General features: G+C 61.3%; 52 protein-coding genes and 4 pseudogenes (2 of these 56 only partly in view). 28 read left to right on the top strand and 28 right to left on the bottom strand.

What is annotated here, in order from left to right; translation table 11 throughout:
* A protein-coding gene (locus tag ACIGJG_RS32295) for an IS5 family transposase (RefSeq protein ID WP_483672899.1) crosses the window boundary here: on the bottom strand, window positions 1-336 show its 5' portion. The gene continues 639 nt to the left of window position 1, outside the view; 336 of the gene's 975 nt are visible here — the first part of the coding sequence; it begins with the start codon at window positions 334-336; its stop codon lies off the left edge, out of view.
* An 850-nt stretch (window positions 337-1,186) separates the two neighbouring features.
* Here ACIGJG_RS32295 and rpoD point away from each other — a divergent pair.
* A complete protein-coding gene (gene rpoD, locus ACIGJG_RS32290; protein WP_483674372.1) occupies window positions 1,187-3,061 on the top strand; it encodes an RNA polymerase sigma factor RpoD in 1,875 nt (624 codons plus the stop codon).
* Between the two features lie 106 nt (window positions 3,062-3,167).
* Here the strand turns inward: rpoD and ACIGJG_RS32285 are convergent, their stop codons facing one another.
* Together ACIGJG_RS32285 and ACIGJG_RS32280 are read right to left on the bottom strand one after the other, a co-directional pair.
* Window positions 3,168-3,371 carry a cold-shock protein gene (locus tag ACIGJG_RS32285; protein ID WP_011295788.1) on the bottom strand — a complete coding sequence of 68 codons (204 nt, stop codon included), beginning with the start codon at window positions 3,369-3,371 and terminating at the stop codon, window positions 3,168-3,170.
* Window positions 3,372-3,711: 340 nt separating this feature from the next.
* Window positions 3,712-4,083, bottom strand: coding sequence for a hypothetical protein (locus ACIGJG_RS32280; RefSeq protein WP_483674125.1), 372 nt, complete (start codon window positions 4,081-4,083; stop codon window positions 3,712-3,714).
* 491 nt (window positions 4,084-4,574) lie between these two features.
* Here ACIGJG_RS32280 and ACIGJG_RS32275 point away from each other — a divergent pair, with 491 nt between their 5' ends.
* Window positions 4,575-5,282: a DUF6988 family protein gene (locus ACIGJG_RS32275; protein ID WP_483674124.1), complete on the top strand. Its 708-nt coding sequence runs from the start codon at window positions 4,575-4,577 to the stop codon at window positions 5,280-5,282.
* A 121-nt stretch (window positions 5,283-5,403) separates the two neighbouring features.
* Here the strand turns inward: ACIGJG_RS32275 and ACIGJG_RS32270 are convergent.
* Together ACIGJG_RS32270 and ACIGJG_RS32265 are read right to left on the bottom strand one after the other, a co-directional pair.
* Window positions 5,404-5,618: pseudogene (locus ACIGJG_RS32270) on the bottom strand (transposase); the annotation flags it as partial.
* 484 nt (window positions 5,619-6,102) lie between these two features.
* Window positions 6,103-7,498: pseudogene (locus ACIGJG_RS32265) on the bottom strand (hypothetical protein).
* Window positions 7,499-8,113: 615 nt separating this feature from the next.
* Here ACIGJG_RS32265 and ACIGJG_RS32260 point away from each other — a divergent pair.
* Both ACIGJG_RS32260 and ACIGJG_RS32255 read left to right on the top strand, forming a co-directional pair.
* A complete protein-coding gene (locus tag ACIGJG_RS32260) occupies window positions 8,114-8,437 on the top strand; it encodes a hypothetical protein (RefSeq protein WP_166487191.1) in 324 nt (107 codons plus the stop codon).
* 227 nt (window positions 8,438-8,664) lie between these two features.
* On the top strand, window positions 8,665-8,913 hold the full coding sequence (locus ACIGJG_RS32255; RefSeq protein WP_483674123.1) for a hypothetical protein: 249 nt from the start codon (window positions 8,665-8,667) through the stop codon (window positions 8,911-8,913).
* Between the two features lie 40 nt (window positions 8,914-8,953).
* Here ACIGJG_RS32255 and ACIGJG_RS32250 read toward each other — a convergent pair whose 3' ends face one another.
* Complete coding sequence (locus tag ACIGJG_RS32250) at window positions 8,954-10,018, bottom strand: CBASS cGAMP-activated phospholipase (protein ID WP_483674122.1); 1,065 nt, start codon at window positions 10,016-10,018, stop codon at window positions 8,954-8,956.
* A gap of 599 nt (window positions 10,019-10,617) precedes the next feature.
* Here ACIGJG_RS32250 and ACIGJG_RS32245 point away from each other — a divergent pair.
* The 3 genes from ACIGJG_RS32245 (at window position 10,618) to ACIGJG_RS32235 (ending at window position 15,397) form a co-directional block, all read left to right on the top strand.
* Window positions 10,618-13,947: a bifunctional diguanylate cyclase/phosphodiesterase gene (locus ACIGJG_RS32245; RefSeq protein WP_483674121.1), complete on the top strand. Its 3,330-nt coding sequence runs from the start codon at window positions 10,618-10,620 to the stop codon at window positions 13,945-13,947.
* Between the two features lie 70 nt (window positions 13,948-14,017).
* Window positions 14,018-14,632, top strand: a complete 615-nt coding sequence (locus tag ACIGJG_RS32240; RefSeq protein WP_483674120.1) for a glycine-rich domain-containing protein — start codon at window positions 14,018-14,020, stop codon at window positions 14,630-14,632.
* A 351-nt stretch (window positions 14,633-14,983) separates the two neighbouring features.
* A complete protein-coding gene (locus tag ACIGJG_RS32235; protein ID WP_483674119.1) occupies window positions 14,984-15,397 on the top strand; it encodes a DUF2188 domain-containing protein in 414 nt (137 codons plus the stop codon).
* 433 nt (window positions 15,398-15,830) lie between these two features.
* Here ACIGJG_RS32235 and ACIGJG_RS32230 read toward each other — a convergent pair whose 3' ends face one another.
* A complete protein-coding gene (locus tag ACIGJG_RS32230; RefSeq protein WP_011295800.1) occupies window positions 15,831-16,034 on the bottom strand; it encodes a cold-shock protein in 204 nt (67 codons plus the stop codon).
* A 589-nt stretch (window positions 16,035-16,623) separates the two neighbouring features.
* On the opposite strand from ACIGJG_RS32230, the gene ACIGJG_RS32225 reads away from it, so the two are divergent.
* A complete protein-coding gene (locus ACIGJG_RS32225; RefSeq protein ID WP_166487192.1) occupies window positions 16,624-16,788 on the top strand; it encodes an IS3 family transposase in 165 nt (54 codons plus the stop codon).
* A 108-nt stretch (window positions 16,789-16,896) separates the two neighbouring features.
* Here the strand turns inward: ACIGJG_RS32225 and ACIGJG_RS32220 are convergent, their stop codons facing one another.
* A complete protein-coding gene (locus ACIGJG_RS32220; RefSeq protein ID WP_166487193.1) occupies window positions 16,897-17,430 on the bottom strand; it encodes a hypothetical protein in 534 nt (177 codons plus the stop codon).
* 585 nt (window positions 17,431-18,015) lie between these two features.
* On the opposite strand from ACIGJG_RS32220, the gene ACIGJG_RS32215 reads away from it, so the two are divergent.
* From ACIGJG_RS32215 to ACIGJG_RS32190, 6 genes and pseudogenes are all read left to right on the top strand, one after another.
* A complete protein-coding gene (locus ACIGJG_RS32215) occupies window positions 18,016-20,154 on the top strand; it encodes a glycosyltransferase family 2 protein (protein WP_011295801.1) in 2,139 nt (712 codons plus the stop codon).
* A 13-nt stretch (window positions 20,155-20,167) separates the two neighbouring features.
* The gene (gene bcsS / locus ACIGJG_RS32210; RefSeq protein ID WP_011295802.1) at window positions 20,168-20,908 is read left to right on the top strand and encodes a cellulose biosynthesis protein BcsS; all 741 of its coding nucleotides are present in this window, start codon (window positions 20,168-20,170) and stop codon (window positions 20,906-20,908) included.
* A 701-nt stretch (window positions 20,909-21,609) separates the two neighbouring features.
* Entirely contained in the window at window positions 21,610-21,828 is a 219-nt protein-coding gene (locus ACIGJG_RS32205) for a DUF2188 domain-containing protein (protein ID WP_483674118.1), read from the top strand.
* Window positions 21,829-22,250: 422 nt separating this feature from the next.
* Entirely contained in the window at window positions 22,251-22,463 is a 213-nt protein-coding gene (locus ACIGJG_RS32200) for a DUF2188 domain-containing protein (RefSeq protein WP_041680728.1), read from the top strand.
* 62 nt (window positions 22,464-22,525) lie between these two features.
* Window positions 22,526-22,789, top strand: coding sequence for a DUF2188 domain-containing protein (locus ACIGJG_RS32195; RefSeq protein ID WP_483674117.1), 264 nt, complete (start codon window positions 22,526-22,528; stop codon window positions 22,787-22,789).
* A 334-nt stretch (window positions 22,790-23,123) separates the two neighbouring features.
* Window positions 23,124-24,227: pseudogene (locus tag ACIGJG_RS32190) on the top strand (ATPase domain-containing protein); the annotation flags it as partial.
* Window positions 24,228-24,362: 135 nt separating this feature from the next.
* Here the strand turns inward: ACIGJG_RS32190 and ACIGJG_RS32185 are convergent.
* Entirely contained in the window at window positions 24,363-25,055 is a 693-nt protein-coding gene (locus ACIGJG_RS32185) for an alpha/beta hydrolase family protein (protein ID WP_483674116.1), read from the bottom strand.
* Between the two features lie 545 nt (window positions 25,056-25,600).
* Between ACIGJG_RS32185 and ACIGJG_RS32180 the strand changes: the two genes are divergently transcribed.
* Entirely contained in the window at window positions 25,601-26,401 is an 801-nt protein-coding gene (locus ACIGJG_RS32180; protein WP_483674115.1) for a UPF0149 family protein, read from the top strand.
* Between the two features lie 763 nt (window positions 26,402-27,164).
* On the opposite strand, the gene rraA is transcribed toward ACIGJG_RS32180, so the two are convergent.
* The 3 genes from rraA to ACIGJG_RS32165 all read right to left on the bottom strand — a co-directional run bounded on the left by rraA (window position 27,165) and on the right by ACIGJG_RS32165 (window position 29,729).
* Window positions 27,165-27,692, bottom strand: a complete 528-nt coding sequence (gene rraA, locus ACIGJG_RS32175; RefSeq protein ID WP_483674114.1) for a ribonuclease E activity regulator RraA — start codon at window positions 27,690-27,692, stop codon at window positions 27,165-27,167.
* A 36-nt stretch (window positions 27,693-27,728) separates the two neighbouring features.
* Entirely contained in the window at window positions 27,729-28,709 is a 981-nt protein-coding gene (locus ACIGJG_RS32170; RefSeq protein WP_483674113.1) for a Bug family tripartite tricarboxylate transporter substrate binding protein, read from the bottom strand.
* A gap of 129 nt (window positions 28,710-28,838) precedes the next feature.
* Window positions 28,839-29,729, bottom strand: a complete 891-nt coding sequence (locus ACIGJG_RS32165) for a LysR family transcriptional regulator (RefSeq protein WP_483674112.1) — start codon at window positions 29,727-29,729, stop codon at window positions 28,839-28,841.
* Window positions 29,730-29,896: 167 nt separating this feature from the next.
* Between ACIGJG_RS32165 and ACIGJG_RS32160 the strand changes: the two genes are divergently transcribed.
* Complete coding sequence (locus ACIGJG_RS32160) at window positions 29,897-31,873, top strand: aconitase family protein (RefSeq protein ID WP_483674111.1); 1,977 nt, start codon at window positions 29,897-29,899, stop codon at window positions 31,871-31,873.
* Window positions 31,874-32,177: 304 nt separating this feature from the next.
* Here ACIGJG_RS32160 and ACIGJG_RS32155 read toward each other — a convergent pair whose 3' ends face one another.
* The 12 genes from ACIGJG_RS32155 to ACIGJG_RS32100 form a co-directional block, all read right to left on the bottom strand.
* On the bottom strand, window positions 32,178-32,252 hold the full coding sequence (locus tag ACIGJG_RS32155) for a rubredoxin (protein WP_483674371.1): 75 nt from the start codon (window positions 32,250-32,252) through the stop codon (window positions 32,178-32,180).
* 348 nt (window positions 32,253-32,600) lie between these two features.
* Window positions 32,601-32,918, bottom strand: coding sequence for a DUF202 domain-containing protein (locus tag ACIGJG_RS32150; protein ID WP_483674370.1), 318 nt, complete (start codon window positions 32,916-32,918; stop codon window positions 32,601-32,603).
* The gene (locus ACIGJG_RS32145; RefSeq protein ID WP_483674110.1) at window positions 32,918-33,280 is read right to left on the bottom strand and encodes a YidH family protein; all 363 of its coding nucleotides are present in this window, start codon (window positions 33,278-33,280) and stop codon (window positions 32,918-32,920) included. The genes ACIGJG_RS32150 and ACIGJG_RS32145 overlap by 1 nt, the downstream gene beginning before the upstream one ends.
* An 85-nt stretch (window positions 33,281-33,365) precedes the next feature.
* Window positions 33,366-33,683 (bottom strand): Rieske (2Fe-2S) protein, encoded by a 318-nt coding sequence (locus tag ACIGJG_RS32140; RefSeq protein WP_483674109.1) that lies wholly within the window; start codon window positions 33,681-33,683, stop codon window positions 33,366-33,368.
* Between the two features lie 4 nt (window positions 33,684-33,687).
* Complete coding sequence (locus ACIGJG_RS32135) at window positions 33,688-34,002, bottom strand: YciI family protein (protein ID WP_483674108.1); 315 nt, start codon at window positions 34,000-34,002, stop codon at window positions 33,688-33,690.
* Between the two features lie 5 nt (window positions 34,003-34,007).
* The gene (locus tag ACIGJG_RS32130) at window positions 34,008-34,892 is read right to left on the bottom strand and encodes an intradiol ring-cleavage dioxygenase (protein ID WP_483674107.1); all 885 of its coding nucleotides are present in this window, start codon (window positions 34,890-34,892) and stop codon (window positions 34,008-34,010) included.
* A gap of 30 nt (window positions 34,893-34,922) precedes the next feature.
* Window positions 34,923-35,990, bottom strand: coding sequence for a maleylacetate reductase (locus tag ACIGJG_RS32125; protein ID WP_483674106.1), 1,068 nt, complete (start codon window positions 35,988-35,990; stop codon window positions 34,923-34,925).
* Between the two features lie 34 nt (window positions 35,991-36,024).
* Window positions 36,025-37,488, bottom strand: coding sequence for an aldehyde dehydrogenase family protein (locus tag ACIGJG_RS32120; protein WP_483674105.1), 1,464 nt, complete (start codon window positions 37,486-37,488; stop codon window positions 36,025-36,027).
* A gap of 46 nt (window positions 37,489-37,534) precedes the next feature.
* Window positions 37,535-38,560 (bottom strand): hydroxyquinol 1,2-dioxygenase, encoded by a 1,026-nt coding sequence (locus ACIGJG_RS32115; RefSeq protein ID WP_483674104.1) that lies wholly within the window; start codon window positions 38,558-38,560, stop codon window positions 37,535-37,537.
* 49 nt (window positions 38,561-38,609) lie between these two features.
* Window positions 38,610-39,098 carry a cupin domain-containing protein gene (locus ACIGJG_RS32110; RefSeq protein ID WP_483674103.1) on the bottom strand — a complete coding sequence of 163 codons (489 nt, stop codon included), beginning with the start codon at window positions 39,096-39,098 and terminating at the stop codon, window positions 38,610-38,612.
* A 68-nt stretch (window positions 39,099-39,166) separates the two neighbouring features.
* Window positions 39,167-40,147, bottom strand: coding sequence for a Bug family tripartite tricarboxylate transporter substrate binding protein (locus ACIGJG_RS32105; protein WP_483674102.1), 981 nt, complete (start codon window positions 40,145-40,147; stop codon window positions 39,167-39,169).
* A 69-nt stretch (window positions 40,148-40,216) separates the two neighbouring features.
* Window positions 40,217-41,794, bottom strand: coding sequence for an alkaline phosphatase family protein (locus ACIGJG_RS32100; RefSeq protein ID WP_483674101.1), 1,578 nt, complete (start codon window positions 41,792-41,794; stop codon window positions 40,217-40,219).
* A 169-nt stretch (window positions 41,795-41,963) separates the two neighbouring features.
* Here ACIGJG_RS32100 and ACIGJG_RS32095 point away from each other — a divergent pair, with 169 nt between their 5' ends.
* From ACIGJG_RS32095 to ACIGJG_RS32080, 4 genes are all read left to right on the top strand, one after another.
* A complete protein-coding gene (locus ACIGJG_RS32095; protein WP_483674100.1) occupies window positions 41,964-42,776 on the top strand; it encodes an IclR family transcriptional regulator domain-containing protein in 813 nt (270 codons plus the stop codon).
* Between the two features lie 242 nt (window positions 42,777-43,018).
* Window positions 43,019-44,047: a TRAP transporter substrate-binding protein DctP gene (gene dctP / locus ACIGJG_RS32090; protein WP_483674099.1), complete on the top strand. Its 1,029-nt coding sequence runs from the start codon at window positions 43,019-43,021 to the stop codon at window positions 44,045-44,047.
* Complete coding sequence (locus tag ACIGJG_RS32085; RefSeq protein WP_483674098.1) at window positions 44,044-44,604, top strand: TRAP transporter small permease; 561 nt, start codon at window positions 44,044-44,046, stop codon at window positions 44,602-44,604. The genes dctP and ACIGJG_RS32085 overlap by 4 nt, the downstream gene beginning before the upstream one ends.
* Window positions 44,601-45,893, top strand: coding sequence for a TRAP transporter large permease (locus ACIGJG_RS32080; RefSeq protein ID WP_483674097.1), 1,293 nt, complete (start codon window positions 44,601-44,603; stop codon window positions 45,891-45,893). Before ACIGJG_RS32085 ends, ACIGJG_RS32080 begins: the two co-directional genes overlap by 4 nt.
* A gap of 385 nt (window positions 45,894-46,278) precedes the next feature.
* Here the strand turns inward: ACIGJG_RS32080 and ACIGJG_RS32075 are convergent, their stop codons facing one another.
* Window positions 46,279-46,620 carry a winged helix-turn-helix transcriptional regulator gene (locus ACIGJG_RS32075; protein ID WP_018312229.1) on the bottom strand — a complete coding sequence of 114 codons (342 nt, stop codon included), beginning with the start codon at window positions 46,618-46,620 and terminating at the stop codon, window positions 46,279-46,281.
* A gap of 94 nt (window positions 46,621-46,714) precedes the next feature.
* Between ACIGJG_RS32075 and ACIGJG_RS32070 the strand changes: the two genes are divergently transcribed.
* Together ACIGJG_RS32070 and ACIGJG_RS32065 are read left to right on the top strand one after the other, a co-directional pair.
* A complete protein-coding gene (locus tag ACIGJG_RS32070) occupies window positions 46,715-47,041 on the top strand; it encodes a nuclear transport factor 2 family protein (protein WP_483674096.1) in 327 nt (108 codons plus the stop codon).
* The gene (locus ACIGJG_RS32065) at window positions 47,041-47,820 is read left to right on the top strand and encodes an SDR family oxidoreductase (RefSeq protein ID WP_483674095.1); all 780 of its coding nucleotides are present in this window, start codon (window positions 47,041-47,043) and stop codon (window positions 47,818-47,820) included. The genes ACIGJG_RS32070 and ACIGJG_RS32065 overlap by 1 nt, the downstream gene beginning before the upstream one ends.
* Window positions 47,821-48,465: 645 nt before the next feature.
* Here the strand turns inward: ACIGJG_RS32065 and ACIGJG_RS32060 are convergent.
* The 3 genes and pseudogenes from ACIGJG_RS32060 to ACIGJG_RS32050 all read right to left on the bottom strand — a co-directional run bounded on the left by ACIGJG_RS32060 (window position 48,466) and on the right by ACIGJG_RS32050 (window position 52,442).
* Window positions 48,466-49,631 (bottom strand): IS3 family transposase gene (locus ACIGJG_RS32060; protein WP_483673311.1). Its coding sequence is split into 2 segments (ribosomal slippage): window positions 48,466-49,367 and window positions 49,367-49,631, totalling 1,167 coding nucleotides; the frame shifts between segments, so codons are not numbered across the junction.
* Between the two features lie 350 nt (window positions 49,632-49,981).
* Window positions 49,982-51,147, bottom strand: a protein-coding gene (locus ACIGJG_RS32055) for an IS3 family transposase (protein ID WP_483673311.1) whose coding sequence is annotated in 2 segments (ribosomal slippage) — window positions 49,982-50,883 and window positions 50,883-51,147 — 1,167 coding nt in all. Because the reading frame shifts where the segments join, the coding sequence is not laid out codon by codon here.
* 117 nt (window positions 51,148-51,264) lie between these two features.
* A pseudogene (locus ACIGJG_RS32050) lies at window positions 51,265-52,442 on the bottom strand (IS110 family RNA-guided transposase).
* Window positions 52,443-52,836: 394 nt separating this feature from the next.
* On the opposite strand from ACIGJG_RS32050, the gene ACIGJG_RS32045 reads away from it, so the two are divergent.
* The 6 genes from ACIGJG_RS32045 to ACIGJG_RS32020 form a co-directional block, all read left to right on the top strand.
* Complete coding sequence (locus tag ACIGJG_RS32045; RefSeq protein WP_483674094.1) at window positions 52,837-53,238, top strand: copper resistance protein; 402 nt, start codon at window positions 52,837-52,839, stop codon at window positions 53,236-53,238.
* Window positions 53,239-53,308: 70 nt separating this feature from the next.
* Window positions 53,309-54,487 carry a TolC family protein gene (locus ACIGJG_RS32040; RefSeq protein WP_483674093.1) on the top strand — a complete coding sequence of 393 codons (1,179 nt, stop codon included), beginning with the start codon at window positions 53,309-53,311 and terminating at the stop codon, window positions 54,485-54,487.
* Window positions 54,393-54,647, top strand: a complete 255-nt coding sequence (locus ACIGJG_RS32035; protein WP_483674092.1) for a copper-binding protein — start codon at window positions 54,393-54,395, stop codon at window positions 54,645-54,647. Before ACIGJG_RS32040 ends, ACIGJG_RS32035 begins: the two co-directional genes overlap by 95 nt.
* Window positions 54,648-54,949: 302 nt before the next feature.
* Complete coding sequence (locus ACIGJG_RS32030; protein WP_483674091.1) at window positions 54,950-55,432, top strand: hypothetical protein; 483 nt, start codon at window positions 54,950-54,952, stop codon at window positions 55,430-55,432.
* 129 nt (window positions 55,433-55,561) lie between these two features.
* Window positions 55,562-55,807 (top strand): hypothetical protein, encoded by a 246-nt coding sequence (locus ACIGJG_RS32025; RefSeq protein WP_483674090.1) that lies wholly within the window; start codon window positions 55,562-55,564, stop codon window positions 55,805-55,807.
* A 347-nt stretch (window positions 55,808-56,154) separates the two neighbouring features.
* Window positions 56,155-56,555: the 5' portion of a hypothetical protein gene (locus tag ACIGJG_RS32020; protein ID WP_483674089.1), read on the top strand. It continues 322 nt past the right edge of the window; 401 of the gene's 723 nt are visible here — the first part of the coding sequence; it begins with the start codon at window positions 56,155-56,157; the stop codon falls past the right edge of the window.

Below are 56,555 nucleotides of genomic sequence, written 5' to 3'. Positions count from 1 at the left end.
CTTCAATACCGTGGTGGCGTCCGGCACCGGCTCACGACCCAGGTCAATTCCTACGAAGCGGCGCAGGCTGGCGCTGTCATACAGGGCCTCCTCGCAAGCCAGATCTGCCAGGTTGAACCAGTGCTGCAGAAAGTGGATGCGCAGCATCCGCTCCAGACCAATGGGCCGCCGGCCATTGCCAGCCTTCGGATAGTACGGCTCAATCGCGGCGCACAATGCCGCCCACGGCACGATCTGCTCCATCGTCGCCAGAAATTCCTCACGTCGCGTTGGCTTGCGGTGTTGCTCGAAACCTGCGCATTGGTCTGCACCCGCTGCCAACGTCATCTGCTTCATGTTCTTCTCTTTGCGCTCGTGATTCTTCAAATAACGCGCCTTCTCACGAACCGGAGGACTTGATCAGCATTGCCCTAAGGTTTGCACAGAAGTTTTTAACCGTGTCGGGCTGGCGCCACGATCCGATATAAGCTTTCCGCTCCAGCAAGCTTGTACGATTTGTGTGTGACCGCCATGCTGTCGAGGGTAACTCTGTCGCTGGCGTGCGGCGACCGGCCACGGTTGTCATTGGGGGCAAGACGTCGACGCTGAGCGATCGCTAGGCGCGGGGCTGCTGGCCAACCTGGGGTATCCAGCACCATCATCGCGGTCCTAACCGTGCCGCCGCCTCTTTTCCGGCTTCGAACACCCTCCTCACTTACGGAAACCAGGCAGTTCTTCCCACGCTACTCCGGCAGCGGTGCACGGAGGGCTGAAGCGAGCATTTCGATCCGCTGTGCGCAACAGTTCACCATTGCGAGTCCGGTGAACCTCATTTTTCTTAGGAAATTAGCTCGAGCGGCAGGCATGACGGTGGCAGGCCACTTGGCATCGATGGCATAGCTCCGGCATGTTGCGCTGCACAATGTCGTCTGGTATGATTCAGAATCCCCCAATTCTGCGCACACCGGATTCCGCAAGAGGCATTCCGGCCTCGACTGTCCGTGCGTCATTCCACGATTCCGTTCGCACCTCGACAGGCTTGTCCGCCGTCATCTCTGCGACGATCGTCGGCCAACCTGTCGAGGAGAGTGTATTGGCTAATCCAGTTCGCGACGATTCAGCACCCCGCACGATCGCGGTCACATCAAAGACCGGCCGCCGCTCTCCAAAAGGAAAGATCCAGGCGGTCGCAACACCGCTGGACACCATGGCCACGGCGCGCCAGGACGAGGAGCGTCAACGCCAGATGCGCGCGCTGATCGCGCTTGGCCGAGAGCGCGGCTATCTCACCCACGCGGACATCAACGATCACCTGCCCGATAACTTTACGCAAACTGCAGCGATGGAAACCATCGTCAGCACGTTCAGCGACATGGGGGTGACCGTATACGAGCAGGCGCCGGACGCGGACACGCTCCTGTTAAGCGACACCGCGCCTGCCGGGGCATCCGACGATCAGGCGGACGAGGAAGCGGAAGCTGCACTGTCGACCGTCGATTCCGAATTCGGCCGCACGACTGATCCGGTCCGGCTGTACATGCGCGAGATGGGCGCGAGTGAACTGTTGACTCGCGCTGGCGAAATCGAGATTGCAAAACGCATCGAAGGCGGCCTGCAGGGCATGATTCAGGCGATCGCCGCGTGTCCGTCAGTCGTGTCCACGATGCTTGCCGATGTGGACCGCATCGTTGCCGGCGAACTGCGTATCGACGAACTGGTCTATGGTATCAGCGACGACGTGAACGACAGCGAAATTGCGCTAGCGTCCGATGACGTTCACGTGGAGGCAGACGCCTCCGACGACGACCCGGTCGGTGATGACGTTGAACCGGACGCCGGGGATTCGGAGAAGGCGAACGCAGCGCGCCTCGAACAACTCACGCTCGACAGTCTTGCGATATTCGCGCGCGTGCGGGCACTGTTCGAGCAGTTGCCGGACGCACCTGTTACCGGGAAAGCCCGTTCAGCAGCCGTTGAGCAACTGCGCTCAAAGATCCAGTCCGAACTGGCGCCGATCCGCTTTACGGCCAAGACGATCGACCGCCTGTGCGCCAGTGTGCACGAACAGCTTACCGAGGTTCGTGCGATTGAGCGCAGCATCCTCGAGATCGCTGTCGACCGTTGCGGCATGCCACGCAAGGTGTTTGTAGAGTCATTCCCGGGCAACGAGACCGACCTTAAATGGACCAGCAAAATGGCGGCGACCTCGCGGCAGTTTGGCGCGGCGCTCAAGCGGCATCTGCCGGCCATTCAGGCGGGCCAGCAGAAACTCATCGATATTGAGGCCAAGGTCACGCTGCCGCTCCAGCAATTCAAGCAGATCAACCGCCAGATGAGTGCCGCGGAATTAAAAATGCGGCAGGCCAAGCGAGAACTGATTGAAGCGAATCTTCGTCTTGTCATTTCAATTGCCAAGAAATACGTGAACCGTGGCATGCATTTCCTGGATCTTATCCAGGAAGGCAATATTGGTCTGATGAAGGCGGTGGACAAGTTCGAATACCGGCGCGGCTGGAAGTTTTCGACGTACGCCACGTGGTGGGTCCGGCAGGCTGTCACGCGTGCACTTGCCGATCAGGCACGAACCATTCGTGTGCCGGTTCATATGGTCGAGATGATCAACAAGCTGAACCGGATTTCGCGCGATTTTCGGCAACAGACGGGACGGGAGGCGCATCCCGCCGTTCTCGCCGAGCGCATGGAGATGTCCGAGGAAAAAGTGCGCAGTATCCTCAGGAGCGCGAGGCAACCTGTCTCGCTCGAGACCCCGGTGGGCGACGACGCCGACGCGACACTCGGCGACATGATTGAGGATGTCTCTGCAAGTTCACCGGCTGAGGCTGCGATTCACGCGGACATGCGCGCCGCGATCGATGAGGCACTCGACGGTTTATCGCCGCGCGAGGCCAAGGTCCTGCGGATGCGATTCGGGCTCGATACGACCTCTGACCGCACGCTTGAAGAGGTTAGCAAGCAGTTCGATGTGACCCGCGAGCGGATCCGTCAGATTGAGAGCCAGGCGATGCAAAAACTGCTACATCCCAGTCGCGCTGACAAGTTGAGGCCTTTTCTCGAGCGTTGAGCAAAGGCGGGCACGAGCCCCCTTTCGACGCCCTGCTCCACAGCTGCGGCGATCACGCATCGGCCTGATCGCCACCCTTGCAGGACGCGTTCGCCGCGCAGAAAACTTACAGTGGTTTGATGCTCGCTGCCTGCTTCCCCTTGGGGCCCTGCTTGACTTCAAAACTCACCTTCTGGCCTTCCTGAAGCGATTTGAAGCCGCTTCCCTGAACCTCGGAGAAGTGCGCAAACAGGTCATCACCGCCGTCGTCCGGCGTGATGAACCCAAAACCCTTCGTATCGTTAAACCACTTGACGGTACCTGTTGCCATGCTCTGAATGTTCCAAGGACTAGATGTAGGGGATGTCGCCGGCTTGCGCCGGCGGACGTGCGGCTATCTTGTATCACAGCTGCGCCATTGCCGACAATGCGGTTTTCTTAAGCGGCTCCAGTGGGCTGTGCCGTGACGTTGCACCAGCAGAATGGGCATTGGTCCGACCTCGGCACCCAGTACGCCCGCCGGACCTATCGAGCATTGGCCACCACACTCGGCATGCAAATCTCGATTAGCCGGCACGCCAATGCCGAGGACCATGCGCTGATTCTTCTTCAAGACACTGAAGGTCGAACGAATCTCCCGAACGCGCTACGAAAACGTGGGCACAAGCCCGTCAGGATATCGTCGACTCGATCGCCTCGCTTTCGCATACAGCAGCTTCGTACGCTTGGCCCGGTCTCCAACTAGGCCTGGACCACTTAACCACCATCTCGATCGCCGCCACGACCTCTGCCACGATTCTCGCCACGGCTCCCGCCGTGATTCTCCTGTTGATCCTGGACCCGCTCCCGGCCACGACTCCAGCCTCGGTTCTCACCTTGGTTGCCGTTGTTCCGGCCACGGTTCCCCCCTCGCTCACCGCCAGCACTCCAGCCTCGCCGCTCACCCTGGCTCCAGCCGCGATCCCAACCTCGGCGGTCGCCCCGATCCCACTCACGGCGTTCCCCTCGGTCCCAGTCTCGGCGACCGCGGTAGTACCCTCCACTGCTCCAGTCGAAGTACGCCCCGTAGCCGGGAGCGGGGTATCCGCCGTAGTTGGGGGCAGAATAGCTGCCGTAATACCCGTCATCGTATGGAACAACGGCACAGCCGCTCAGTACGGCGGCGGCTATGGACAGGATGGCAAGGCGTCTCACGGACTCTTTCTCTTAGAGGGAAATGACGGCAAGGATACCCGCGGAGTCAGGCATCAACTGTAAGAAATGGTGTGCTGAAAGACAGGCCTGGAGGCACCTATTCGGCCAACTTGCGCCGGTCGATAAGACCGTTGTCGTGATCGACAGCCGCTATATCAGCCGTCGGCTCGCCCACCAACCAGCGCTCCAGTAAAGGCCATAGGTACAAAGCATTGGAAACGCCTGACCATTTTTCGCAACGAAGGAGTCCCCTTGCACAAGCCATTCATCAGCCGGCGCCTAGTTATCCTCGTCGAAGCGATCAGCGCCGTCGTCGCCTTGAAGGAGAGCCTCATGCGTCATGATGTATCCTGACCGGCAAGACTTCGAATCACCTAGCCAGGCAGGAAAGAGAGCGCACATAGCTATGCCCGTTGAAATCCTTAAGCGTTCGGCGGAACTCCACGCCGCAGCGGTTTCCTGCATGAGCGGATCTGCTCCTACTGACCATCCGAGGGTGATTTCCGCGTACCAGTGCTCACTAATGTCGGTGGAGCACGCCGCGGGTGCCATTGCATTGCTCACGATCGGAATGCCAAACGCTGCAATGGCGTTGTTCCGGCCGCAGTTCGAGACGCTCATTCGCGGCGTTTGGTTGCTGGAGGCGGCTGACGAGAAATGGGTACGGCAGTACCATGAGCCGCCTTCGGAAGAGTCATCACGTGCGGCAGACATGGCGCCCGGCGTGAAACTCATGTTCGACGAGCTCCTCAAGCTTGAGGATCCGCGCGTCAAAGGTATCGTGGGGCATCTCGATGAGTACCGCGCGCAATCCTTGCGCGCCTTGAGCAGCCTCACGCACGGGGGCATGCATCCGATGTCCAGATCCGGTACCGGATACCCCATGACTCTGGTCGACAACGTGGTTCGATGTGCAAACGGCCTGGTTTGCTATGCGGCTCAGATGGCGGCGCTGATCTCGACGGATGCGGTGGCGAACATGGTTCTGGTGAGCGGCCTCCATCAGGACTTTCGGGATTGTCTGCCAGGCATGATGGACACGGCGTAACTAGTGCACTTGTTCTTGAGCGTCTCCCCGGGGTCGATAAAGATCGACCACACCCCTCGGCAAGCCGTTGATTGAGTTGAAATCTTCGTCACCCCGGTACCAGCTTTTGCTTGAGGGGTCTTCCGGTCTGCTTCGGCACAACGGCCGCCCCACGCGGCAAACTCACGACCGGACCGGAATGTCTTGGCATCGCCCATCATCGCGACCGCTGCCGTAGCCTTCAGCAAGTCAGGCTCCAGGAATCTCCCTGATCGCCTTCACAGCCTTGTCCTCCTTGATCCAGTCGCGCATTCGCCGCTCGATGTCGGCGATCTGTTCGTCCAATCTCGATAGCCCGACCGGTCGGTATTGCTAACAAGTAAAGCTTGATGATGGCGGCGCACCTGCTAACGGAGACGACGCTCACGTGGGAGTAATGAACGGTGGATTTACCCGGATGTCCGGAGACACGATCATGCCCCTGGAGTCATTGCGCGACGCCTTGCGGAAATGACTGGCGCTTATTGGCGGCCTGCTGGCTCTACCCATTGCCGTCCGCCTTTAGTCACGACGCGTGGCAGTGTGCCCGCTTGAATCTGCGATCGGACCGTCGCCAACAATTCAGCCGTGTTGGGCATGCCTCGTCTAAGTTGGTCCAAGGCATCGGCTGTAATGACGTAGCGTCCTCCACAAGTGGCGCAGCGATAGCGATAGCTGCCGCGATCCTGCCAGTCACGCCAGCGGCGTGAGGTTGGGGCTCCGCATAGAATACAGTCCGCTGCTTCAGTAGAGGGCATGAATCTATTCACTCGTCGACAGGCAACTTGACCTCGCCTTACGATCAGAGAAGATCTTCCAGTTGGTCTTGCTGCCAGCGGATATCTTCCTGGCTGAGAACAACATAGCCGAGGGATTTCAGCAACTTCACGGCCTCCAGTTCGGCATCCAGGTACACCGGCCGTTCCGGTCGGTGAGCGCGCTGTGCGATCACCAGCTGTGAGCCGCTGGTATATACGTGGGGCACCTCCTGCACCAAAGGGCGTCGGCCAGAGAGGATATGACAATGGGTGAGATTTGATTTCCAGCTGATGTCCACGGCTGCGCTGGATCGTGCCATGCAAAGCCGCAAGCGCTTCAGCGCTTTCAGCCAGTTGATGAAGCTGTCGCGATCCGATGGCTGGTAACCCTCTAGGACGCACGCGAGATCATCCTGCGCGATGGCGGCGCCGCCTTCCCGGTCGTCGTCCAGCACAGAGATATCAAGCGCCGCGCGCTGGCATCCCTCTTGGTCGTAGATCAAGCATTCGCAGTCCAGCGCGCCTTCCTGCAGCAACTCGCACAAGAGAGACCAGACTCTCGGATTCTTAGCGACCCTACCTTCAAGTGTCGGATCGACCCTGGGCCAGAAGCTCAGGCAACGAGAGATTCGCGTTCGACTGGACAATCAGTGCAAAAGCCAATGCATTCTCTGACGGAATATCACCACGCGCGAGCCTCTGCGTGGAGGCTTCCTTGAGTTCGTGGATTTCCGCGACGGTCTCCACGGCATGCCGCCACGCATAGGCCGCGAGGTTTTCTGACAGCTTTCGTGCGGGCCTGGCCAACTGTACCGCGAGCGTCTGAACAACACTTCTGCAAACGGTGCAGCCGCATTCAAGCCGGCCAGCATGTAGGAACCCTGCGTACAGCCGTTCCTGATGACCGCAATGGCGACATTCGATAGAAAACCCGCCCTGTCGCGCCGGTCGCTGCGTGGCGAGCAAGCCATCGACCTGATAGTGTGCCTGTCCGTCGCAGCACGGGCACATCCATTGCAACTTGTGTGCACCATCACGAGGCGCGACAGCGCGGTCAAATTGCCGTTCTATCGCACTGCGTGGAATACCCTCGGACCGCCCGACCACATCTGCCGCATAGCGCCAATAGCAGTACGAATGCGCCGCGGCGGCTGTTTCGGTATCCAGGCGTTGAAGGTCGGGGAGCAGATAGACACTGCGGCGGATCTCGTCCGCCAATGCATCGATCAGCGCTGCACCGCCTGGCATCCGCGCCTCAAGCGCGGTGCGGCTTTGTGCGAGGAAATCAGGAACGTAAGCCCGGCGGATCAGGTCCTCGTTCTCGAGCCAGAACCAATGGCCTGGGAGGGTTTCCAGCGCATCGACGCCCGCCCTAACTTCCGACATGCCCGGGCAGGCGAGAAACGTGAAAGGTCTGCTGAACAGGAAAGCATCTGCCATGGATAGATAGTCGCCGGATTATCAAACCCACGGCAACCGCCGTGTACGATAGTCTCACCCCATGACCGCACCAATTCCCATTGCGGGAACCGTCGATGCACGGCACTCCGCTTGAGGAACTTTCCCGTTCTTCTTTTTGTTATACCGCGTGCAATTTGTAACTGCCGCATTGAAAGCATAGGCGACGTTGGCGTATCCCGGCAATGTCGTCTGAAAGGATTTCATATGGTGCCACGCAAAGTTTGCAACCGATGCACCGGGTTCGTGCGAGCGCGTGACCGGTCGCCTGTATGCCGATTGTGCGCGCGAATATGTTGGCAATTGCCTAACTCGGTTGCCTCAGCATCCGCTCGGCCCCAATGCATGTCATTCATGCCGCAGACATGAGGTTTGGAGTCATGTTGAACAGCATGCAGTCAGCCGCTAAGATTTCTATGCGTCGACAGAGGCCTCACCTGCGGGCTTGGCATGCGGTGCATGGGTTCCATGCCTATGCTGGATGCGACAACTGGATACCGAAATCCATAGGAACCGTCATTGGCGCTGGTTCACGACACTCTGCGGAACAGCGCAGAATGCGCGATACTTGCGATTGGCATCGAAGACTGAACTATCGTGTCGATAAAATCCATCGTCTCTGTCGCTGCCCAAGCACAGGTCACGCTCGAACGTTGGCGTGTCCGCGAGACAGCGGGCGGTGAACGCTATTTTGTCGGATTCTGTGTTGAAACGCGGGCCGGCCGTGTAAGCACGGCCATACGAACTTTTGACGCCACCACCGGGGTCGGCACAACCTCGAGCGGCCGGCGATACTTGCTCTCGGGTTGGCCATGCTTCGATGCTGATGCGGAGCGTATTTGGGACCGTTTGGCAGAACTGCATGCCATCACTGAAATCAAGGATGTCAGTGTGGAGTACATGCTTGCCCTACCAAAATGATGACAGTCACATGAAACGGCGCGCGTACCGTACCGTTAGCCATGTTGGGTACAGCAGCACCGTACGTTACTCAGCTAATTCCAGTTTTCAACCATTCGATTTAAAGTTGGCGCATCGAATCGATAGAGAATGGCAATAGCCACGGTTGACCGATCCAATTGTATGGGGTGGATGGTGGTCTCTCATGACCATGGGGGGCGAAGCAATTTGGATCTTTACCGAGTGATATGGGCTACTTGGATAATCTGGCATTCGATTCGCGCTTGCAGTACTTGGCGCGCCGGTTCGGTATCGAATCCCCGCTCGAGGTCAGTTTGATTGAGTGGAAGGGGCATTCGTTTTATCACGTCAGCGGCGTGGACCAAAACGGGCAACGTGTCCTTATCGAAGTGTTCAGGATTGGCGCCCTCCGGAAATTGGAGCCGGTGTTGGTGTTCGAGTATCCGCCACCCATCCGTGATCTCTACCCCAATTAGAGCCAGCGCAGACCTATAGTCATCATGCGCATGGAGTTCGCTATCGCATAGGTGGAACCACGTGAACGCGTGAAGTGAACCCAGCACCACGACGCGACGGCGCACTTGCATTCTCGTTCTCCCCATAGAAGAACGTTGGGTATGGGGCGAGATGTCTCAGGAAAGGCTGCACGTCCCGGCTTCCGATGCAGATCTTCGATCGCTCGGAGGCCGCGCCCAGCAGGACCTCTCTTGCTGCCTGGTCTGCCTTTTCCATTCCTACGGCGCGCGCCCGCTGGTCGGTGAGATCATCGTCGATCAACACATAGCGCCCCGGCAGCAGGTGGGAAAGCATGAAATCACTCAGCGCTTCCTGCACCGAGATCGACAGGCCGAACAGCCGTTTCGGCATGTTGGATGGATTAATGCCACCCCAATCGTAGGTTCCTCCCGCGCGATTGCGCCGCGGGTTCACAGTGAATTTTGATGACATAGTGCCAATCGCCATGACGTGAATATCCAAGGGTGATCGAAGCAGGGAATACTGCGCCTCGTGCACGGCCAGCAACCCTGGGGCATTGGCGTAAAGGCCGCCGTCGACAAACTGATTATTATTGAACGTATAGCGTGCAAAATAAGCCGGCGCGGCGCTGGTGGCCATCGCGATATCCACAATCCGGAACTTGTGATCCCGCTTGAAATTGATGTGGTGCGGCGTCTTGAAGATTTGAGGGCGCCCGGTGGAATAATTGATTGCAGGAACAACTACCCGGTGCGCGCACGCTCCCAACAGCCGTTCTCCGAACATGTGGCTATCAGAAAGCAATTCCGCCAGACGACGCGAAGAGAAAGGGGCCCGCCAGATACCAGCAAGCGACCAGCGCCGCATGAAGATCTTCTCCCCATATTCTGTCAGCAAGGCGACAATGCGGCGCGCCGGCACTTCAAGCGCCAATGCCAGCGCAATGATCCCGCCAATCGAGGTTCCGGCGATCAGGTCAAATCGGCTCGCGATCGGTGCACCGATTTCATCCTCTATATCGGCCAGCACCTTGGCCGTGTACAGGCCCCGGAAGCCGCCGCCCGAGAGCGCCAGGATCTGGAATCTGGAAGATGTCTGGTCCAAGAACTCCCCCTGCAGACGTATGAGTCCACCGATTTTTCACGGTGAGAAAGCGGGGTCTCAGTAACTATCTCAGCCGGCTTCTCGAACCGAGCATCAGTTTTGAGGTCTCGTGGACAGGGCGCCCGAGATGCCATGCGCATCCATACTAGACGACGACCGAATTTTTTACAGCAAGTGTCCAGCCGCCGGGATCGACGGATCATCGTTCCCTGTCAGTACAGGTAATTAGAAATAATTTAATTCTGATTTTCACCATATTGCTATCGCACCAAGTGGTGGTTGCTTTCCACTGGAACCAACGGCTCGCTTTTAACCGCGCGGCAAAGCGGCGGGTATCGCTTCCGTCGTGCCTCGCCAGGCCGGGCATGTTCGCCGTGGCGACTTCCGCCTGCATGCTGTGCGGGCCACTTCTTACCCCCACTTAAGTGGGGGGGTAGGTCGAAAAATTCAGCGCCAGTCAACCCCGGCCTACTATAGATTGTTAAGACATTTAAAACAGATGTTCGAATAGTCGTATCAGCTGTAGTTCATTTTTTGTATCAGTCGTTGGCGGCAATCGCTACTTGCCTTGCCGCCGTCGACATCCGGGGGAAACAATCTTGCGCCAGACGCTTGCGCGCATGCTGCGCCCGTTTGGGCGTCTTGGGTCGTGCACCATCACGGCGGGCACCTTGCTGCTTGGCGTGATGACGACGGCCTTCGTCTTTGTCTTCTGCACCAATCTGCTGGAAAAGGACGTCCGTCTGCGTTTTGAGAACGATACTGGCGACGTGATCCAGCAAATCGATACTCGGATCCGCCTCTATACCGACGTACTGGTCACCATGCAGGCGCTGTTTGGCGCCAGTGAACATGTCTCGCGTGGCGAGTTTCGCGATTTCGTCAGCGGGCTGAACCTGCCACAACGCTATCCTGGTTTCCAGACGCTGAACTACGCGCCGTATGTACCGGCCGACGAACTCGATGCCTTCGTGGCCCGTCAGCGCAGCGACCCCATCCTGCGCGAGGCCGGCGTAACGTTCAACGTGCGTCCCCCTGGCCGCCGGCCCGGCCACTTCGTGCTGACCTTTGTCGAGCCGCTCGACATCAACCTCGCGTCGGTCGGCATCGATATGGGCGCCGAGCCACGCCGTCTTGCTGCGCTTGAGCGGGCGCGCGATACCGGCCAGTCGGTCAGTAGCGGCCGCCTGATCTTCAGCGAGGGCAAGAACCCGCACGTCGGCATCGCCCTGCGCTTGCCGGTGTATCGCAAGGGGCCGAACCTGGACTCCGTGGCGGCGCGCCGCAGCGCCTATGTCGGCTCGGTGGGCGCGGGAATCCGGGTGAATGATCTGATGAGGGACCTGACCAGTAACGAGAACCTGCGCAGGATCCGGTTCCGCGTTTATGACGCCGGAGATTTCGCCGAGCCGGCGGTCTCGCCCTCCGCCACCAATCTGCTCTATGACAGCGTGACTGGACTGGTCACGCATGGCGGGGCGGCAAGCGAGGATGGCGGATCCATTCGCGGCACGAATTCGCACGTCCTGAGCATGGTCGTGGTGCGGAACTTCGGAGGACGGCGCTGGGTGATCGCGTTTTCAGCCGATGCGACAGCGATCAGTGGTCCTCAGCGTTACCTTCCGGCGCTGGTGATGATCTCCGGCTTGATCATCAGCGTGCTGCTGAGCTGGCTGGCCTACGCGTTGTCGAGTTCACGGGCGCGCGCCGTTGCCGTCGCCGAACAGATGACGTACAACCTGCGTGAAAGCCAGGCTGCCCTCTCTGAGGCGCAGCAGATCGCCCGCCTTGGCGACTGGCGCATCGACCTGGAAAAGAGCAGCGCGCACTTTTCCCGCGAAATGGCCCGGCTGCTCGGCTGGCGCGGCGACAAACCGACCCCGGAAACGTTGTTCGAGGCGATCGACGCCGGCTACCGCATCGTGCTGCGCGAGAAGATGCAGGCAGCCTTGCTGGATCGCCTGCCATTTGAGTTCGAGTGTCCCTACCGGTTCCGGGGCCGGCGCCGCGGCTGGCTGCACCTGATCGGGCACGCGCATGGTGCGCAGGACAGCGCCGTCTTGCGGGGAACCGCGCAGGACATCAGCCAGCGCAAGTCCGCGGAGCAAGCCCAGGCGCAGGAACACCAGATCGCCTTGCACCTGGCCACTGCCACCAGCGAAACCGAGGTATTGGAAGATATCGTCCACACACTGCTTGAAGGCATGGACTGGGAGGCCGGCGCTTTCTGGCCCAGCGAGGATACCCATGGGTTGAAGCTGCCGTCCGTCACCCTTGCCCGTGTCAAGGCGCTGGAGCCCTGGCTCGCTGAACACCCTGAGTGTCTGGCCCGTGAGGCTTATTCCCATGTGCCCCAATGGTATGCAAACCGAAGCGCGCTGGCCCGCCATGGGCAAGCCCGGTGGCTCGTGGCGGGCGGTATCCGGGCGGTGTTCGCCTTCCCGCTGAACAGAGGCCCCGTGACGCTCGGCGTCGTCGAACTCTATTCCCGCGCACGGCGCAGCCCGGATGCGCACGCGCTCACCATGGCGAGCGGTATTGCCAATCAGACAGGTCACTACCTGCTAAGGCGCCAGGCCGAGGAGGACCTGCGCTTCATCGCCAATCACGATGCCCTGACCGGCTTGCCGAACCGGCTGATGTTCAAGGCCGAGTTCGAGAAGGCGCTGACACGCGCGCGCAACAGCGAGCAGGCGCTGCATGTCATCTTTGTCGACCTCGACGAATTCAAGGTCGTCAATGACACCATTGGCCACAACGCTGGCGATGCCGTGCTGCGCGAGATGGCCGACCGCCTACGCGAAAGCCTGCCCGACGTAGAACTGATCAGCCGCTTCGGTGGCGATGAATTCATCGTGCTGCTGGACCCCAAGGGCGACACGACGATCCTGGGCCGGACGATCGCCAGGATCCAGGCTGCACTTGAGCTCGCTTTCATCGTCAATGACACGCCGATTCACATGACGGCAAGCATCGGCATCAGCTCGTTCCCCGAGGACGGCAACGACTGGCAAACGCTGCTCAAGCATGCCGACCTGGCCATGTACGGTGCCAAGCAGATTGGCAGGAACGGCTACCAGTTCTATTGCCAGCGCATGAGCGCGTCCCTGCAGCGGCGCATCGACATGGAATCGCACCTTCGCCGAGCCATCGAGCAGCAGGAATTTATCCTCTACTACCAGCCGCGCATTGTGCTCGATTCGGGGGCGTGTACGGCAGTGGAGGCACTGATCCGGTGGCGCCACCCGGACCTCGGCTTGATCATGCCTGCAGATTTCATTCCGTTCGCCGAGCAGAGCGGCATCATTGTCGACATCGGCGCGTGGGCCTTGCGTGAAGCATGCCGTCAGAATGCCGCATGGGTCGCGCAAGGACTGCCGCCAGTGCGCGTCGCGGTCAACCTCTCTGCACGGCAATTCGCCGACAAGTCGCTCCGGCTCACCATCATCGATGCCCTGCGACAAGCGAGGCTGCCAGGCAACCTGCTAGAGCTTGAACTAACCGAAAGCATGGTCATGCACGATGCCGAACGGGCCTCGCGCTGGCTCTCGCGCCTCAAGCGAATAGGCGTGCGATTGGCGATCGACGACTTCGGCACCGGCTATTCCTCGCTCGCCTACCTGAGCCGCTTCCCGATCGATACCGTCAAGATCGACCGCAGCTTCGTCCGCTATATACCGGAAAGCCGCAGCGATACACAGATTACCTCCGCGGTGATCGGACTCGGCCACCGGCTCGGCCTGGAAGTGGTCGCCGAAGGCGTGGAAAACGAGGCGCAGCTCGAGTTTCTACGCAGCGAGGGCTGCGACGAAGTCCAGGGCTACTACTTCAGCCATCCACTGCCGCCGGCGAAGATCACTGCGTTCCTGGCCAGCCGCATGGAGAATGGTCCCGGTTTCGAGCGGGGACCACAACCGATGCGCGCCTGATTGGGTCCGGCGCGTCTTTACGTAGTCCAACAATAAGGAGTGAATCATGCGGGACCGTACCGTTGAAATCATGTGGCAGGCCATCGACGCGCTTGACTTTTCCAGGATCAAGGCCAAGCTGTCGCACCAGAAACAGGTGCAGTGGACCCCGGAATCGCTGGAGTCGGCGGAAGCTGGCTACCGTCAATTCCTCAAGATGGCGGCGAAGTATCCCGGCGTGCCTGCCGTTCCCAGCGAGCAAGTGGATGCGTTCTGGCACGCCCACATTCTGGATACGAGGCGTTATGCGAGCGACTGCGTGAACATCTTTGGGCATGTGCTGCACCACGATCCGTACGTTGGTATCGATGGCCCGGAAGATGAAGCGCGCCTGTTTGAAATGGCCGCGCAGAGCGACGTGCTGAGTATGCGCGAGTTCGGCAGCCCGTTGACTTCAGCTTCGTATTTCGCTCAGGCGGCAGCGGACGAGCCCGCTTACTGTGCTCGCGAGGCGACTGCGGCGGAACCGGCCTACTGTGCTCGAATGGCCAAGGGACCTTCGTATTGCGCGCGCATGGGCAAGGCCCTCGAACCTGCATACTGTGCTCGCGAAGCGACAGCCAATGAAGTCGTCAAGCGGGATCACGCAGCTGGCGGCCGGGCGGCCTATTGCGCCCTGACGTTGTCCCAGCCCGCGTCCTGCTAACGGCCGGCTCAAACAGAAGACCGTCAGGTTGCGAGGTCGACCATGGGTGCTTGCGGTCATGGCGCGGTGTAAGCACCGAGATGTTCATAGTCTGAAGCTGCCGTACGGCTTCCGATCGTGCCTGCACGGCTGGTGTTGCCTGCAGGCGACGGCACGCGCATTGGTCACCTCCAGATTGGCGCGGCACGATGGCTTCGGCAGCTTCCGGATGGGCCAAGTCCAGAACGAGCTCGCAACGCGCCCCGCTGCTTCAGGCTTTACTCGTCCGCTTCCATCGCGCTTGCCACATGACTGTGCGTGCGCAGCCTTTACAGTGTTTGGTAATCTTCTGCGCGCAGGCAACACGACGGAATGCCTGTCTCTAGGCATGACACCGCAACCATGCGCATGGTGCCGCCCAGCGACGGACTCCGCCGCACAGCGGCCCTTGATCCGGCCAACCCTCTGGCGCTGTCTTTAGACTTCGTGCAAAGCAAAACCAAAGCCGTGCCTCAACGCTTGCCCACCGCCCGCTCTATCTCTCCCGTGAAAGAACCTATGGAACGAAGGATTATTCGTGTTGTGCCGGCCGTGCGCGGGTGGGCTGTACTGGTACCAGGGAACAATGAAGCGCAATGTCAGTGTTCAACGATGGAGGATGCCATCGCGGCTGGCTGGGCGCTTGCAAAGTGTGAGAATGCCGAACTGCATATCACTCGGCATGATGGCATTGTGCGCCCGGGGGCGGATCCCGGGGTACGACAGAATAGAAGAAAGAATGGGTGAATTGCGTATTAACCTTGACAGAGGTGGATCCACAACAGAAACGTTGGACGTATGACGAGATCACAGCCTGTGCCGAGACGGCAATCAGATGTCGTTCGTGACGACGGGAAGCATGCAGGTGGATGGCAGAGCAACGCTGTCGCCTACGGTATCTATCTCGCTTGGTCGGAAATCGTTGGTGGTGACAGGACACCTGTAGGCGACGAACGCTTACATACGCTCGTTCGCGCACATTGAGGGACGTGGATAGATCTGTGGCGTATTCACAATTTTGCAAACAAGCGCCAAACCGCAACGGAGCAAAATTTAGGATACGCTGTTGAGCCGACAAGTTTAGGCCTTGTCTGGAGCATTGAGCCCTGCTTCACAGCTGCAGCGATCACGCATCGGCCTGATCGCTGCTCTGCCAAGATGGGTTCTCAGCGTAGAGAGCTTACAGCGGTTTGATAGTTGCTGCCTGCTTTCCCTTGGGGCCCTGCTTGACTTCAAAACTGACCTTCTGGCCCTCTTGAAGCGATTTGAAGCCACTTCCCTGAACCTCGGAGAAGTGAGCGAAAAGATCATCGCCGCCGTCGTCCGGCGTGATGAACCCAAAACCCTTCGCATCGTTAAACCATTTTACGGTACCTGTTGCCATATTCTGAATGTTCCAAGGACTAGACGTAGAGAACGTAGCCGGCTTGCGCCGGGCGTGCGGTTATCTTGTATCACAGTCGAGCCATTGCGGATAATCAGGTTTTCTCGAGTGGTTTAGGTAAAGTTGTGCCGCAACGTTGCGCCAACGGAGCAGGCACTTGCCTCCACAATGCTACCGAAGCCACCTTCACTATCCGGCTGGACGCCAGACTTCAAATTGAAGACGTTGAAATCCGCCGGTGGGCCGCAGAGGCCTTCTTTTTCCGGTTAACACCGCAGCGATTGATGGCAACAATGGCGTCGTCCATAGCCGAGCTCACCAGCTCTGGCGTGTCGGCTGTCTCGTAGCATCGGCCCTTCTGCCAGCAGCATGCAGTGTCCACGGAGATGTACTGACCGTGAGTCCCCCGCCACAGGCGGGACTGACCCTGGCAGGTGAGACCCTCAGGCCAAGGGTACTTTCCCTGTCGCCGCTGAAGGCACTACCAGTCTCAACGTAGACGTTCCGTCCTACCAGCACCGGGCAGCATGAGCGCACATTATGTGGGAACTGCCTTGTGGACGTTCAGGCAACTGAGATGCGCTCGCGTATGAGCTCGCCCTTTAGCGAGCAGAAGAAACGCACCACCACCGCGTTGTCCCACTACCGCGACCTTGCGCAAGCCCAGGCGGACATCATCGACTACGTGCTGTTCTTCTACAACCAGCAAAGATCGCATTCGGAAACGATGAACATCCCGCCGGTTGAATATTGAGGCTTCAAAAATTGGGGCGGTCTAAAAAAGTGTGCAAGATAACTTGACCACTACACCTGTCACACTTGTCCGGCACAGCAGAGTTCTATAGTTGATTTAACTCCGATCTTAGAATGCTTCATTTGTCTTTGACGTCGCACCCGCATAAGATGTCGGTGTGTGGCCTTTTCCCTGCAAAACGCTCCCCGTTTCGCAGATTATTATGGGCGCGGCGACGGTCGCGCTTCTTTTTGTTATGAGGACGGTTGGTTGAAAGACCCTATTGGCGAATTTCCGGGTGAATCCATTCCGGACAGGTGACCGACTCCCCGAACCCGTCATGATGATTTTTCGCCGGAAAGTCATGATGATGCGTGGCGCCCGAGCCGACTGGCCGAACAAGATCGGGCAGCTCCCCATCCAGCGGATTGCGTCGCTGCGAAGCGCAAGGTCACCCTCGACGGGACGATTGTGTTGGAACGCTGGATCGTTCATGCGAAATTCCCCGGAGGCGGCCAGCAGGATGGCCGATTGGAGTGTAGCTTTGACGATGGCCGATGCTGAAACGACCGTCATCTGTGGCATCGCCTGCAAAACGATATTGCCGAATGTACAGACCTCAGTAGGTGCATTCGCAATGATGGCATGGATGATTTCCGTCAAGCCCACAACCTGCGAAGGGAAACCCCTTCTCGCATTCATTGCAGTTGGAATCCTCACGCTTCTGTCTTGTGCCGCCATGCTGCGCCTATATGGTGCGCTATGATGCATCAGCGGCGCCGATTTCGCACGATGAGGGCTGGTCCACATTGGGAAAGGGCAGCGTGGCCTGATTGCTGTCGAGAGTCCCCGATGATAGCGGTAACCGTATCGGCAGTTGCGTCGCGACACCAGCGCCGATCAGAAGTGCGCACAACACGCGATGACGGCGGCCTGCCGGACGGCGCGCGGACGCGGTGGCTTCAGTCCGCAGACCTGTCGCGCTCAACGCTCCGTCGTTCCATCGCTATCAGAATGCCCGTTAGCACAACCCGGTGAAACAACGTAGCGTCCTTTCGCGAACTTGGCATATAAGCCACTTAGAGCCCTTCTGCAATGGCAAAAATCCTACGTTGTGCGATCTGTCGGATTGCAGAAATGTACCTTCAGGCTGGTACAGGCGAGAATCTTTTTTATCGGCATCGCCGTACGGCCCCGTGCAGGCCGGCAGTTGCCGACTGAGCCTCAGCCACGCATTTGGACCCCGACATGAAGATTGAGCAGCCCAAACCGTATATCAGCAGCCTTGTCGCGATTTATGTGGTTTGCGGCCTGGCATACATGGTCTGGCGGATCGGCACCATCAATCATGCTGCGCCGTGGCTCTCGATCCCTCTCTACGCCGCCGAAATCTATGGCTACTTGAGCGGGCTGCTGTTCGTGCTGATGACCTTCCGGCTGAGCGTGCGCGAGCCGGTGCCCCCCCAAGAAGGGCTCAAAGTCGACGTCTTCGTTCCCACCTACAACGAATCGGTCGACCTGCTGCGCCGAACGCTGCTCGCAGCAAAATGGATGGACTACCCGCACGAGACCTGGCTCCTCGACGACGGGCGTCGCGAGAGCATGCGCAAACTTGCTGCAGAACTGGGGTGCCGCTACCTGTCTCGCGAAGACAACCTACACGCCAAGGCAGGCAACATGAACAACGCGCTGAAGTTCACTGATGGCGATTTCATCGCGATATTCGATGCCGACCACGCGCCGCGCAAGGATTTCTTGCTTAAGACGCTTGGCTTCTTCCATGACGAAAAGGTTGCCTTCGTACAGACGCCCCAAGACTTCTTCAACATCGACTCCTTCGGCCACCGGCTGGGCAAGAAGCGGGTGTGGGACGAGCAGGCCCTGTTTTTCAAGATCATCCAGCGCGGCAAGGATGTCCTGAACGCAGCCTTCTTCTGCGGAAGCTGTGCAGTAGTCCGGCGCGCAGCACTGGACGAGATCGGGGGCTTTGCCACGGAAACCGTGACGGAGGACGTGCATACCGCAATCAAACTCCACAAGCGTGGGTTCCGGTCCGTTTACTACGGCGAATCTCTGGCATTCGGCCTTGCGCCGCACAGCATTGATACTTACCTGAAGCAGCGCATGCGCTGGGGCATGGGATCTATGCAGGTGTTCCGGCGGGAGAACATCCTGTTCGGGCACGGGCTCACGCTTGGCCAGCGGCTGAACTATCTCGCCTCGGCGCTGTTCTTCTTCGAAGGCTGGCAAAAGCTGATCTTCTTTCTTACGCCGCCGGCCGTATTCCTGTTCGGCGAAGTGCCCATCGTCGCTCCCCTTACCACATTCCTGCTGCTGTTCTGCCCGTACTACCTGCTCTCGATTCTGGTGCACCTGGAGCTGGGACGTGGCTACAACTCGCTGTTCCTCAGCGAACAGTACGCCATGGCGCGATTCTTTGCCTTCATGTCTACCAGCATGGGGTTGTTTCGGCGCGATATCCCGTTTGCGGTTACCGACAAGCAGTTGTCCGATACCGGCAAGGTGTGGTTGTGGCTGTCGCCGCTGCTGATGCTCGCCGGCATCGAGGCCATCAGCATGCCAATGGGGGTGCACCGTATCTATATGGGCAGCATTCCGATTGGCGCCGGCATTGTCACGATGATCTGGACGCTGGTCACGCTGGCGACGGCTGTTTCGGTAGCCGTATTCGCCCACCGTCATGCCGCCAACCGTCGCGGCGAGTACAGGTTTCCGCTGCGCTTGCCGGTCACTCTCGAAGTGAACGGCGAGACTTACCTCGGGCTCACCTCGGACTTGTCTCCTAATGGCGCCCTTTACATTGGACAACGTGTCCCAGGCCTAGCGCGCGGCAGTACCGTGGATGTGCTCATCCACCTGCCCAACCTGATCGTGCAGGACGTAGCGGTGGCCACTTTCGTCGGCAATCGTACCAGCGACTTGGGCGGTGCTGCTTCAGTCGGGCTGCGCTTCCGGTGGGATGCGCGCGGCAATACAGGCGCGCTGGAGACCTTCCTGTATGGCAGTCGGTTGCAGCTTGACATGGGGAACCTGACGGAAACCGAGACGCCTCCGCTGACACGGCTGGCCGAACTGCTGGGCAGGCAAGGCAGCGGACCTTTGTTCGCGCAAAGCTGGGCGGCCGCGCTGTTAATGCAGCCGTTGCGCTCTGGCAAGCTGCCGGTTGCCATCGCCACCATCGAGGGCGCCGCGCCGCTGCTGTTCAGCAGCATTGAGCTGGACCTGAGGGCCAGTACCACGCTGCGCCAGGGCGCCGCGGGGAAGGTGACCGAACACACCGTGAACCTTACGCCGACCGGCCGGCTCAGCACACCCACCGGCGATTTTCACTTGTACAACATCGCGCCGCGCGCAAGCGTGGTCTGAAAAAGGAATCTTCATGACGCGGTGCACGCGCAAACTGGATCGGGCCTTCGCCCGCGCACCTCTGGCTCCCTTGGCGCTCCGGCTTGCCACCCTTCTGGCCGGCGCGGCGGCCATGACACCACTCATTGCCCAGAGCGGTACCCTGTTCGGCGGCGCTACTCTGGCTGGCGGCGGCGAGCGCAGTGAGTATGTCGGCGTGTCGGCAGGCTGGCTGCCCGTTCCATACCTGACGCAAAAGCTGGTGGTGAGCGATTACCACTACAGCTACGGCTCCAACGGCACCGAGGTCTCGGTGAATGGCCAGGCCGCCGAGGCGGCGCTGGGTCTGCAGAAAGGCTGGGAAACCGGCTGGGTGGAAGCCACCGCCGGAGCACGCTACCGCTACAACCGCGTGTCGCCGGAAGGCGCCGACAATCGCAACGACGGCGGCGAATGGGGTCTGGCACTGACCGTGTTGGGACAACAGGAGTATGCGAATCGGTGGCTTGTCAACGGCATAGCCTCATACACCTTCGGCCCCCAGGCATACTGGGCGCGCGGGCGCGTGATGTACAAAGTGTTCGGCAAGGCATGGGCTGGCGTGGAACTGATCAAGCATGGCGACCCGTTCTACCACTCCACACAAGGGGGCGTGGTATTGACGGGGATCCCGCTCACGCAAACTCTGAATCTCGGTTTTTTCACGGGCGTAAAGAAGACCTCCGGTGTGTCGCGCGCATTTTACGGCGGTCTGGAGATCAGCAAGTCATTCTGACGCCTGCAAGGGCTCCCCTGGCACGCCTTCGTCCCCTGTTCGGGTCGTTTCAGGATCCAGGCGAGATCATGGCGGGGCCATGGTGTGCCATGGTGATGGTTTGGGCGTGGGGCTGACCGGGAACGCGGCCAACGACCCGCGTAGCCGATATCCCCGTTAGCTGGCGACGAACAGCCCTTCAAGTTCGTGCATCCTTTGGTTGACCCGCATTCGCTGTAGCATGGCCCTTTCGAGCCTTAGCGCCCTGCAGTTCGCCGGGTCCCAGCCTGTTCGAGCAAGATCCAATGAAGGCCAGGATCCCTGCAGTCCGATGTGGCGGCTCGCTTGCGTGCTCTTCGCAATGACGGACCTAACGCGTCGTCGCAACCTAATCTTGCATGAAGCAGCGATTTGCAGTCGCCCCCGCACCACAGACAAAGCCTTGTGAAGGCGACAGCACGGCGAGACCGGGGCGGCGCGGTCAGCCAAGCATGGCGGGGCATTTTCTCTTGGTAAGCTTGGCCATTCGAGCATTGGGTCGCTTGCGCCGCGAGCGCATCAAGAGACGAAGTTCGCCCGATGGGGGCGGACTGCACGGGGCCGGTTCTGGTCGGTTCTTGATCACACGCCACCATGCAACGGATTCTCTTTTGTCGGACAGCGCCTGATACCGACACCTTGTCGCCTGGCACAGATTGGCTCCATAAGTTCAGGAGACAATCATGGCAGGCGATGACATTCACGTCGTACCGGTCGGCGACCGCTGGACAGTCGAAACGCAAGGCGTTGGACGAGAAACGTTTGAGACACAGGATGAGGCAATCTTCTGCGGCGCGGAACGAGCCCGGCAACAACAGGGGGAATTGCTGATCCACGGTCGCGATGGTCAGATTCGCGAGCACAATTGGTTCGACAACGCTCCGCGCGATACCGAGGGATAGCCGGCCAAAAAAGGGAAGTGCGGCGGGCGCTCGCTCGCCTGCGAGAGCAGTTTCTCGGCAGACGCATCCTGGTAGTGCGAGATAGCTTCGCTGCAATCTTTGAAAGCTATGAGGCAGGAGAGCAAGGAGGCGAGATAACCCAGCACTCTTGGTAGCTCGCAGAAATTGAGGCTTCATTGGGAGCCAATGGTCTGCTCCCTCATCGTCGAGGAAACTTTGTCTTAACGGCAGCCATACCGGAGGGCGTTACCCGATCGGGACGAAATCCCAATGCCTCCCAATCCCCTTCTCTTGACTGAGCAGTGATCTTCGAGAGCCACCGCTTTCGTCATCCACGAAAGTAGGACAGGGACTTACTGTGCAATCCCCGCCCGCCTCCCAAAAAATCAGCCACGACGAGCTCTGCAGAGAGGCTTGATCACATGGCGATTAGTCGCGTTCGAGTGTTCCTTACAACCGACGGCAAGTGGGCTGTTCAGTCAGACGGCCAGGATAGCGCCCCTTTCACATATCTTTCCCAAGGCGAAGCCATCGCTGCAGGGGTTCCCATGGCGATGGAGCACGATGCAGTTCTGACGATTCATGGGCTTAACGTTCCAGACTTCAGAGACTGTGACGCCAGAATGGCAGCGTGACAAGCGATTGACTGCGCAACCAACTCCTTGTGCCGACGAATTTATCCCTTCCTAAGCTAGTCATGAAACATGTACACGTCATACACGCTGGTAACCGCTGGGCTGTTGTCGCTGGCGGCGGGCATGGCCGAGAAATTTTCCATACTCAAGATGAGGCCAGCGTATCTGGTATCGAGAAAGCTCAGAGACGACAAGTAAAGCTATTCGTCCACGGCCGAGACGGCCAGATCCGGGAGAGCAATTCTTACGGCCAAGACCGGGGCGGCATCAAAAGGGGCGCCAGTACCTCAATGATGGATCGAAGCAAGGGCGACGGACGATGCTAAAGACGGCCGTCGCGAGGGTAGAAGATGCTTCCGCGTCTCAACACCGCACATCCTGGAAATCGCCGTTGTGAACCCGGGCTTGGCCCTGATGCTGCAAGCCAGCAACTCGTTCTCTTCCTCGCCATAGGCCCTCACCAGCGTGGCTACTGTGCTGACGTCCCGGAATTCCCCGCCCAAGTGCACCGCAGCATCAACATGGGCTCACCATTCACGAGTGCGGCCTGCCGGTCGCACAAAGAGAAGAGACTGGCGCGGGGAACGTCGGCCCGAACCTAGCCAACAAGCTGTTCGCGCGTCAATGTCGCCTAGGATCAAGAAAACTAACATCTGATATGCCGAGCAGCAGCAGAGCCTGCTGCATTCGTACGATCTGGAGCTCGGTGAGACAGTCAGGCAGATATTCGAGTTTTTCGAAAAGGTGCGCCCCGCGAGGGTAGTGTTGGACAGCCTCTCGGAAATACGCCTCCTGACCCAAAATTCCTTGCGTTACCGGCGCCAGATTCTTGCCTTCAAGCATTACTTTGCCCGGCAAGGGACAACCGTCGTTTTGCTGGACGACTTGACGGCGGAACAGATGGACAAGACCGTCCATAGCGTCGTTCACGGCGTGATAATGCTTGAGGAACTGTCCCCGGAATATGGCGCCGAGCGCCGCCGCATAAGAATCTCGAAATATCGAGGCCAGGCATTCCGTGGGGGCTATCACGATTTCACCAGTCGAGCCGGGGGCGTTACGGTTTTTCCGCGTCTTGTCGCCGCCGAGCATCACACGAACTTTGCGCGAACCCGGATGGAGTCCGATATACCGGAGCTTGATGCCTTGCTCGGCGGAGGGATCGAGCAAGGCTCCAGCGCTCTCATTCTCGGGCCTGCGGGCACCGGCAAGAGCACATTCGTTCTCCAGTTCCTCGCAGCGGCCGTTCGTCGGGGTGAGCGCGCGGCGATGTTCGTGTTCGATGAAGAGCTCGGGCTGCTTTTCGAGCGAAGCCGGGCCATGGGTTCCGATCTGGAAAGCATGCGCGCAAGCGGAAATCTGCATATCGAGCAAGTCGACGCAGCAGAGCTTTCCCCTGGCGAATTTGCTCACCGGGTCCGGGAGCGGGTAGATTTGGCGCACGCCAAAACGGTTGCCATTGACAGTTTGAACGGCTACCAGTCGGCCATGCCAGAAGAACGGGCACTCATTTTGCACGTACATGAGCTTCTGCAGTATCTGAACCGTCAGGGTGCCACGACGTATCTCACGGTTGCGCAATATGGCTTGGTGGGAGACATGAAGGCTCCCGTAGACATCACCTATCTTGCAGACACTGTGATCCTCCTGCGCTATTTCGAGGCAACGGGAACGGTGAGGCGCGCTGTGTCCGTGATCAAGAAGCGCACCGGATTCCACGAGGACACGATTCGTGAGTTTGGGATTGGGCCGGGCGGTCTGACCGACGCGACAGGCGTCGCTTATCTTGGCTATGCGACAGACCATCTGCGGATAGCGACAAGATTGAGCGGGCGAGTGCAGCACGGCGAGTTCTCCGGCTCGCCGTCTCGACTGTGCTACCAGCATTCCTGCCCTTGCTCAGATAACGCGCACGAACTCTCCTTGGGCGAAGAACCACGCCGACATCGTCCGTGCCAGTTCGAGTACGACCTCCGCGTCGGTCCGGCCGGAGGACGCGCGCACATGGAACGAATGATCTGCGTCGTCCACCACATGCAGCGTGGCGCGTGGCCCGAGCGTCTCGACGACCGACCTCAGCAGGTGAAGCTCGGCCAGCTTGTCGCGCGTGCCCTGCAGGAAGAGAATCGGCACCATGACGTCCGCTAGGTGCTGTGCCCGCTCCACGCCGGGCGCACCCGCCGGGTGCAGCGGGAACGCGACGAAAGCAAGGCCACGCACGCCGTCGAGCGGTGAGATGGCTTGGGCCTGGGACGTCATGCGGCCGCCGAACGACCTGCCGCCCGCGAAGAGCGGCAGGGCTGGCAGCCGCCGGCGGGCCTCTGCAACGGCTGCCTGCACGGCAGCATGTGCCACGGCCGGCGAGTCCACCCGCTTGGAGCCCCGCTCCATGTACGGAAACTGGTAACGCAATGTGGCGACATTGGCCGCCGCAAGCGCGTCGGCCAATGACGACATGCCGGCGTGCTGCATGCCCGCTCCGGCACCGTGCGCGAAGACATACAGGGCTCGCGCGTCCTCCGGCACTCGGAGGAGCGCAGAAACCCTAGTGCTGTCGGGCAGTGCCAGGGAAAGCGATTCTGAGTCGTCCATCGTATTCAGGTCGTGTCGTTGTGGCCTTTGCGCCGACTCTGCATCAAGGAGGCATCGGGGAGCGTTTGTGGCGGCCTCCGGCCAGGCATTGGGCAGGTGGAGTTTGCCGGCCCATCTATGGAGCGCGCGCCCGTCGTGAACGGAGCCGCAGTCGGGATGTGTCGGTTGACGACCGCAAGCCCGACCTGTGGGCCGCAACGTAATCCGCGCTTTGAGACATCTGCGTAATAGCACGCCTGCATCATTGTCAGCGAGCTGTTACGACGCTGCAATCAGCGTCAAAGGAAGTTCTCGAAGGGCAGTTCATTTATCTGTCTCTCTGGAAGAGCATGTCCCGCTGCAAAAGATTCTGGGTTCGGCCAAAAGGAGCCAGTCGGGAGCGGCCGCCGCTCCGGCGAACGGTCGCGGGGGTGCACCCGGCTTGGCGCGCGGTACCAAACGTCACGGTCTTGCAAGTCGTACGCCGCACTTCTGCAATGGGGCGGCGCTGTACTTCGCAGCGATGCGTCCAGCGCACCCCACCCCGCACCGCGAGAACCCACCCCATGACCGAAGCCACCGCCCTGACGCCCGACGAACTCCAGGAGCTTGACGATCTGCTGGACGACCTGCGCCAGCGCACTGAGGAAATCCCGCAATGGGAGTTCTGCGACGGCTTTCTCACGGCCCTGGTCTGCACGCGCCGCCGCATCCCGGCTGCCGACTACCTGCCCATGCTACTGGGCGACGGCGCGGCGCTCGACGTGGCCGAGGGCAGCCCGCTGCCGTTGCTGCCCGCGTTCCATGAAGCGGCCCAGCAGACCCGCTTCATGGAGCTCTGGCAGCGTCGATGGAACGAGGTGGAGCATCAGCTCGACCAGCCCGTGGAGACGCTGGAGGACGAACGCACCTTCCATCCCGAAGCCATGGACATGCGCGGCGCCATCTTGAGCCTGCCCCAGGAAGAGCGCGCCGAGATGGACGGGCGGGAAATCCCGTCGTTTGGCCAGGTGTGGGCGCTGGGCTTCATGTTCGCGGTGGAGAACGGGCCCGAGGAATGGGCCGCCCCCTGCGACAAGGAGGCCGCCCAGTGGCTGGACGACGCGCTCGACGCCATTGTCGCCCTGACCGAGGACGACACCGGCCAGCCCGAGGTCTGCATGTACAGCGAGGATGGCCCGCCCAGCACCAGCCAGACGCGCGTGGAAACCTTCGGCGAGGCGATCTGGGCTGTCTACGACCTGCGCCAGATCTGGAAGAACCTGGGCCCGCGCGTGGAGGCCGTGGTGAGGGCCGACCAGCCCGGTCGCAACGACCGGTGCCCTTGCGGCAGCGGCAAGAAGTTCAAGAAGTGCCACGGGAGATAAGGGCAAAGCGCTTTCTCGCAGTTTATAGCTGCATGTACCTTGTCTTTCGACTGGCGGCCGCCCGAATTGCTCTGGCGAGTCGGGTTCTGGTGGTCGCCGCCCAAAGTCGAGCGACCAGTGGCCTCGGCGACTTGCTCGAGGGGGCCGTGTCCGGCCATCTACAGCCGTTGGCCCACTCCATCATCCGGCCGTTCGAACGTCGGCTCGCATTTGGAAACTGCCGGAGGAACCGCGCGAAGTCAAATGGCCGTGACGGGTCGGTCAGGACAGTCGCCCGGCATTCAGCGCCAAAGTCGGGGGCTTGGCGGCCTCGCGTTCTTTTGCCTCTTCAACCGCCTACAGCATGGCGTCGCTCTGACGGCGGAAGGTAACGACCTTTACCAGCATGTGAGCCGTCAACCCTGGGCCGCACCCGGTCACTCCCTTCTCCCCTGACCATTGACGAAGCAACGCCTCGACGATGCGCTATTGGCAAGCCAGGCGGCTGTCGCCAAACATCGCGTTTCGAACGACCTGCGTGGCCTGTTCGCACATGGTTTCGGCTTCACCGTGTTGTCGGACATGGTTTGCGCCCATGGTTAATGGAAGGCAAGGAGACCGAGACCGGACCGCTCGGCTTGCCTGCTCCCGATATGGAAGTCGGGGTGATTTGACGTAAGGATGCTGAGCTTTCTTCTTCCGCAACGGTTGTCCGGGACTTTCTGCTCTACGCCTGCAGCCGGTGAAACCAGCCCCGAACCAACACGCGCCTAAAGAATCCGCCTCATGAGGGGATGCAACCGCCACCCTCGGTGATGTCGACATTCAACGCATCCCCGGCGATGAGAATGCCATCGGCGTCTATATAGACATAGGCGCCTGCGGAAAACGGGATGTCAGCGATGACGAGATCCCCACCCCGCCTTCCATCGCCTTCCAGCGCGCCGCGCACCGGTACTGGACCGAGGGCCACCACGCCGAAGTCCAATTGCGTCAACGTCTCGCAGTCGCGGATGGCGCCATTGATCATGACACCGGCCCATCCGTTGCTCATGCCCAGGCGCGCCATCTTGTCACCCAGCACGGCGACTCGGCGGGAACCGCCTGCGTCCGCGACAAGCACTCTGCCGAGGCCAGGCTCGGCCAGGCACGCCCGGATGGCTCCCGCATTCTCGAAGCACTGGACCGTCGCAATCCTTCCGTGGAAGGCCCGCCGCCCGCCATAGCTCTGGAACGGCGAGGCAAAGCCGTGGACAAGATCCGGATGGCTATCCGCCAAATCACTGGTCGAGGGAAAGCTGGAGGAATGCATGGAGTCCGGGCGTGGGCCCGCCGTAATCACTGCCAATCAGTTGAGGGTGGCGCCGGCCTGCTTCACGATCTTGGCGTGCTTGTCCAATTCTGCCTTGAAGAAAGTCGTCGCACCGTCGGCATACGCCGTGGAAACGATCACACCCTGCTGAGCAAGCTGTTCCTGTACTTCCTTGTCTTGCAGCGTCGCCTTGATCTTGGTCTGCAATTGGGTCACGTTATGGGGCTGCATGCCGGCGGGGCCAACAATCGCCAGCCATGCATCAAAGTTGTACTGCGGCAGTCCGGATTCCGCGAGCGTCGGCACGTCGGGCAAACCAGGGACGCGCTGCGCCGTCGATACTGCGATGGCTTTAAGCTTGCCGGCCTTGACCAGGGGCAGCACGGTCTGCAGCGTCAGGAATCCAAGCTGGATCTGACCACCCACCAGGTCGGTTGTATAATTGCCCGCCCCCTTGTACGGGACGTGGCTGACATTGACCTTCGCCTCGCTCGCGAAGAGTTGTCCGGCGAGGTGCAAGACCGTGCCATTGCCTGACGAACCGTAGTTGTATTCGCCCGGCTTTGCCTTCAGCAAGGCGATGAGTTCCTTCGTGTTGTTCGCGCGCACGGATGGATTCACCACCAGCACCAGCGGCAACGTGCCGATGACCGTGATAGGCGTGATGTCTTTGAGCGCGTCATACGGCATGTTCTTATAGATGAACGGATTGATCACGTGATTCGAGGAGATCAAGCCGAGCGTCGAACCGTCCTTCGGTGCGCGCACAATTTGCTGCGTCCCTGGCACACCGCCAGCACCTGGTAAGTTCTCAACGACAACGGAGTGGCCCAAATTCTTGGACAGGCACTGACTCATGGCGCGCGCCACGGCATCGGCTTGTGAACCCGCCTGAGTGGGCACGATCAAGCGAATGGGCGTTTGTGCTAGCGCGGGGGATAGGGTTCCTGTCACAAGCGCACACGATGTCAGTACAACAACTGCATGGCGCACTTGCTTCAGAAGTGAGGTGGGCATTGATGTCTCCGTCTATTGTGTGTCACCGCTTGTCCAGGCGATGACCGATGGGACGGAGTTTAGTGCGAACATTTCCAGCAGCAGAGTGCTAATCCGCTAGACCCGCTATCGCGCGCCAGCATATCCGACCTACCCTTGCTGCTTAAGGGCCTCCACCAACGCCGACACGGCGCGCAACCGCGGATTCTTGTAGGGCGTGTAAATCAACAAGTGCCGATTACTCCATGCTTCTTTGAGCGGTATTCTGACGAACCGGTCGGAGCCTGCATAGGCCGCACTGGCGCTCGTTGGTAGGACAGCGATCCCCAATCCCGCCTCCACCATGCGACAGCCGGCCTCAAAACTGGATACCGCCACGCTTTGGTTTAACGGCACCCGCAGATTGGTCGCCTGTTCACGGAGTTCCTGCGCCAAAGCGCCCCCTGGCTGCACGACCACCAACGGGTGGTCGAGAATTTCGGCATATCGAAGCCGCTTACGGCTTGCCAGTGGGTGATTAACAGGGACGACCACGTTCAGCGGATCTACGGCGAATGGCCAAGATTCCAGACCAGGCTGCGCATTTGTCGCCACGCCAATGCCGACATCCACCACATCGTCCAGACAGGCGCGAATCGACTCGGCCGTCGACCGTTCGAGCAACGCAATGTCGACGAGCGGATGGGCTTGCTTGAACACGTGCAAACGCTCCGGAAGGAAACCGATAATCGCCGACGGACTTGCAGACAGCCTGACGACGCCCGCGACCCTATCGCCGAGATCCTGCACCTCACGCGTAAAGGCAACAATGTCCGCGTTAAGCTTCCTGCCCAACTCCAAGGCGCGCTCGCCTGCACTCGTCAATACCACGCCAGTGGTGGAGCGGATAAACAGCCCCACGCCGAGGTTGCGTTCGAGCTCGGCAATACGGCGGCTCAGGGCCGACTGGGCGATATGCTCGCGTTCCGCCGCCCGCTTGATGGAGCCTTCCCGCGCGACGGAAAGGAAGAGTTGAATACTGACCGGGTCGATACGGTGCATGGTTTTGTGGGCGCAAGTGCAACGGCGGACAGTCCGCAGAGAGTTGGCGACCCTCACCCTAGGGTTTACCTGATATACGCTGCCGCGATACCGGGAATGCTACATCAGCGCTTCATCCTGAGGAACAGACGGACGTACAGTCCAAGGAAATCCCACAGGAGATTCCCATGAGCGTCCTCGAGCCGAATGGCCGCGTCTTGTATCTGGCCGACTCGACGGCGGCAATGGAAAAGCAATTGCAGGGACAGCGACTCACGCTCGCCGACTGCGAGCCACTTCGCGACGATGTTTCCACCGACGAGATTACGCCGGTTCCCATCCTCACTCATTACGACGACGCCCTGGGACAGTATCCGTACACGGGCTACAAGGTCGGCGCGACGCTGCCCGTTGCACGGAATGCCGTCCGGGAGGGTAAGTTCTACGTCACCGTTGCGGGCAATCGCTACGGCAAGGGGTCATCCCGTGAACACAGCCCGGCGGCGGAGAAACTCGCCGGTATCCGGCTGGTCATCGCAAAAAGCTTTGAACGGATTTACCGGCAGAACGCCGACAACATTGGGCTGTATACGTCCACAGACTACAGCTTGGTGCCCCGGCTGGTAGCAGGGGAAGCCATTCCGCTCGATGAGCTCGTACGGGGTCGAGACGCGCTGGCCGCATCCATCCTCAAGCATGGCGGTCTGCTCAAGTTTGGCCAGGAGTACCTGACCCAGGTCGCACCGGCGGCGAAAGTGCACGCAGAGCGCCCTCAAACGCTGTTTGAGAAAATTGTCCGACGTAACTTGCTGGCGACGCCCGTCACCCCTGCCGACCCAAAGCCTGGCGACGGCGTCTTTGTGCAAGCCCATTGGCGATTCATTCATGAGTACTACACCGGTATGTGCGCGCACATGCTGCACGCCGCATTCGGCAAGCCATTGTCGTTGAGGCAGGCTGACCATATCGTTGTCTTCGAGGACCACACCTCGTACGTGACCCAAAGCCCCGCGCACGTTCGCAACGGTCTCGTGGAAAACGTCGTGCAGATGCGCTTTGCTCAACGGGACTTTGTGAAGACTTACGGGCTCACGTTCCACCGTACCCTGACAGACGAAGAGCTGTCGAAGGATGATGGCAGCAACGTGGCGGGTATCTCCCACGCCATGATGGCCGAGCGATATGCGTTGCCTGGCCAGGTTGTGGTTGGCACGGACTCTCATACCCCTCACAGCGGGGCCCTGGGTTGCGTCGCCTTTGGCGTGGGCACGACTGATATGGCCAATGCATTCGTGACAGGGGCGGTGCGCATGACGCTGCCGGAGTCCATCCGCGTCGAACTGCTCGGCAAGTTGCCGGCAGGCGTGACCGCCAAGGATGTCGTTCTTCAGTTGCTGGCGCAGCCGGCCATCAAGGCCGGCGCCGGAGTCGGCAAGGTCTTCGAATTCACCGGTCCGGTAGTTTTCGCCATGAGCGTGGACGAACGCGCCACGCTAACCAACATGTGCGCTGAACTCGGCGGGTTCACTGGCATCGTGGCACCGGATGACGAGACAGTCCGCTTTCTTCTGGAGCGGCGAGGCATCGCGTTCCAGGTCGAACCCTGGATGCGCAGTGACGACGGTGCCCACTACGCCGAGACTCTCCAAGTGGATTGCAGCGTACTGTCGCCAATGGTTGCCCGCCCCGGCGACCCCGGCAATGGCCTGCCGCTTGCCACACTCGATGAGACGGTGAAGGTAGACATAGCCTACGGTGGCTCTTGCACTGCTGGTAAGCGCGAGGACTTCGACCAGTATCACGCGGTATTCCAATGGGCCGCCGAGCATGGCCTGAAAGTCCCTGAGCACGTGACCCTCTATCTTCAGTTCGGCACGACCGACGTCCGGGACTACTGCCAGAAGAAGGGCTACCTGAAAGCCTTTGAAGCGGTCGGCGCGCGCATCTTGCAACCGTCATGCGGCGCCTGCGCCAACTGCGGCCCCGGATCCTCCACGGGCGCCGAGCAGGTCACCGTTAGCTCCATTAACCGGAACTTCCCTGGACGCTCAGGCCCTGGGCAAGTCTGGTTGGCCAGTCCTCCTACCGTGGCGGCCAGTGCCATCGCCGGCAAGCTCGTTTCGTTTGAGGCGCTGCAGCGGCACGCCACTGCTGCATCTCATTGAGGACGTATGACGTGACCCCGCCGTGCCGGGGTCTGTCTTCCCTCTCGCGCCCGTAACAGTTCAGACCTACACGCATGCGTCCCGTTGCCGGAGGCGGGCGACGTGCGTCCAAAATTCACCGAGGAGTTTTCCCAAGCAAGTTGCATGACACATTTCAAGGGAAGGAGATGAAATGGTGTCGTAGACGCAGGTGTCGAATACCTGAATCATGCCAACGCCACGGGCAACAGTCTGACGCGACTGACGGCGGGCAGCATGTCCGGCTCGCATTAGGGCTGCAAGATTACGACACCATCGCAAAGTCTTACTTGCCGACATCGCATTCCGGGCGGTGCCAGTCATCCGGAATGTCTTCCCAGCGTGTAGCACGCCGCCGCATCGACTTCCATAAAAGAGGAGGTGGCATACATGGGCGCTTCTCTGCTTCGCGAAGCTCCAACGGCGCCCATGAATCGTCGTCGACGACCGGTCTAGGCCATCTTTACGACACTCATGCGATAGGGAGATGAATGGCTCAGAGGGGTCGGGAAGCGACGATCGAAGCAGGCCGAATCACGCGACTGATAGCAGGCCACGCGCATCTCGGCCTTCCCGCCCCGGGCTAGTGGCATGGTTGCGGACCGTGGCACTGCTATGGAGAGCGAAGTTGAAGGAGGGAGGTCTCCGGCCCGGGATCGCAGTCATGCGCGCATTGTATGCGCCGGATTGGACTCTTCACCGCTCGCGACTATCCGAACATCTCGAGGAAGCCGCTTAAGATCACCGCTGCGCAGGCAAGCCAAACGGCACCGACCAGCGCGGCGATCGCTGCGGCATGCGGCGATGAAGAGGATGCCGCAGCGAACAGGATGGCTCGGCCTCTGAGCCATCCAAGGACAAACAACCCCAAGGCGGAAACCACGACCAGGAGAGCGACCGCCCAGGCCAGCGGCGATCGAGCCTCAGCCGCTGCGCGGACCAACAGCGCGCCATTGACCAGCATGGCTAGCGCCGTGCGGTGCCAGGCCAACGCCGTACGTTCAGGTTGAACCCCTGGATCTCGCATCAATGAAACTTTAGCAAGAGCCCGAGAGAGAGAACCAACGCAACGCAGACGATCGCGGCACCCAGCAATGGAATTCCACGGGATGCCGGCAACGGGCCAGCATTGCGCATGGCGATCTCGTTGCCCTTCCAGCGCGAGTATGCGCAACAGGCAATCACCGCTGCCAGCGCTGACAATGCGAGCGCAACCGTTGCCAGCAGGATCTTCGGTTCAACATGTCCGGCGAACTGATCCAGCAGAACACCCCCGGCCAGGATCGCGAGTGCGGTCCTGATCCACGCGAGGAAGGTACGCTCGTTCGCAAGCGAGAACCGGTAGTCGGGCTCGCTCCCCTGCTGCTGCCATTTCGGTCGGGCCATCATTCGGCCCTCATCTGTCGGTATGCCATGTCACACGCCCAAAGCGACAGGAAACAGCCCGTGAAGGAGTAGCCATGGTGCGCGGCGGCTAGCACAGGCACACCCGCCCGTCGATCACCTGCACGGCCATCGATGATAGCGTCGCGTCACGGCACGGACCGTCGATGCAAACGCCGTCGGCAAACCGGAACAGCGCGGAATGATGGGCGCACATCAGTACTTCGGCCTCATACGTGCAGATGGTGCCCGGCTCGAAGTCCAGCGGAATGGAGAAGTGAGGGCATCGATTGATGTAGGCCCAGACCTGTTGCCCCCGGCGAACCACGATGACTCCCGGGTCACGGTCGATCACGCGGGCGCCGCCGTCGGGCACGTCATCGAGATGGCACAGCACGGTGGTGTCCATATCGTCACCCCTCGCGCCCGGGCTGACCCAGACTCCAGTCCCACGGGCGGATCTCCACGCGTTCGAAGATGCCGGCGTGCATGTAAGGGTCGTCAATTACGAAGCGTTGCACGTCGTCGATGTGCTCGGCCTCGATGACCAGCAGCGTGCCGTTCATCGTGTCGGCCTGTGCGTCCAGTGTCGGGCCACCCAGTCGCACGAACACGCCTTGCCCGGCCGCGGCGTTGCGCAGATAGGCGCGATGGGCGGGGCGCACGCGCTCGCGGATGGCCAGCATGCCGGGCTTGTCGGTGGCGAAGATGGCATAGAAGCGGGACATGGCGATCAGTCTTGCGAGGTCGGTTCGAGGACGAAGTCGTAGCGCGCTTCACGGAACGGGCCATGGAAGCCGAAACGCCGTGCCAACGGATCATCCGCGGGGCGCTGCTCGTACGCTACCCGCAGGGATTCCTTGACGCCAAACACCGCGTCCGAGTTTAGGTACGGATCGCCCTGGTTGAACAGGTGTGTGACCAGCCGGCGATGGCCGGGCGCGTCGATCATGAAATGCAGGTGGGCCGGCCGCCATGGATGGCGCCTGGTGGCGTCGAGCATGCGGCCGACGGGGCCGTCGGTCGGGATGGGGTAGCTCACCGGCACGATGGTGCGGATCGCGTAGTAACCGTCATCGTCAGTCCGGTAGCGGCCGCGCAGGTTGCCAGCGGGCTGGGCGGTGTCCTGGCCCGAGTACATGCCGTTCTCCGCGGTCTGCCAGATGTCGAGCACCGCATTGCGCAGCGGCGTGCCATCGGCGGCGCAAACGCGGCCGTGGACCAGCGCGGGTGTACCAGGCGTGGCCGCCATGTTCTCGCCAAAGGCCCGGTCGGGCATGCCGGCCATGTAGAACGGACCGAACACGGTGGTCTCGGTGGTGCCAGTGGACTGGCGATGGTTGATCGCATCGACGAGCATCGACACGCCCAGCGTGTCCGACAACAGGATGAATTCCTGGCGGACCAGTCCGTCGCACATCTTGCCAGTATCGGTCAGGAACTGGATGGCGGCGAACCACTCCGCCTCTGTCGGCTCAAGTTCGCGCACGTACGCGTGCAGATGGCGAACCAGCCCCTGCATCAGCGCGCGCAGGCGAGGGTCGGGTGTGTCGCCGAAACGGGCGATGACCTGCTCGGTCAGTGCGGCGTCGGCGGCAGCGAGGGGGCTTCGCTCCATGTTGGCTCTCCTGAGGTGTGATTGCCGCATTCAGGCCGGCATTTCGCCGCGCCAGGCGCGTTCGAGCAGCGCCCGTACCGCGTCGCGCGCGACGGGCCTGGGGTTGTAGTACGGATTGGTGCAGGCCAGCGTGGCGGCCTCGTCCAGCCCGTCCTCCGGCATCCCGATGGCGGTCAGCGCCGTGGCGATACCCAGCGACTGGTTCAGCCGGAACAGCAGCGGGCCGGCGTCCCACGCCCGTTCGCCACCCAGCGCCCGCGCCACGCGTTCCAGCGCGCGCTGCGCGGCGGCGTGGTTGTAGTGTGCGGTATGCGGCAGCATGGTGGCGTGCGTCTGCGCATGCGGCAGGTTGAATGTGCCGCCCAGCGTGTGGCAGAGCTTGTGATGGATCGCCATGCCGACCGTGCCCAGGCAGACGCCCGCGAGCCACGCACCGTACAGGGCACGGCTGCGGGCTTCGATGTCGTCCGGCCGTTGCACAACGGCGGGCAACGATCCTGCCAGCGCGCGGATCGACTCCTCGGCCATCAGGCTGATGATCGGGTTGGCATCCTCGGCATACATCGCCTCGACCGCATGCGCCATCGCGTTCATGCCAGAGGCGGCTGAGATCCCGGCGGGCAGGCTCAGGGTCAGCTGGGGATCATAGACGACCGTGCGCGGCAGCACGCGCTGGTCGCGGCCGGTCTTCTTCAAGCGCCCTTCAGTCAGCCCGTAGATCGGCGTCACCTCCGACCCGGCGTAGGTGGTCGGCACAGCGATGATGGGCTGCCCCGAGACCAGAGCGATGGCCTTGCCGAGCCCGATGGTCGAACCGCCGCCGACCGCCACGTAGCAGTCGGCACCCAGCCGCGCCGCCTGATCGCGTGCGGCCTGCGCGACCTCGACGGGCACATGCATCACCGCCTCGCTGTAGACGCCCGCCGAGCACTCGCCGAGCAGCGCGGCCACGTGCTCGCCGAGCGGCCGCTGCTCCGGCGTGGTGAGCACCAGCGCGCGCTGCGCGCCGAGCCGCTTCACCTCGTCGGGCAGCGCCGCCAGCCGGCCCGGCCCAAAGACCACCCGTGACGGTGTGGCCTGGTAGACAAAGGATTCCATCGCTCCTCCCTGACTCATTGACCTGCCGCGTGCCTCAGCGCTTGAAATGCGGCGGTATCGTGGCGTCCACGTTGACCCATACCGACCGCGCTTCCGTGTAGTCGTGCATGGCCTCGAAGCCCATTTCGCGACCGTAGCCGGATTGCCCAAGCCCGCCAAACGGGCTGCCGGGGTTCACCCGTTTGTAGCAGTTGATCCAGCACATGCCGGCATGGATGCTGTTGGCCATCTTGTGCGCCCGGCCCAGGTCGTGCGTCCACAGGCCGCTGCCGAGTCCGTACTCGGTGGCGTTGGCGATGGACAGCGCCTCCTCGTCGCTGCCGAAGCGCAGCACGGTAACGAAGGGGCCGAACACCTCCTCCTGCGCCACGCGGTCATGCGGCTTTGCCTCGACGATGGTCGGCTCGACGTAGTACCCCTTCTCAAGCCCCGCGAGCGCCGGCGCCCGGCCGCCGGTCAGAACGCGCCCGCCCTGCTCTCGCGCCACGCCGGTGTAGGACAACACTTTGTCGCGATGCTGCGCCGACGTCAGCGGCCCCATCTCGGTTTCCGGATCGAGCGGATTGCCCAGCCGGATGGATGCCGCCAGCTTGCCGAATCGGTCGAGGAACTCGTCGGCGATGCGTTCATGCAGTACCAGCCGCGAGCCCGCGATGCACGCCTGCCCCTGGTTGTGGAAGATCGCCCATGCAGCACCGTTGATGGCCGCGTCAAGGTTGGCATCCTCGAAGACGATGTTCGCGCCCTTGCCGCCCAGCTCGAGCTGCACACGCTTCAGATTGCCTTTCGAGGCTTCCACGATGCGCCTGCCCGTAGCGGTCGACCCGGTGAAGGCGATCTTGCCGACCCCAGGATGCTCAGCCAGCCGCTGGCCCGCCGTATGGCCGTAGCCCGGCACCATGTTGACCACGCCCGCCGGAAAGCCGACCTCGGCCATGAGCTCGGCAATCCGCAGCGACGACAATGGCGTCAGCTCGGACGGCTTGATCACCACCGTATTGCCTGCCGCCAATGCCGGGCCCATTTTCCAGCTCGTGAACATCAGCGGGAAGTTCCACGGCACGATCTGGCCGACCACACCGATGGGGGTGCGCTGCACATAGTTCAGGAAGCCGGTCTCGACCGGGATGACCGAGCCCTGCAGCTTGTCCGCCATGCCGCCAAAATAGCGGAAACAGGCGGCGGTGCGTGGCACGTCCAGACCACGCGAATCGCGGATCGGGTGGCCGGTGTCGAGCGATTCGAGCTGCGCGAGTTCCTCGGCGTTGGCTTCGATGGCATCGGCCAGCTTCAGCAGCAGGCGTCCGCGCTCGGCGGCGGCCATGCGGGACCAGGCGGGGAACGCCTTGGCGGCGGCCTCGACGGCGAGATCCACGTCGGCTGCCTCGGCCGCAGCGATGGCGGTGATGAGGCTACCGTCGTGCGGATTCAGTACGTCGATGGTGCCACCGGCCAGCGCATCGACGAAGCGGCCGTTGATGAAGAGTTTGTTCAGCATGACGATGTTCCAGGAGTATGTGAGGCGCAAGGCACGGAGCGGACGATCAGAACTCCACCGGATACGGCTTCAGTTCCCCGCTTTCGTACCGCTTAGGCAGGTTCGGCGTGGCGTTCTCCCACACCAGCAGCATCGAGCGCTTGGTCGAGTAGCCCTGGTGGCGGATGTCGGCCGGCATCGCGCAGATGTCGCCGGCGCGCATGGTGATGCGGGCGCGCGGCGCGCCGGTGTTCTTGTCGCCGATGTCCCAGATGATCTCGTCGGACAGTTGCAGGAACCACTCCACGCGATCGTTGCCGTGGAAGACCGGCAGGATGAACTCTTCGGTAGTCGGGCAAAACAGGCTCTGGCCGCAGACCGACGTGACCGACGGGTTCCACGTCACGTCCGAGCGGGACAGGTACTTGAACAGGTTGAATGCGTGGAGCTGGCCTTCAAAGCCGGGTTCGACGTGGACCTCGGGCTCATCTTGCGCCACGTCGAGGAAGGCTCGGTTGACGGGCAGGTCATCGCGCAGCGGCGAGTCGTCCGGCAGGCCGGGCATGCGGCGCGTGGCGATGCGCGTGCGCTCGATCGCAGCGATGTTGTCGCCATGCTTGGGGCCGAAGGCTGTGCCGGTTTCCTCGGGCGCGGCAAAAGGATCGAAGCCTTCGTTGGTCCAGTCGTGCAGAATGGCCTTGAATGTCGCCATGATGACCGGGGTCTCGAAGGTCTCGGTATAGTCCACGCCCGCTTCCTTCATCACGCCGTTGAAGGCGCCCGCGTAGACGTCGACCTTGCCGTAGTGGTTGCGCGTGCCGAATACGTGGTCGAAGTTGACCCAGCCGTAGAAGAAGCCCCAGGCGACGTCGCGCATCATGGCGCGCAGGAAGGCGTCGGCAGGAATGGCGTGGGTACGGAGCTGGCCGCGCGCGGGCCACTGCACGGTGGCGAAGTAGGCGTCGCGCGAGAAGCGGAAGGCGCCAAGGTTGAAATCGCGGTAGCCGCTCACCGGATCCGGCGCGCCGGACTGGACTTTATCGGCGGCGAAGGTGGAAGTTTTCGGCTTGTCGGCAACGTCGAGCATGGCCATGGTAAGTCTCCTGAATGATGTGGGGAACGTGGGATCGGGGCCTTGGGTATCAGTGGAGGCAGATGTCCGCCCACTTCTCCACGGACAGCGCGCCAAGCCTGGATTGCAAGAGCAGTGCGCATGGCCGCTGCGCGCTGAAGCGATAGGCGCAGCCTGCCGGCAGCAGGCTCTGGTGGCCCTTGCCCAGCACCACGTGGCCCATCTTGCGCCCCGTGGGCTCGGCCAGCACGGCGCCATCCGCAGCGGCGGGAGGTGTATCGAGCTTGACGAAGTCCACGCGTACCTCGGCGTCCATCGAGATCACGAATTCATCGTGCGAGCAGGTGAACCATGCGGATTGCCCTTCGGCGCGCGCGGCTTCCACCACGTACTCCAGGTTCTTGCCGACCACCACCCGCTCGTACGGCGCCGAGCCGGCAGCCACTTCGAAGATGTTGGAAAACACATAGTGACGGGCGTCGCCCTGGGTCACTTCGATGCTGCCCTTGCGGTAGTTGTCGAGAGAACCGAAAACGGTTCGGGGCGTGGATGTCGTCATGGATGTCTCCTGGGTTGGGCGGATGCACCGCCGGCGAATTGCGGTTGGTTGTCTGTCGGGGGGCCGGATCAGTCCAGATACACACCGACGCGGCGGATCACGGCCTGCCACTTGGCGGTCTCGGCTTCGATCTGCCTGGCCAATGCGGCGGGCTGGTCGGGGGCGGGTGCGAGGTCATTGGCAAGCAGCTTCGCGCGCACCTCCGGCAGCTTCACGATGCGGCCGATCTCTTCATTCAGGCGGCGCACGATGGCGTCCGGCGTGCCCTTCGGCGCGAGTAGCAATTCGCTGAAGCTCGCGTCGTATCCGGTCACGCCGGCCTCGGCCATGGTCGGTACCTGCGGCGCCAGCACCGAGCGCGTAGAACCGGATACCGCCAGTCCCACAAGCTTGCCGGCCTTGACCATCGGCGTGACCACCGGCGATGCCAGATATCCGCAGGGAACCTGTCCGGCCAGCACATCCTGCATGGCCGGCGACGGTCCCTTGTACGGCACGTGCGTCATCCTGATGCCGGCCTGCGTCAGGTACATCTCCATCGCCAGGTGGCCCGGCACGCCGGGGCCGCCCGAGGCATAGTTCAGCCCTTCCGGCGCCGACTTGGCCTTCTTCGCCAGGTCGGAAAGGGACTGGATACCCGAGGACGGCGCACAGACCAGCATCTGATTGAAGCGCGCAAGCGTGATCACGGGGACAAGGTCGCCCGGCTTGAAGCTGAGCTTGCGGTATAGCGTCGGATTGACCGTCAGGATCGTGTCCGGGCCTTGCAGGAGCGTGTAGCCGTCGGCGGGCGATTTGGCGACCACGTCGGCGCCGATATTGCCGCCGGCACCCGGACGGTTCTCTACCACCACTGGCTGCCCGAGCGACTGGCCAAGCTTGTTGGCAACCAGCCGCGATGCGATGTCTCCGGGCGAACCTGCCGGAAACGCTACGACGATCCGGATCGGCCTGCTGGGCCAGTCGGCTTGTGCCGAAGCCACCGGCACGACCGCAAAAACGCAGGCGATCTGACAGGCAAGCGCCAGCGCGCGACTTGTGGGTTTCATGTTGTCTCCTGATAGTTTCGTGATACCTGGCGGCTCTCCGGTGGCCGCTACGGGGTACTGCCAACCGCCCTACCAGCGGCCGATATGGATGCCGACCTCTTCTTCCTTGCGCGTCCATCCGGCCATGGCCGCGTGGCTGACTGTCGGGTGGATACGGCGGTTGCGCAGCCAGTCGAACAGGCGCGCCTGGAAGCGCTCGCGTATCTCTGCATAGGCAGGATCGGCGCCCAGGTCGACGAACTCGTCCGGGTCGTTGCGCAAGTCGAACAACTGCGGCCGCAGGCCTTCGAAGTGCACGAACTTCCAGTCGTGGTCGCGAACCATCGTCATATGGCAGCCGTGCACCGGGCGTCCGACGGGTTCGCGCACGAAATCGCGGAAGGCGTAATCGTTCTCGGAAAACACCGCATCGCGCCATTCGCTCGGCGTCTCGCCGCGCAGCAGCGGCGCTAGCGATCGGCCTTCCACGATGTGGTCGGGAATGGGCAGCCCATAGGCATCGAGAATGGTTGGCACCAGATCGATGGCCTCGACCAGCCGGGCTTCAACGTGGCCTCGCGCAGCGTCCGGGCGCGGGTCGCAGATGATCAACGGGACCTTGGCCACGCTGTCGTGGAAGAGCTCCTTCTCGCCGAGATAGTGGTCGCCAAGGTAATCGCCATGGTCGCTGGAGAAGATCACCATCGTGTCGTCGAAGCGACCGCTGCGTTCAAGGTAGTCGAACAGCACGCCGAGCTGGTCGTCGATCTGCTTGATCAGGCCCATGTAAGTGGGAATGACCGTGTCCCGCACCTCCGCCCGCGAGAAATTGCGGCTCACCTCGCAGTTGCGGAAACCTTGCAGCACGGGGTGCGCATGGTCCAGCTCGCTCTGGTGCTGCCTGACCGGCAGCACATCGTCAGGGCCGTACATCGCGTGATACGGTGCGGGAGCGACGTAGGGCCAGTGTGGCTTGATGTACGACAGGTGCAACACCCAGGGCTGATCGCCGCTCTGCTCGATGAAGTCGATGGCGCGGCGCGTCATGTACGGCGTTTCCGAATCGTGCTCCCGCACTCGTGCAGGCAACCGGGCGTAGCGCATGTCCCAGCCGGACAGGATCTCTCCGCTCTCACCGGCGGCCGAGTTGGCATGGTCGTGCCACGGATTCGCCCCGTCGTACCCACGCTCGCGCAGATAGGCGGTGTATTGGTGGCTCTCGTCGGCAAAGCCTGGTGGCCAGATGCCATCGTCGCGGTCGAACGGCTCGAATCCGCCTTCCGCCACCAGCACGCCCTCAGCGCTGTGCGGATCGATACCCAGTCGCCTGATGCCGGCCCGATCCGCCTCCACGTGCGTCTTGCCCGCTACGGCGACGCGTACGCCATGGGGCCGCAGGAAGTCACCGAGCGTCATCTCGCCAACCGGCATCGGTACGAAGTTCCACACGGCGCCATGGCTCGTCACGTACCGCCCTGTGTAGTAGGACATGCGCGACGGCCCGCACACGGGCCCCTGCACGAACGCGTTGGTAAAGCGCACGCCACGGCTCGCGAGGCGGTCGATGTTGGGGGTATGCAGGCGAGGATGGCCGTAGCAGGACAGGTAGTCCCAGCGCAATTGATCACACATGATCCAAAGGACATTGCGTATGCGTTGCGCTCCCATCTCGACGTCTCCTCTTGTGGCTTCGTAGTGAAGCGGTCAGACACGTTCGCCGCGTCGCCGCCATGGCCAGAACAATATTTCCTGCGAGTGGGCTTCTCAAGCGGCTTCTGCTAGAGTTTCACTCAGTGAAATCAACGGGCAACTGAGTAGTTCCGTGCGGGAGGGTGGTATGTGGGACCCGAAGGTCAAAACAATCACGGCGCTGGATCGGGGACTGGCCGTGTTGGACGAGGTGCGCAGGACCGGAGGCGCGAGCCTGCAGGCACTCCATGATGAAACGGGGCTGCCGAAGGCGACGCTGCTGCGCATTCTGGTGACCCTGGAGCGCCGCGCGCTGATCTGGCGGCGCATCGCTGACGGGCACTACTGCCCCGGCAGTCCGCCGTCCGCAAGCCGGCGGCAATCCGACGTGACCGACCGGCTGGCACAGTTCGCCGCTCCCGAGCTCGACCGGCTTCAGGCCGAGATCCTGTGGCCCTCGGATCTCGCGATCCGGCGCGGCAACGCCATGATGCTGTGCGAAACCAACCGTGCCGAGTCGTACTTCACGATCCGGCGCGACAACATCGGCTTCCAGGTCAATATGCTCCGTTCAGCGGTGGGACAGGCCTATCTGGCCTTCTGCCCGCCGAAGGAACGCGAGATGATCCTGGGAGCCTTGCGCCGCAGCCGCCGGGACGGGGACGCTGTCGCGCGTGATCCGGCGTACGTGTCCCGGTCGATCGAGCGCACGCAGCAGCGCGGCTACGGCGTGCGCGAGCAGGGCTTCGGTGGCGACTATGACAAGCCGCGCACCGAGGCGGACGACCGCCTGGAGGCACTGGCCGTGCCAATCATGGGAGACAAGGGGCGCGTATATGGATGCGTCAACATCGTCTGGATTCGAGGCGTGCGCACGCTGGAGCAGATGGTGACGCAATGCCTCGAACCGCTGCGGCACGCGGCCGACGCCATCGCTGGGAAGATGTCGGCCCGCCCATAGCGCGGGCCCCCGCGCGCCTGCCCTCTGCGCTTCTCGCCTCGGCGCGCCCCGACTTGCCTGCGCCGCCCGGCATACCAGCGGGTTTCACCACGTGAAACCCGCAGTAAAAACCCGGGACATCGGCTGCGCCAGCCGCTAAGTTTGATCCTGTGACGGCTGCTTTGCGCGGCCGCCGCGACTGGCCGGCGCCCCCCTTTTTCTCGCACCGGCCACGACACAAGAACCGAGAAACAGGAGACACCATGCCGAGATGGATCGCATGGATAGCGGCGGCACTGCTGCCGGCGCTTTCATTTGCGCTGCCCGCCACGGCGCGCGCCGCCACCACCCTGGTCGTCAGTGCATTTCTGCCGCCCCAGCACATCTTCAACGTCGCGATCATGAAGCCGTGGGCGCAGGAGGTGGAGCGGGCGACCGAAGGCCGCGTCAGGATCGTTTATCCGCCAACGAGCGTAGGCTCCCCGCAGCAGCAGTGGGACGTGGTCCGCAAGCGCATTGTCGACGGGGCCTATATCTTCAACGGCCTGATTCAGAATCGCGTCACCCTGCCCCAGCTTGCGCACCTGCCGCTTGGCTCGACCACGGCGGCCGGCATGTCGGTGGCACTGTGGCGCACGCATGAAAAGTACTTCAGTCAGGCCGGCGAGTATCGTGACGTGCACCTACTGGCGCTGGTGGTCTTCCCGGCGGGCCAGCTCTACAGCCTCAAGCAGCCCATCACCTCGCGCCAGGCCATGCGGGGCGTCAAGCTGTGGGCGCTGCCAGGCGTCGCGGCGAACCTGATGGATCATGCCGGCGCGGGCGTCGTGGCCACGCCCGCGGCGAAGATGAGCGAACTGGTGGCCGGCGGCACGGTCGATGGCTTCGCGGGCATTCCCGACCTGGACGCCGCTCGCTTCAACGTGGTGCGCTATGCGCGGGCCGAGACCATCATTCCAGGCGGCATTACCGCGCCAAGCTTTTCCTTCTTCGTCAACAAGGCGGCCTGGGATTCGATCTCGGTGGCAGACCGCAGCGCCATCACCGCCTTGTCCGGAGAGGCCTTTGCACGGCGCATGCGCGTCATCGACCAGGCGAACACGCAGGCGCGTGCCGACGCTGTGGCTGGCGGACTGGCGCTTGTCACGCCGCCCCCCGCTTTCCTGGCCGAGCTGACCGACCTCGCGCGTCCGATGGAAGCGCAGTGGCTTGCCGCCGCGGCGCGGCGCAATGTAGACGGACAGGGCGCTCTTCGCTTCTATCGCGAGCAAGCGCTGAAGGAGGCCCAATGAAACATCCGGATTCCGCTGCAACCCCGACGGTTGCGGAGATGGGCTCGGCCAGCGCCGCCCCGCCGCGCGGTTGGGCGGCCCGCTGGCTGCAACGCGCGCTTGGGACCATCGTGGCGCTGGCGCTGTGCTTCATCATGATGCTGACGTTCGGCGACGTTTTCCTGCGCTACTGGCTTTCGTCACCGATCCGCGGCGCCGCCGAAATGGTGCGATTCGCCATGGCCATCCTGATCTTCTCGGCCTTCCCGCTGGTCACGTTGGGCCGGCAGCACATTACCGTGAACATCCTGCAGGACAGGCTTGGCGACCTGGGCACGTGGCTGCAGCAGGCGTTTGTCCTGCTAGTCAGCATCGCAGCCGTGGCGATCATGGCGCGGCAACTGGCCGCCGACGGCGTTGACCTCGCGGAGAACCAGATCACCACCACCGTGCTCGAATGGCCGCTCGCGCCCCTGAGCTATTTCATGAGTGCGCTGGCTGCAGTCACGCTGCTGGTCCTGACCCTGCTAGCGTTCCAGCACCTCAGATCGTTTCCTCGTCACCGGGAGGCATCATGACGCTCGCACTGCTAGGCTTTCTCACCGTCCTGCTGTTCGCATTCGCAGGCGTGCCGCTCGGCTTCGCCATGCTGAGCGTCGGCGTGGGATTCTTCGCTCTCATACGCGGTGTCGAACCGGCGCTGGCGATGGCCGGCATGACCATCGCCGATCTCGCGGCCAACGAGAACCTGTCGGTGTTGCCGATGTTCATCCTGATGGGGACGTTCATCTACAAGGCCGACCTCGCGGAAGAGCTATACGACGCGGCCAATGCGTGGATTGGCCATTTCCGCGGCGGACTGGCCCATGCGACCGTGCTGGCTTGCGCAGGATTCGCCTCCATGTCTGGCAGCTCCATCGCCACGGCGGCCACGATGACCAAGGTCGCCATGCCGCCGATGCGCCGCCATCGTTACGCGGACAGCCTGGCAGCAGGGTGCGTCAGTTCAGGCGGTACGCTGGGCGCGCTGATTCCGCCAAGCTTCCCGCTGCTGATCTACGGTGTGCTGACCGACCAGGACATCGGCAAACTGTTCATCGCTGGGATCGGGCCCGGCCTGCTGCTTGGCACGCTCTTCCTGCTGTCGATCTGGTGGACGGTAAGGCGGGACCCGACCAAGGGCCCGCCGGGAGAACGGGCCTCGTGGGCAGTCCGCTTTCGCAAGGCCGGCAAGATCTGGGGCGTGCTGGTGCTGTTCCTGCTGGTGGTTGGCGGCCTGTACAGCGGCATCTTCACCGCGACCGAAGCCTCCAGCATTGGCGCGACCGGCGCGCTGATATTTGCCGGCATCCGGCGCAAGCTGACCTTCGCCACGCTGCTCGAGTCACTGGTGGAAGCGGGCAAGACCACAGCCATGATCTTCTCGATCGCGTTCGGCGGCATGGTGTTCGCCAACTTCATCACCCTGTCTGGCCTCACGGGAACGCTGGTCGATTGGATTCAGGCGATGCACCTGCCGCTACTGGGCGTCATCCTCGTGATCACCGGCATCTACATCGTGCTCGGCTCGCTGATGGAGGCGCTGGCCATGATGCTGCTGACCATCCCTGTGTTCGCCGCGATCGTGCAGCCGCTTGGCGCGAACATGATCTGGTTCGGGATCTACGTGGCGATGATGATGGAGATCGGCATGATCCATCCACCAGTGGGGATGAACATCTTCATGGTGAGAACCATGCTGCCCGAGCTGTCGATCAGCACGATCTTCAAGGGAACCATCCCCTTTTTGGCCGCCAACGTCATCGCACTCGTGCTGGTGATCCTCGTGCCAGGCATCGCGCTCGCGCTGGTTGGATTGATGCGCTAATCGGACTTGACGCAGGCATTCCGATCCGAGGACGGGATGCTGCGGTCACATCAGAATTCCGGGGTTACGGGCCAACCCTCAACCCTTCCTTCGATCTCCGGCGTCGCTTGTCGGGCCAATTGCGGTCATTGATCGTGTCGTGTTCCAGGACTCTTTTGACTCCATCAACAGACGCTCAAAGCGGTCGAAGGGCCGTTGGCCCGTGCAATAGCTATAGTGCGATAGCTCACCCGGCGCTCTTCCTTAGGCACACGGCTGTAGTTGGGCAGACTCGCATGGTCGCCGTGTTCGAGAGATGAAGCCATTGTTGCGACCGCGGAGAGTCTGATCCGGCTTGGCTTGCTAGGCCAATCAACGGAGATTACCTAGGGAAATCTACTCGGCATCAGACAGCTTTTAGCAACTCGTTGCGCTGCTCCGCCCATTTGAGAAGAGCGTCCAGAGCGGGACAGAGTGCTTGTCCCCAATCAGTCAACCGGTATTCCACCTTGGGCGGCACCTGGGCATAGAGCTTTCTTGCCACGATCCCGTCCGCCTCCAACTGGCGTAGCTGCTGCGCGAGCATCTTTTGCGAAATACCAGGGATGAGCTTCTCCAGATCAGAGAAACGCTGCACCTTGCCATCGAAAAGGTGGAACAGGATGACCAGCTTCCAGCGCCCTTCCAGCAATTTAAGCACTGCTTCGACACCAACTGCGGCCGTGTCGGGTGTGTATTCCTTTCCCATAGGTAGGTAACTTACTTTTCCGTGCGTTCTTGTTCAATAGTAAGTTTATAGTGAAAATTCCTGTATCGAAACTTTGCCATCAGAGGCTCCTTGCATGGACATTTCACTACCCGATGCGGTCTTCACTTTTTTTCAGGTGAGCAATGGTGCCGCGCCTTCGTCGCTGCGACGCGCTTTTTCCGAAAAGGCCGTTGTCCACGATGAAGGCCAGACGTATCAGGGACACGAAGCAATCGAAACCTGGCTGGCGGAAGCGCAGCGCAAGTATGCCTATAGCGTAGAGCCGTTGACGTTCGTGCAAGACGACGCCCGCGTCACTGTCGTGGCTCAATATGCTGGCAACTTCCCCGGAGGTGTCGCCGACCTGAAACATGTATTCCGGCTCACGGACCACAAGATTGAATTTCTAGAGATCCACTGATGACCACGAACCGCGAACTCACGGGCAAGCGTGTGCTGGTCACGGCTGGCACGAAGGGCGTTGGCCGCGCCGTCGTCGAACTGCTCCGCGAACTCGGCGCGCGCATCCTGACGACGGCTCGTGCCAAGCCGGACTTCATTCCCGACGCCATGTTCGTCGAAGCCGACCTCACTACGCCGGACGGTTGCGCCACCGTAGCACGGGCCATCGAAAACCGGCTGGGTGGCGTGGACGCCATCATCCATGTCCTGGGCGGATCGTCAGCCCCGGCAGGCGGTTTTGCCGCGCTGGATGAAACCGAATGGCAGAAAGAGCTGAACCTCAATCTGTTTCCGGCCGTACGACTGGATCGGGCGTTGTTGCCGAAGATGATTGAGCAACGTGCAGGCGTCATCATCCACGTCACGTCCATCCAGAATCGTTTGCCCTTGCCGGAATCGACCACGGCTTATGCTGCCGCCAAGGCTGCACTGTCCGCGTACAGCAAGAGTCTGTCGAAGGAAATCACGCCTAAGGGCGTGCGCGTCGTGCGCGTGTCGCCGGGCTGGGTGGAAACCGAAGCGGCAGTTGCGCTGGCAGAACGGCTTGCCAGCCAGGCCGGTACGGATTACGAAGGCGGCAAGCAGATCATCATGGATGCGCTGGGTGGCATCCCGCTCGGGCGGCCGTGCAAGCCGGCGGAAGTCGCCGACCTGATCGCCTTTTTGATCTCGCCGCGTGCGGCGGCGATCAGCGGGACAGAGTACGTGATCGACGGTGGAACCATTCCCACCGCGTAAGACTCATCCATCTGGACACCGACACGATTCTGCAGTACTCATCGCCCGGGCACCCTTTGCGTCCTGGTGTACCGCCGCTGGGTTGGGGCGTGCGCCCCGCGTCGCGGGAGCCGCTGCCATCCGGCTTTGACCCCTGACGCCTTTGGCCCGCGCGGGCCTGGGCGCTCCGCTTGCCGATGATGAAGCTGCTAGGGCGAGTCGTAAGGCTGTCGGTTTCCATCGCCGTTTTAAGGCGGTGATGGCGTCGAGCCCGTTGCAATATAAGGAGCGAATCCGATTGTTGCACGCGATCGCTGCTGGTTCGTAGTCACGACGGTGCGACGTCGATTGTCTTCAGCGACCCAGTTCAGCATAGATTAGGCTCGCCTGTTCGGTCTGCCATCCTCAAGTGACCTTGCGAAGGCCATCCAAAAACTTCGGGGCGCATACTCACCGCACAAACCAATGCCGCGGGACGGTCTGTGCCATAGCATCGAGGGTTCACAACGCACTTTCGGGAGAAGGAGGGCTGTTGACAGGCGCCGAAAAATCTCCCTCACGTATCGCTTTCCGTTTTGTAGCCGATCCAGTTACAGAGTGTCGAGTCAACCGGGATGTTCCAGTGCCTGATATTGAGGTGTTCTGTCTAGAGCGGACACGTCTGGTTCATGCTGCAGCTAGTCGATTGAGGTAGCTTGCAGCGACTTCGCCTGGCGTTTGGTACCCCAACTTGGAATGCCGCCGTTGGCGATTGTAAAAAATTTCAATGTACTCACGAACAGAGGCCATGGCTTCCATCCGGGTGGCATACCGATGGTGGTACACCAGCTCTGCTTTCAGACTGCCCCAGAAGCTTTCCATGGGCGCATTGTCGTAGCAATTTCCCTTGCGTGACATCGATGCCTGCATGCCGAACTGCGCCAGCAACCTGCGATAGCCGTGAGCACAGTATTGGCTACCCCTGTCCGAATGATGTATCAGGCCGGGCCGCGGCCGCTTGCTACGCACCGCCCGGAACAGCGCCTCGCCTACCAGTTCCTGTGTCATTCTGGGCCCCATCGCGTAGCCCACGATCTCGCATGTGTACAGGTCCTTGATTCCTGCCAGGTACAACCACCCCTCGTCGGTTGCGATATACGTGATGTCAGTCACCCACGCGGCGTTTGGCCTGTCGGCTTCAAACTTCTGCTCCAGTAGGTTGGGCGCCACTGGCAGATTATGTGCCGAGCGCGTTGTCGCCACGAATCGACGCTTTTGCCGACACCGAATCCCCATCTCATTGCGCAGTCGGGCCAGCCGGTCACGACCGACCATGAATCCATCGCCAGCCAGTTCTCGCTGCAGGCGCCGCGTGCCATACGTCTGACGCGTGCGCTTGTGGGCCGCCCGGATCGCCAGATGCAACCGCTCCTGTTCCGGACTGAGCCCGTGAGGTCTGTGCGTCCAGTCGTAATAACCACTGCGCGAGACTCCCAATACCCGGCACATCATCTTCACCGGATACACTTCTCGCCATTGCCTCACGAACGCGTACCGGGCAGTGATTCCCTGGCGAAGTACGCTGCGGCTTTTTTTACAATATCGCGCTCCAGCTTCGCTTCTGCCAGCTCCTTGCGCAGCCTCGCATTCTCCGCCGCCAGCTCCGCCACTGTCACGCCTCCTGGTGCCGCTGTTGCTCCAGGCGCTTTGGCTCTCAACACCCAATTCGTCAACGTGCCCTTCGGAATCCCAAGACGCTGGGCGGCCGACTGCAGCGTCAGCCCCTGTTCCAGCACCAGTCTCACGGCCTCTGCCTGAAACTCTTCCGTGTACGTCTGTCTTGCCTTGCTCATCTTCGCGCGCTCCTGATCCACGATCTTAATCTAAGGACCAGGCGTGTCTGTCTCGATCAGGCTACCTCATATGTGGTCGTCAAGGGACACTGGCAAGCTGGGTGCAACAGGCTGTTTAGGGTCGATGGACTGATATGACTCCTCGTGTCAATCGTGATCGGTTTTCGGTTTTGCGTGCATCTGAATTCCCTGAGGGCGACGTAGCAGTACGTCTCGACGGTGGATCACACTGATATCCGCGGATTGCTTGCCGCATTACGGTGGTCCGCCCCTTGAGCCTGCCGCTACCTAAAGTCGCAAATCGCAAGGATTGTGTTTGAGGTGTTCTGTCTAGAGCGGACACGTCTGGTTCATGCTGCAGCTAGTCGATTGAGGTAGCTTGCAGCGACTTCGCCTGGCGTTTGGTACCCCAACTTGGAATGCCGCCGTTGGCGATTGTAAAAAATTTCAATGTACTCACGAACAGAGGCCATGGCTTCCATCCGGGTGGCATACCGATGGTGGTACACCAGCTCTGCTTTCAGACTGCCCCAGAAGCTTTCCATGGGCGCATTGTCGTAGCAATTTCCCTTGCGTGACATCGATGCCTGCATGCCGAACTGCGCCAGCAACCTGCGATAGCCGTGAGCACAGTATTGGCTACCCCTGTCCGAATGATGTATCAGGCCGGGCCGCGGCCGCTTGCTACGCACCGCCCGGAACAGCGCCTCGCCTACCAGTTCCTGTGTCATTCTGGGCCCCATCGCGTAGCCCACGATCTCGCATGTGTACAGGTCCTTGATTCCTGCCAGGTACAACCACCCCTCGTCGGTTGCGATATACGTGATGTCAGTCACCCACGCGGCGTTTGGCCTGTCGGCTTCAAACTTCTGCTCCAGTAGGTTGGGCGCCACTGGCAGATTATGTGCCGAGCGCGTTGTCGCCACGAATCGACGCTTTTGCCGACACCGAATCCCCATCTCATTGCGCAGTCGGGCCAGCCGGTCACGACCGACCATGAATCCATCGCCAGCCAGTTCTCGCTGCAGGCGCCGCGTGCCATACGTCTGACGCGTGCGCTTGTGGGCCGCCCGGATCGCCAGATGCAACCGCTCCTGTTCCGGACTGAGCCCGTGAGGTCTGTGCGTCCAGTCGTAATAACCACTGCGCGAGACTCCCAATACCCGGCACATCATCTTCACCGGATACACTTCTCGCCATTGCCTCACGAACGCGTACCGGGCAGTGATTCCCTGGCGAAGTACGCTGCGGCTTTTTTTACAATATCGCGCTCCAGCTTCGCTTCTGCCAGCTCCTTGCGCAGCCTCGCATTCTCCGCCGCCAGCTCCGCCACTGTCACGCCTCCTGGTGCCGCTGTTGCTCCAGGCGCTTTGGCTCTCAACACCCAATTCGTCAACGTGCCCTTCGGAATCCCAAGACGCTGGGCGGCCGACTGCAGCGTCAGCCCCTGTTCCAGCACCAGTCTCACGGCCTCTGCCTGAAACTCTTCCGTGTACGTCTGTCTTGCCTTGCTCATCTTCGCGCGCTCCTGATCCACGATCTTAATCTAAGGACCAGGCGTGTCTGTCTCGATCAGGCTACCTCAGTTGCATAGTCCAATCGCGGGTTGCTCGGGTGCCGGGCTACGCCGCCTTCAGGGAACTCCTCGTGTCCAGATGGTTGCAAAGGTCTCCAGCGTCAGGCAGCGGGAGCATTGGGGCGTGGTATGGCAAGGGACATGGCGAGTCTGCTGATGTCCCAGATGAACCCCGCAAGCTCTCGCGCAACGGCGACTACGCCGATGTTTACGTTCTTGCCGCGCGCTGCGAGCTTGCGATACCGCCGGCATAGGCGAACCTGAGCATCCCATGCACGGTCAATGATTGGTTTAGGAATGCCTTCATGGCGACGTTGGATATCAGGGCTGACGCGCGCGGGATAGCGGTAACTCCAGGCAGCCTCGACCAGCAATTTTCTTGCATAGCTGTTTCCGTTCTTGGTAATACTGCCTTGGCTACGCCGGTCTCCGGAGGAGTGTTCGGAGGGAGTAACGCCAAGCCAGGCCATCAGTTGACGCGGATGCTCAAAGCGCGACAGATCTCCGAGTTCGGCAAGCATGCCCACGGCGGTGGTGAACTGCACACCTCGCATGGCCTGCAGGCCGAGTATGGCTGGATAGAATCGCCAGTTGACGACGGCCTCTCGTAGTGCGGCCTCAAGGCGATCGCATTGTGCAAGCCTGTCTTCGATGGTGCGGCGGCACTCGTCAAAGGCTAGGTGCTGCCAGGGATTGGGGAAGGAGTACGTGCTTATCCACCGGCGGTGTGCGGGCCCCCAGTTGGCGTTGCCGGCGTAGCGCACGCCGTGCGAGAGCAGAAAGGACTTGAGCCTTTGGCGAGCATGCTTGAGATCCGTCTTGGCGGCAGTCCATGCGCGGGCCAGGTCCCGGAATGCTTCGTCTTCGACACCCGGAACATACACCGCTGTGAGGTCACCGGCGCGCAGCGAGCGCGCCAATTTGAGCGCGTCGCGCCGGTCGGTCTTGACCCGCTCGCCAGGCTTCCGTGGAATCAGTGATGGCGCGCACACTATGCAGTCGAATCCCCTCTGGACCAGTTGGCGGTAGAGGCCATAGCCGCAAGGGCCTGCTTCATAGACGATGCGTACGTGCTGCGCCTTGGACTGTATGCGCTGGCACAGGCGGTCAACATCCGTTTTCGAGGTGCCGATCTTGCCTAGCAATTCCACCTCTCCCATGCCGATGGCATAAGCTGCAGTGATCGATTCCTTGTGTACATCGAGACCGACGTACACCGTGCTATCGTTTCCCATGCTGGCCTCCGTGCTGGAAATCCCCGGGGTGTGGACTAAGGCCACACCATGCGGCTCTGGCAGCCATGCTAACCCGCGTTTGATTCCCCACGGCGGGCCAGCCACCACATGGAGTCATACTGCCTAAACCGCTCGCGCGGTAGGGGCTACGGCCAGTTCCGGTCGTCGTGTTCGACTCCGTCGAACGTCCGACCCTCTGGCTTCAAACGGCCTTTCGGGGCCCAGCCAAGATGGCAGCCGTCTAAGTGAGCGGTACTCCGGGTCCCTGCGAACCTTCGGCATCGGCTTGCCGGAACCGATTAGCTGCAATTTGGGGGCGACATGCGGCCGCAGCGGGAAGCCTCCCGATGCGGCCAAACGCTGCTACCATTCACGCCAGATCGAGAAGCAAAGCGTGCGCAATTCCCTCCACCGGCTCAGGATGGCCGGCCTCCTCATCGTCGCCTTTCTGACAGTGCAACTGGCAGCGGCTGCGTATGCCTGTACGGGAGCCCGCTATTCGCTTCAGGCCATGGAGGACATGGCCGGCATGACCGAATCCTGCCCCGAGATGGCGGCGGAGGCGCAGCACAGTGGCGGCAAGCACGATGGGCTCTGCCTGGAGCATTGTCAGCTCGGTTCAAAATCCGCAGACCACGCTTCCCCACAGGTCCCGGCATTCCTGCCGGTGCTTGGGAACGTGCTCGAACCAACCCCGGTTCCCGCCGCCGACTATCTCACTCTGGCTCGAGGCGCAGCCGTTGCTCGCGCTCCGCCACCGCCGCTCTCCATCCTCCATTGCTGCTATCGCACGTAGCCTCCTGAACGACGCAATCCAGGTGCTGTCCCGCTGATCCGGGACGGCTGTCATTGCTCGTGGAGGCTTTATGCATTTCCCTCTTCGCTTTCTGCAGGCGTTGGTGGTTGCGCCAGCTTTTGTACACGCCCAGCCAGCATCAACGCTTTCCCTTGAGGAAGCCGTAGCGCTGGCGACATCTCGCGCCGCCAACGCCGAAACATCACGTGGCTCCGTAGAATCCGCCGTGCAGATGGCGGTCGCGGCCGGCCAGCTACCGGACCCCGTCCTCAAACTCGGACTCGACAACGTGCCGGTGACTGGGCCGGACCAGTTCTCGCTTACGCGGGACTTCATGACCCAGCGCTCGATCAGCGTTGCGCAGGAATTCACCCGGTCTGACAAACGCAAGGCCCGCTCAGACCGCTACGAGGCCGAGGCAGCGTCGGCCGAGGCGCAACGAACCGTTGGCATGGCCAGCGTCCAGCGCGGCGTGGCGGCCGCCTGGCTCGATCGCTGGTATGCCGAGCAGGCCGATGTGCTGCTCGGCCACCATAACCACCCGCTCGAACTCGAGCTGGAGGCAGCCACGGCCGCGTACCGGAGTGGGCGTGGCACGCGCGCGGATGTGCTAGCGGCCGAAATGGAAATCCAGAAACTGCACGACCGGCGTGACGAGAATCGGGCCGCCATCGAGGCCGCCACCGCCAATCTCGCGCGATGGGTGGGAGAGGCAGGCAGCCGGCCTCTGTCGGAACGGCCGTCACTTGTCGTGCCGTCTCGTGTGCAGCAACTCGCCGGGGCCGACCTGAACGCCGTGCCGGAGATGGCCGCCTCCCAGCGAAACATCGCCTTGGCAGAAGCCGATGTGCGGGTCGCGACCGATGGCAGGAGGCCCGATGTCACGGTCGAATTAAAGTACAGCCAACGCGGCCCCGCCTACTCCAACATGGCGTCGATCAATGTCTTGTCCGGGCCACCTTGCGCTGCGAAACGAATGCTGACGAACATACCCGGAACCAGTTGCCGGCTCCTGTTCTGCAGCTCGATCCGGACCTTCAACGTACGCGTACCAAGGTTGACGTCCGGGAGAATGGCATCGACCTTGCCGGCCAGCGTCTGCCCGGGAAGCCCTGCCGCGGTGGCCGTGATCGGCTGCCCCGGCCTAGCGACGCATGAGCATGAAGCCCCAAAGCACGGTGCCCGCACCAAAACCTGTAGACGCCGAAGTGCGCAAGATAGATGCGGCGAACGGAAGAATCACCCTTAAGCACGGCGCCATCGAGAACTTGGGAATGCCGGCCATGACCATGACGTTTCCGGTAAAGGACAAAGCCAGCTTGGCTACCCTGAAAAAGGGGGACAAGGTGAAGGCAACCTTCGACTCGGTCAAAGGTGCACCGACTGTGACGGAAATTTCCCCTCGCTAAGGTTGCCGCCGCCTGAGATTGTCACAGAGCAAACAGGAAGCCCACGTTCGTAGCCGTCCGGCGTCTTCGCCGGACGGCTCACGTAAAACGACGTGTTGCAAGAGGGCTTCGAGACATTCGATTTTTTGCGGAAATCGACAGCGTTACTATGCAGCCGGTTGCGCAGCTACCGCCCCAGTCCTTCACAAGATTATTCTTGGCAGCCGTGCCTGAGCGAACCCGCCAAATTGCTCGCCTTAGACTTTCGTGTCCGCTTCGGGGCGGATAGCCGCCGCCATGCAGGGGCAAGGCAAACGGCTGAGATGGGTCGCGAAGAGCCTTCCGAAGGCGAAGGCATCGCCTTGACGGCATACTTTCGTGACCGTGAAATTACAGGGAGAGCCCCCTCTTCTGACGTCCAAGCCAGTCTAGGAGGCAAAAACAATTTGAGCCCTCTGGCTCGGTGGTTGCCGCCGGAAGTCGACCACCCGCCAGCGCTGCGAACGCGGCGTTTTCCGCCGAAGCTCGCCGCGTCAAGACTCCCGACAACGAACCCGTGGGAGTTCGTCCGCAGCCTCTGTGTCCGCGCGCCGGTGCTGATGCTGCAGGCGGTGATGCATCGTCTCGCAGCGGATCAACATTATTTCCGCGGGTTCCTCCACTGCACCGGCAAGGTCAGCGTCCGCGGTGACTTGCGGATAGACTTCACGCGAGACAACCGCGATGATGACAAGGATGGCGCCGATGCCAAGCATTCGGACGACGATGCGGAGGGTGGGCGCCATGGCGGCATTGCACTTGGATAAGCAAGAGGCGATAGTCTGTGAGACTACACGAGGGGGGGCGCGCGACGGTGTCACGCCTTGGCAGGATTGACACGATCCGTTTTTTCGCGGCGGCGGCATTGCGCGTTCGCAACTGGCGGTGCTGAAAATATGTCCTGGAAATCGATCGAAGTCTTACCGAGCGGCCACTACTGGGCCGTGCCGCACGCCCCGTTCGCGCTGGACGGCGGCAATCGCCACGATGAGGTCTTCCCCGGCGCCGAGTGCGTCAGCGACGGCAAGTGGGTGATCTTTCACCGAGGCGGGCAAGAAGTGTGGGCGTGCAACGCCGTGTATGAGGCCGCCCATTTCGACTGTGCTGTCGTGCTCTCAGCAGGCGCTTCGATCGCTGGCTGAGGGGCTGGGGCGTCGGCGGCCCTCTGCGTTCGCCGAGCCTCGAACAGAATCTCCCTCCCCGCTACAGGAAAATTTCGTTCTCCGGGCGTTATGTTCACTACTATAGTGATAGTCACGGTTTTGCTGTGGAAACCGTCGGTTTGCGACTGGAAGCAAATTTGATTATGGCCGGTCGGAGACACCCCACAACTGTGCAGGAACAAGAGTACGCAAACCAACGAAACTTCGTTTTCCGGTAAGTCGTGTGTAAACTCATGGGTACTGGCTCCCTGCGTAAGGGGCCGGGTTGCAGGACGCCGTGCCGATGGTAGTTGATTAAGGCTGTGGGCACTTATGAAACATCCACTATGGCAAAAATTCTATCATTTGGTATCCCGGCACTAGCTCTGATTATCGGGCTCTATGCAGCGGCAAAGCTGCGGCACAAGAATGGTAGCGACATTAGGGTAGTCTGGTATTTCTTTTCCCTCGCGCTCACCACCACTACAGGTGTGACGCTATGGGCAAACTATACGGGCTGGATCGACGAACGTGGAACTTTTCAAGGCACACTTGGTACCTTCATCGGTAGCCTGCTACATGTGATGCTCGACCTAAATACCGACATCGCGATCGTCGCAAGTCTAGCCGCCTTGGTTTCAGTGCCTCAAATTCTCAGCTATTTTTTGAGTGGACTATCGGGCTGCGCTACTGCTCCTGTGCTTTTCAAACAGAGCATCGCCTTCGTTATCTGGAGTGTAGTCAAATC

Source organism: Cupriavidus sp. C1SS-2L (genome assembly GCF_057073735.1).
Note: the sequence above shows the minus strand (reverse complement) of the source record. Positions and strands in the feature narration are given on the sequence as shown.

What these genes read in the sequence shown, in the direction of transcription:
- ACIGJG_RS32200 (WP_041680728.1), top strand. Translation starts at nt 22,251, where the DNA reads ATGGCGATTAGTCGCGTTCGAGTGTTCCTTACAACCGACGGCAAGTGG.
- ACIGJG_RS32065 (WP_483674095.1), top strand. Translation starts at nt 47,041, where the DNA reads ATGACCACGAACCGCGAACTCACGGGCAAGCGTGTGCTGGTCACGGCT.
- ACIGJG_RS32030 (WP_483674091.1), top strand. Translation starts at nt 54,950, where the DNA reads ATGGGTCGCGAAGAGCCTTCCGAAGGCGAAGGCATCGCCTTGACGGCA.
- ACIGJG_RS32145 (WP_483674110.1), bottom strand. Translation starts at nt 33,280, where the DNA reads ATGATGGCCCGACCGAAATGGCAGCAGCAGGGGAGCGAGCCCGACTAC.
- bcsS (WP_011295802.1), top strand. Translation starts at nt 20,168, where the DNA reads ATGACGCGGTGCACGCGCAAACTGGATCGGGCCTTCGCCCGCGCACCT.
- dctP (WP_483674099.1), top strand. Translation starts at nt 43,019, where the DNA reads ATGCCGAGATGGATCGCATGGATAGCGGCGGCACTGCTGCCGGCGCTT.
- ACIGJG_RS32075 (WP_018312229.1), bottom strand. Translation starts at nt 46,620, where the DNA reads ATGGGAAAGGAATACACACCCGACACGGCCGCAGTTGGTGTCGAAGCA.
- ACIGJG_RS32285 (WP_011295788.1), bottom strand. Translation starts at nt 3,371, where the DNA reads ATGGCAACAGGTACCGTCAAGTGGTTTAACGATACGAAGGGTTTTGGG.
- ACIGJG_RS32195 (WP_483674117.1), top strand. Translation starts at nt 22,526, where the DNA reads ATGAAACATGTACACGTCATACACGCTGGTAACCGCTGGGCTGTTGTC.
- ACIGJG_RS32130 (WP_483674107.1), bottom strand. Translation starts at nt 34,892, where the DNA reads ATGGAGCGAAGCCCCCTCGCTGCCGCCGACGCCGCACTGACCGAGCAG.
- ACIGJG_RS32115 (WP_483674104.1), bottom strand. Translation starts at nt 38,560, where the DNA reads ATGGCCATGCTCGACGTTGCCGACAAGCCGAAAACTTCCACCTTCGCC.
- ACIGJG_RS32255 (WP_483674123.1), top strand. Translation starts at nt 8,665, where the DNA reads ATGGGCTACTTGGATAATCTGGCATTCGATTCGCGCTTGCAGTACTTG.
- ACIGJG_RS32185 (WP_483674116.1), bottom strand. Translation starts at nt 25,055, where the DNA reads ATGGACGACTCAGAATCGCTTTCCCTGGCACTGCCCGACAGCACTAGG.
- ACIGJG_RS32165 (WP_483674112.1), bottom strand. Translation starts at nt 29,729, where the DNA reads ATGCACCGTATCGACCCGGTCAGTATTCAACTCTTCCTTTCCGTCGCG.
- ACIGJG_RS32240 (WP_483674120.1), top strand. Translation starts at nt 14,018, where the DNA reads ATGTGGCAGGCCATCGACGCGCTTGACTTTTCCAGGATCAAGGCCAAG.
- ACIGJG_RS32100 (WP_483674101.1), bottom strand. Translation starts at nt 41,794, where the DNA reads ATGGGAGCGCAACGCATACGCAATGTCCTTTGGATCATGTGTGATCAA.
- ACIGJG_RS32230 (WP_011295800.1), bottom strand. Translation starts at nt 16,034, where the DNA reads ATGGCAACAGGTACCGTAAAATGGTTTAACGATGCGAAGGGTTTTGGG.
- ACIGJG_RS32025 (WP_483674090.1), top strand. Translation starts at nt 55,562, where the DNA reads ATGTCCTGGAAATCGATCGAAGTCTTACCGAGCGGCCACTACTGGGCC.
- ACIGJG_RS32070 (WP_483674096.1), top strand. Translation starts at nt 46,715, where the DNA reads ATGGACATTTCACTACCCGATGCGGTCTTCACTTTTTTTCAGGTGAGC.
- ACIGJG_RS32085 (WP_483674098.1), top strand. Translation starts at nt 44,044, where the DNA reads ATGAAACATCCGGATTCCGCTGCAACCCCGACGGTTGCGGAGATGGGC.
- ACIGJG_RS32225 (WP_166487192.1), top strand. Translation starts at nt 16,624, where the DNA reads ATGAGCTCGCCCTTTAGCGAGCAGAAGAAACGCACCACCACCGCGTTG.
- rpoD (WP_483674372.1), top strand. Translation starts at nt 1,187, where the DNA reads ATGGCCACGGCGCGCCAGGACGAGGAGCGTCAACGCCAGATGCGCGCG.
- ACIGJG_RS32140 (WP_483674109.1), bottom strand. Translation starts at nt 33,683, where the DNA reads ATGGACACCACCGTGCTGTGCCATCTCGATGACGTGCCCGACGGCGGC.
- ACIGJG_RS32160 (WP_483674111.1), top strand. Translation starts at nt 29,897, where the DNA reads ATGAGCGTCCTCGAGCCGAATGGCCGCGTCTTGTATCTGGCCGACTCG.
- ACIGJG_RS32125 (WP_483674106.1), bottom strand. Translation starts at nt 35,990, where the DNA reads ATGGAATCCTTTGTCTACCAGGCCACACCGTCACGGGTGGTCTTTGGG.
- ACIGJG_RS32110 (WP_483674103.1), bottom strand. Translation starts at nt 39,098, where the DNA reads ATGACGACATCCACGCCCCGAACCGTTTTCGGTTCTCTCGACAACTAC.
- ACIGJG_RS32105 (WP_483674102.1), bottom strand. Translation starts at nt 40,147, where the DNA reads ATGAAACCCACAAGTCGCGCGCTGGCGCTTGCCTGTCAGATCGCCTGC.
- ACIGJG_RS32205 (WP_483674118.1), top strand. Translation starts at nt 21,610, where the DNA reads ATGGCAGGCGATGACATTCACGTCGTACCGGTCGGCGACCGCTGGACA.
- ACIGJG_RS32215 (WP_011295801.1), top strand. Translation starts at nt 18,016, where the DNA reads ATGAAGATTGAGCAGCCCAAACCGTATATCAGCAGCCTTGTCGCGATT.
- ACIGJG_RS32135 (WP_483674108.1), bottom strand. Translation starts at nt 34,002, where the DNA reads ATGTCCCGCTTCTATGCCATCTTCGCCACCGACAAGCCCGGCATGCTG.
- ACIGJG_RS32235 (WP_483674119.1), top strand. Translation starts at nt 14,984, where the DNA reads ATGCCTGTCTCTAGGCATGACACCGCAACCATGCGCATGGTGCCGCCC.
- rraA (WP_483674114.1), bottom strand. Translation starts at nt 27,692, where the DNA reads ATGCATTCCTCCAGCTTTCCCTCGACCAGTGATTTGGCGGATAGCCAT.
- ACIGJG_RS32095 (WP_483674100.1), top strand. Translation starts at nt 41,964, where the DNA reads ATGTGGGACCCGAAGGTCAAAACAATCACGGCGCTGGATCGGGGACTG.
- ACIGJG_RS32170 (WP_483674113.1), bottom strand. Translation starts at nt 28,709, where the DNA reads ATGCCCACCTCACTTCTGAAGCAAGTGCGCCATGCAGTTGTTGTACTG.
- ACIGJG_RS32040 (WP_483674093.1), top strand. Translation starts at nt 53,309, where the DNA reads ATGCATTTCCCTCTTCGCTTTCTGCAGGCGTTGGTGGTTGCGCCAGCT.
- ACIGJG_RS32150 (WP_483674370.1), bottom strand. Translation starts at nt 32,918, where the DNA reads ATGCGAGATCCAGGGGTTCAACCTGAACGTACGGCGTTGGCCTGGCAC.
- ACIGJG_RS32180 (WP_483674115.1), top strand. Translation starts at nt 25,601, where the DNA reads ATGACCGAAGCCACCGCCCTGACGCCCGACGAACTCCAGGAGCTTGAC.
- ACIGJG_RS32080 (WP_483674097.1), top strand. Translation starts at nt 44,601, where the DNA reads ATGACGCTCGCACTGCTAGGCTTTCTCACCGTCCTGCTGTTCGCATTC.
- ACIGJG_RS32120 (WP_483674105.1), bottom strand. Translation starts at nt 37,488, where the DNA reads ATGCTGAACAAACTCTTCATCAACGGCCGCTTCGTCGATGCGCTGGCC.
- ACIGJG_RS32275 (WP_483674124.1), top strand. Translation starts at nt 4,575, where the DNA reads ATGATGTATCCTGACCGGCAAGACTTCGAATCACCTAGCCAGGCAGGA.
- ACIGJG_RS32035 (WP_483674092.1), top strand. Translation starts at nt 54,393, where the DNA reads ATGAGCATGAAGCCCCAAAGCACGGTGCCCGCACCAAAACCTGTAGAC.